Raw genomic sequence first — 43,437 nt, 5'->3', positions numbered from 1 at the left:
AACAAGGACCTCGACAATCCTCATTCTTGCTGGTCAGAGGCACTTTCTGCTTTCCTGACCGCCTGCCGGACAGCCCGCTTCATGAAAGCGCGAGGCTAGCCGGACACGGGTGTCAGCTGCTCATCCGCCCACTCGGCGAAGGTGGTGACCGGGATGCCCAACTCCTCGGCAAACACGGGCCGGGCGGGCTGGAGAACCACGTTGTTCCACTCGTGTCCGGCTCCCCACGTCGGCATGCCCGCGTCGAGGGCCTCTTCCAGGTTCATGGAGGGCGCGGTCACAGGCACGCCCCAGGCGGCGGACAAGGTCTGCGCGATCTGCTCCATCGTGCGCAGGTCACCGGCCAGTTCCAGTTCCACCTGGTGGAACCGGTCAGGGTCTCGAAGAGCGTGCGCCGCAGCTGTGCCGATGTCCCGCACGGCCACCAGGGCCAGTTCGGTCTCCGGCTTCAGTACCGTCAGCAGTCCGCCGCGCGGCCCCTTGGGCGCCAGCAGGGGCAGGTTCTCCATGAAGAAGGCGGGCTTGATCACCGTCCAGCGGGCAAAGCCCGCACCCCGCACCGCCTCCATGATCGCCTGCTTGGTGTGGAAATAGTCCGCCATCGCCGCCCAGCGGCCCTCGGCCCAGCCGGCGACCCGGGTGTGCTCACCGACTCCACTGGTCGAGGACTGCACGAACTGCCGTACCCCCTCAGCTTTCGCCGCGTCCACCAGGTTGGTGGCTTGGGCGAGCTCGCCCGCGAAGTCCACGCTGGTCCCGGTCATGGGCGGCACCTGCACCGAGAACACCGCGCGGACTCCCTCGACCGCTGGGCCGAGGGAGGCTCGGTCGGAGAGATCCGCCCGCACCAGCTCGGCGCCCAGCGCCTCGATCGCTTGGGCGGACTTCGACCGCGGATCGCGTACGAGTGCACGTACGGGCACCTCGGCGGCCAGGAGTGCGCGGGCCGTGGCCCCGCCTTGCTGGCCGGTAGCTCCGGCGACCAGGACGGTATCGCTGTTGATGGGCATGGTTGCTGCTCCTCACGGACCGGAGAAGGAAAACGGCGGGGCCCGCCGCTTTGCCTGCCGCTAAGATATGGCGGGGCCCGCCGTTTAGCAATGAGGAGATCATGACCGGTCAGCGCCAGGACGCCCGACGCAACTACCAGCGCATCCTCGCCGTCGCCGAAGCCGAGGTCGCCGCGCACGGCGCCGAGGCATCCCAGGAGCAGATCGCCCGCACCGCAGGCGTCGGTTCGGCGACCGTGCGCCGTCACTTCCCCACTCGCCGTGCCCTGCTCGAAGCCGTCTTTCAGGAGCGCATCGAGGGCCTGTGCGAGCGCGCCCACCGGCTGAGTGCGACCGAGGACGGCCGCACTGCCCTTCTGGAGTGGCTCCACGCCCTTGTCCTCTACGCCGTCTCAGCCCGCGGATTCGCCAACACCCTCAGCTACGAGCCTCCCGCCGAGGAATCCTCCCCGCACTCCTGTGGCAACAGAATCGCAGCGGCCGGAACTCCCCTGCTGCAGCGGGCCATTCGCGACAAGGGGGTTGCACCGCACGTCACCTTTCACGACCTGCTCACCCTCGCCGTAGGCATCGCCCTGGCCACCGAGCACCACAAGGACCCCGAGACCCAGGCCGACCGCCTCTTCCGCCTCGCTGTGGAAGGGCTCAGCCCCGGGCGCGGCATGGCTGGGGTATCCGGGAACTCAGGATCTTCGGTACTGATGACAGAAAGTCTGCCGAACGGGCGGTTGTGACCAGCGGGATGCCTGATCGGTGACAGCCAACGTGCCTCGACCGGTCCTCTCCGCCAGCTCGTCCGGCGTCGCCGGTGACAACTCCTGAGCTTCGGCTCAGTGCGACTGATTCCCCATGATTCGTACGCCGTCAAGGTCAGCAATGTCACTGCCTGGCCGTAGCCTGCGGGCGTGAGCACAACGCTGACTCAGTCCTACGCCTATGTGGACGCGTCCGCGGTGCGGGATCCGCCTGCGGCCGCAGCCTCGCCCTGGAAACCTCAGGCGGTGCCACACTCGGTGGTGAGCAGGCCAACCCCCGCTTCTTCAACGGGTTCCTGACCGCCCCGGCCGCCGCAGCCACGGCATTACTCGCGGTCGCGAACGTCGCGGCCACCCGCTACTACCGGCCCAGCTCCGCCGCCTCGCTCGACCCGGTGGTCACCGCCAACGGCGACCGCCTACGGATGGAGTCCTTCTCCGGCTGCTGCGGCGTCTACGCGCGTCTGGACGTCCTCGCACCCGGCCCCGACGGCGGCGACGTCGGCCACGGCACCACGAACGTCGACATCAACGTCCCGCTGCGTCAGGCTCTCGCCAAACTCGGCGGCCTCGACCCGCTCCACCTGCGAGTGGGCCCCGAGCCGCCGAAAGGGTGTGGTGGCCGGACGCCGCCGTCGCGCTGACTGCACTCGCCCTCACGCCGGAGGAACACGCCTCGGTGTCCCGCCAACGCGTCCTGCTCGCCGAACCCCTGATCGCGTCCCTGCTCCGGGACTCCACGCATCCCCTCACCTTCCTGCGGGCCCTCGCCCTCACCCCGGCAGAGAACGCGCCCCGGCTCCGCGACCACGTCGCGATGCTCGACCTGTCGTCCCTGGTCGCCGCCTACGGTCAGGAGGTCCTCGCCGGTCTCGACGAGGCGGGGTTGCTGGAGGCCGATGTCCTCACCGAGATCTGCGAACGCGTCCTACTCCGCCCGGAGAAGAAACTGGTGCGCGCCCAGCTCGCCTGGCTCGACCGGGTGGCCAAGCGGGACGCCACCCGCGCAAGCAGGATCCTGACCGACGCGGCGCTCACCTTCCAGCACTCCGACGTAGGCCTCCAGGAACGCGCTCTCAACCTGGTCGCCCGCCACCTGCCGGCGGTGGTGGACGAGCAGGTGCTCTCCGACCTTCGCGAGGCCGCCGCATCCCTCAACCCGGGTCTCACCGCGCGCGCCGCCGGACTGCTCGGCCCGGCGGGGCAGGACGCCATCGGACCGTCTGCCGGACCGTCCGACGAGTCGCTGCCCGACGTCCTGCCGGAGGTGCCCGAGCCGGTACCGGTCCACCCCATCGACACGGCCGCCGAGGTCGCCCCCGAGGTCGCGGTGCTGCTCGCCGACCGCGAGAACGTGGTGGCCTTCGAGCGTGCTCTGGACGGCCTCGTCCGCCACGCACGCCTCGACCGCAGCACCCTGTCCAAAGCGCTCGAACCAGTCATGCGCCGGAAACCGGACCTGCCGGGCAACGGGTGGAGCTGGTCGCCACTCGACGCGCAGCTCGACGTGTACGACGTCGCGGCCGCGGTGCGCGGCGACGAGCCGAGGGCATGGCACATCCACCTCCGCCACGAGGACCCGGACTCCCGTACCTACTGGGCAGTGAGAACCATCCCACCGAGCGAGATGCTCAAGGCCCGGCTCACCGAGGCCATCGAACTGATCGCGTCCGGCGTGCAGCCCTACCTGCTGGCCCTGCCGACCCACGCCAACGGGGCGGTGGACGCTGCCACCCTGGTGGAGCGGATCGCCGAGTTCGAAAGCCTGGGCATCACCCCCGCACCCATCGACCTGGCCCAAGCCCTGTTGCGGGTCACACCCACCGACGACGAGCGGGTGCGGAACGCGGCGGGCGCGCTCCGCTCGGACGGGGGCCGTCAGCTGGCACGGTGGCTGGACCAGGGCGGCGCACCCCACCGGGACACGACGCCCGAGAAGTGGCCGGCCGACAACCCGACCGGCGCAGAGCCGGGACGGTGGGCTCCCGCGGATCCCTGCACCGACCACGACCTGCCTCTCCCGCCGGTCGCCGCGGCCCTCCTCGGTCCCTCCAGCCCGTTCACCTCCTGGGCGGGCGCGTTCTGGCTCGCGCAGCTTCCGCACCACCGCGACGAGATGGCCGCACGCCTCGCGACCACAAGTCACCAGGTGCTCACGCCATACTCGCTCCCGAATCCCCACCTGCTCCCGCGACTGATGGAAATGCACGGCACCGCGGGCTACGCGACGCACTGGCAGATCGCGCGGCGGCTCGACGGGGACCCGAAGGAGGCGGACGCGGTGGTGGACGCCCTGCTGGTCCTCGCCGCGCAGGGGCAGCTGGACGCCCGGCTGTTCGCAGGACAGTTGCAGGCGCTGCTGCGCACTCCCACCCGGGCCACCGCCGTACTGCGCGCGGCGGCCGAGACCGGCGCCTGGGCGACCGTCTGGTCGATACTCGAAGCCGCCCTGCCCGCCCTGCTGCGCGACAAGGCGGTCAACGGAGCGGGAGCGATCCTGGCACTGGCCGTCGAGTGCGCCGCCCGCTCCCGAGCCAAGGGCTCCATCCCCGAAGTCGACGAGATGGCCGCGCGCAAAGGCTCGAGCCAGACCATGAAGAACGCCAGACTCCTGCGCGACGTGCTGCGGCGCTGAGACGGCGACGCGACGCCACTGCTGAGTCGGCCCTGTTCCCCTTCTCCTCGCCCCGGGACGCGGCCACCATCGCGGCGTTCCTGCGACCCGGGTGTGCCGACCGGAGCCGCTGGTGTGGCTGGAGGGCTACCGGGCGCTGCTGCGCTGGCGGAAGGAGAACGGCATCACCGGCGTCTACGCCGTCCCGTATGACGTCGAGGTCGCGGTCGGGGCGACCAGGTGTTTCCGCTCAGACGATGGATCCACCAGCAGAGGAAGGCGCTGCGTGCCGGGGAGCTGGGGGAGCGGCGTAAACGAGGGCCTGGTGTCCATCGGGCAGCCGCGGTCGATGAGGACTGGAACCGCCCTGGGCCCTGGACCGGCAGCGGCACTACCGCGTTCTCGCCGACCTGGTCGGGTTCGATGGCGTCCTGCCGCCATCGAACCCGAGGTGCTGTTCAAGCCTTCCAGCGCGGCCTGGCAGCCCTGGCACAGTGGATCGAACGAGAGGGCCAGCGGCCCGTCCCGCGGGAAGCGGTCGAAGTTCTGCCCGACGGGACCGAGACGAGGCTCGGCGTATGGGTATCGAACACCCGCATAAGGCGGGACAAGTTCACCGGCGAGCAGGTGCAAGCGCTGGTGGACAGCAGGATCAGAGGGCCCGGACTTTGTCGGCCTGGGGACCTCGCTGCCCCTGGGTGATCTCGAACTCGACCCGCTGGTTCTCCTCCAGGTTCCGGAAACCGGATCCCTGGATCGCGCTGAAGTGCACGAAGACGTCCGCGCCGCCCTCATCGGGGGAGATGAAGCCGAATCCCTTCTCCCCGTTGAACCACTTCACAGTGCCCAGAGCCATGCCTGCCCCTTGTTCCGTAGAGCCGGGAACGTAGTCCGTGCCCGGCTGCAGTCATATCCTCCCCACCGGACAGTGGGTAAAACGAGTGAGGTCACTAATATCGCCCATTATGCGGGTGAAGTGCGATCAACGGTGCAGCAAAGCGCCCAGCAGTCGCGTCACGCCAAGGTTCCCCAGAGGCAGTTACGCCACGCACCCCATCGGAGAACAGCCCCCGGGGACGGCCCTCCGCCGTTTCCCGGCCATGCCACGCTCACCGAAGTCGGAGCCGAACAAGCGGCCATCGGACTGGGTCCGACGGCGCCGACAAAGCCCGGACGCGCTGCGCATCCCGGCGCCCGGCCCCAAAAAAGCGGGCGGCTCGTCCCAGCACCGCTGCGTACCAAACGATCACCGGCACCGCACGCAGTACAGACGTCACGGCCTGACAACCTCGGCCCGCTACCTGGCGAACCTGCAGTTCAATCCCCCAGCTCAGGACCATCGCGCACACTCGTCACGGCTACCGCCACACCAGCACCGCCTGACCACAGCCGCAGGCGTGTGTCGCGGGGGCTGTGGTCAGCTCGCCCGGGCGGTCCAACTCGGCGGCCGGCGCTCCCAGCAGTTGGTGCATGTTCTTCCTCGTCCGTTCGCCGGCATGGTCGAATTTGCGGCATGCACCGTCAGGTCAGTCCGCTCGGGCCGCTCGGCGGGTGGACCGGCGGCGGAGCCACAGAGGGAGGGCGTACCACGACAGGGCGAACCAGACCATCACGCCGCCGACGAGCAGCTTTGCCATGAAGCCTGGCACAACGACGTGAAGGATGAGGAGGAGAGTGCAACCGATGGTCACGGCCATCAGGAGCATGCCGCACATCATCAGACGGTGTGCCACCTCCACCATCTCGTCCTTCATCCGCTGCCCCGACAGGAAGCGGTGGATGGAGACCGGGGCGATCAGGCAGGCGGTGGCTGTGGCACCCGAGACCACGGTGATGACGTAGGCGGCGTGCTCGAACGTTCCCAGGTCGTGGAAGAGAGGCGTGAAGGCAACACTGAGCAGGAAGCCGAAGAGGATCTGCACCCCCGTCTGCGCGACGCGCGTCTCCTGCATGATCTCGTTCCAGCGGCGGTTGACGCGCTCACGTGGTGTCTCCGGCGCCTCATCCGGGGGCTCGGGGCCGTCTCCTCCGCACGCGCCGCAGCCGCTGGGTTTGGCCTCCGACCACGTGATCGGCTCCGTCGTCATGTTCGTCCCTTCTCTCCCGTCGCGGAACGTTCATGTGCCCGTTGCAGCCGTTCACATGCCGAAGGCACCTGGCGACGGGCCTGCGTAGGGACTCGTTCATGTGCGACGGCGATCAGAGCTTTGGGTCACGTCCGGTACGGGACGTTGCCGAGTGGCCGTTGGCCGAGTGATCTCGGGTGCCCGCTCGGAGTGCCCGGGGCGTTGCCACTCGGTCCTGGCCCTCGACGAATTCGGCAGAACCGACAGAGAGAGGTTCCCGGATGAGCTTCATGGAAGGGTCGAGGAAGTCAGGCAGCTCGACGAGCGCCGCAATCATTGGACCACCAGGATCGGCAGCGTGGAGCGGGAATTCGACACCGAGATGGTCGACCACACGGTGTCGTCGCGGGTGGGGCCAGAGCGCCGTCCACAATGAGCACGGTGTCCTTGGTGAACCTTGTGCGGGGCTGGAACGCGAGCATCGGCCCGAGATGGCCGATGATGCGATCCGCCGCCGACTTGGACACCCCCAAAAAGCGGGGCGAGCTTCCCGACTGTCGCGGCCTCAGTCCGGTAAACGGACCTATTCAGGACGGCCCTGACGCCGTGATCACACCAGCCACTGCGTGATCAATCCACTGCTTCGGTCTCACCCTGCTCCTGATGTGTGGCACATTTCGCGCGGATTCCGGTTCTGCCCGGCTACGTCGACCCGGCGCGTGCGGAGCTCCTGCGGGCCGCGACGATGGCTGCGGGCGCAGCCACGAAGGCGAGGGCGCCGGACAGGGCGGCGAGGATCGGGTAGCTGGTCGCGGCGGCGACGATGCCGGAGGCCAGGCCGCCGACGGCGCCTGCGACGGCGATGGCGACGTCGACCAGTCCCTGGATCTTGGCGCGGGTGGCCAGGGGGGTGCTGTTGGTGACGATTGCGGTGCCGGTGACCAGGCCGAAGCTCCAGCCGACGCCGAGCAGGATGAGGGCGAGGGTGATCAGGGTGAAGGAGTGGCCGGGTGCGAGGGCGGCGACCACGCCCGCGGTGAGCAGCGTGCCTGCTGTCACCACGCTCATTGCTGTGGCGCCGAATCGGTCGACGAGGCGGCCGGCCAACGGTGACGGCAGGTACATGGAGCCCGTGTGCAGGGCGATGACCAGGCCGGACGCCGTGGTGCCGAAGCCGTGGGCGTGCATGTGGATGGGGGTCATGGTCATCACGGCGACCATGACGAGCTGGCTGAGGACGAGGACCATGACGCCGACGAGCAGGCCGGGGCCGGGGCGGGAGGGGGAACCCGCGGGTGCGTCCTCGCCCGTGGCCGCGGGCAGGGTCCGGGCGAGCACCAGTGGGTCTGGGCGCAGCCATAGGAGGAGGGTGAGTGCGGCCAGAGTGAACGCGACCGTGGAGAGGAGGAACAGGCCGGTCAGTTCGGGCAGGTGGAGCGCGGTCGCGAGGTGCCCGGCGGGGTTGGTGAGCAGAGGTCCGGCAATGCCGCCGGCGGTGGTGGCGACGATGACGGTGGAGGTGGCGCGGGCGCGCTGATGGGGTGCGGCGAGATCGGCTCCCGCGTACCGGGCCTGGAGGTTGGACGTGGTGCCGGCGCCGTAGAGGAACAGGGAGACGAACAGCAGCGCGGGGCTGCCGAGCGTGGCCGCGACGACGACGCCGGCACCGCCGAGCGCGCCGGTGAGGTATCCGGCGGCCAGTCCGGGACGGCGGCCGAGGCGTTGGGAGACGCGTCCGATGACGACGGCGGCGCCGGCGGAGCCCGCGGTGAGCAGGGCGATGGGAAGCCCGGACAGGGAGGTGTCGTGCAGCATCCGTCCGGCCAGGAGCCCGGCGACGGTGACACCGGCGGCGAGGCCGACACCGCTGAGGACCTGGGAAACGAGCAGCACGGTCAGGGTGCGCTTCTGCACCGCGGACAGGGAGGGGGCGAGCGCGGCGGTGGGCGGGGTGCGTGTGGAGGCGAGGGACGGGTGGCCCATGTGATCCGTACTTTCGGGGGAGGCCGGGGTGGCGGGTGACCGGGTGGGGCGGTCCGGTGGTCGTCAGGCGGCGTTCAGGTAGGTGCGGGATGGAAGAGCGCGGGCGAACCGGTCGGTGGTGTGGGCCAGTTGCCCGCTCGTCGTCGTCGTGGTGGAGGACCATCGCGCCGTCAGGGGATCAGGGGACCCGAGGTGACGGGAGTCTGCGTTGGCGGGCGGAGGATCGTCCGTGCCGTCAGAGCCGGCTGTCGGGCATACCGTAGGCGTCGGCGATCAACTCGGTGGAACGCAGCCGGGCCTGGACGGAGTGGCCGACGCTGCCGATCATGAGCTCGTCCGCGCCGGAGTCCCGCTGGACCTGGTTCAGGTGGGCGGTGACCTGCTCGGGGGTGCCGTGCGGGACGTGGCTCAGCCAGCTCTCGACGGCCTGGCGTTCCTGGGCGTCGTAGGTGTAGGCGTCCACTTCCTGGGGGGACGGCATCAGGTAGGATTTGCGCTGGAACATGCGGAGCATGGCGTGCGCGAGGGTGCCGGCTTGGCGGCGGGCCTCACGCTCGTCGTCGGATGCCGCGACGGTGAAGCTGACCAGCGCGTACGGCTCGGCCAAGGCCTCGGACGGAGTGAACCGCTCGCGGTACAGACGCAGGGCGGCCACGGCATCGCGCGGGTTGAAGTGCGCGGCGAAGGCGAACGGCAGGCCGAGCCGGGCGGCGAGCTGCGCGGAGTAGCCGGACGAGCCGAGCAGCCACACCGGCAGGCGGCCGGTGGGTGGGGTGAGGCCGTTGTGCCGGTCCTGAGCGGGCCCGGGCACGGCGTACACGCGGTCGGCGTAGGGGTGCTCGGCAGGGAAGTCGTCGCCGAGGAAGTGCAGCAGCTCGGCCACCTGCTGGGGAAAGTCCTCGGCGCCGCTCGCGCCGCGGCGCAGGGCGGCGGCCGTGGCCTGGTCCGTGCCCGGGGCGCGGCCCAGGCCCAGGTCGATGCGACCGGGCGCGAGGGCGTCCAGCATGCCGAACTGTTCGGCTACGACCAGCGGCGGATGGTTGGGCAGCATGATCCCGCCCGCGCCGAGCCGCAGCCTGCTGGTCTCCGCGGTGAGCCGGGACAGCAGGACGGGCGGGCTGGAGGTGGAGACGCCGGGCATGGCGTGGTGCTCGTTCATCCAGTAGCGGGTGAAGCCGCGCCGGTCGGCGAGCCGGGCGAGTTCGATGCTGCCGGCCAGCGCCTGCGCGGCGGTCTGGCCGGTGCCGGTCATGGCGGAGTCCAGTACGGACAGAGGGGCGGGGGCGGAGCCGTGGCGGGTACCGCGGATCGGGTCGGTCATGGTCGTGCGGTCCTTCGGTGGTGCCGGCGGTGCGTGAGGTGCGGGAGGTGCGGGAGGGGCCGGGCGCCGGCCGACAGCTGCGGCGGGCCTGTGTCGGCCGGCGCCCGGCCGTGTCCGGTCAGTGTGTCCGGCGCGCGTGGGGTCAGCCGCGGACGCCGAAGTCGACGCGCTCGGTGAGACCGGCGGCGGCGAAGGCGGCGACGAGTTCGTCGCGGCCCTCGGTGAAGTGGGCCCAGCTGTCGTAGTGGACGGGGACCACGCGGCCGGCGTCGAGGATCTTCGCGGCCTGGGCGGCCTGGGCGCTGTCCAGGACGATCACCTCGTTGTCGAAGACTTCGGTGAAGCGGGGCGCTCCGGCGAAGAGGAGGGCCGTGTCCACCGGGGCGAAGCGCCCGGCGACGTCCCTGACCGCGTCGAGCGAGGCGTTGTCGCCGCTGACGTAGACCGTGGGCAGGCCCTCGCCGGTCAGGACGAACCCGACGACCTGACCGGTGATCGGCTCGACCTCCTCGCGCGGGCCGGGGCCGTGGATGGCGGGCACGCCGGTCACGGTGACCGTCCCTGGCCCGCCGTCCCGGCGCTCGAGCTCGACCGACTGCCAGTCGGCGAGGCCGGTGGCCGCCTCCCCGAGACGCTCCCCACCGCCGGGGGTGGTGAGCGTCAGCGGGACGTCGGCGAGCAGGGCCCGGCCGGAGGTGTCGAGGTTGTCGGCGTGCTCGTCGTGGGAAAGCAGGACCACGTCGACGCGGCCGAGATCGTCCGGGCTGCCGTCAGCCGCCGCCGTCTTGGTCAGCACGGCGGCCGGTGCCTGGTGGTCGCCGGGGCCGTCGAAGGTCGGGTCGGTGAGAAAGCGCAGGCCGCCGTACTCGAAGAGGGCAGTCGGTCCGCCGAAGACACGGACGGGGAACGGGTCGGGCTGCGGGGTCGGGGAAGACACGAAGAGAGTTCCTCACGGATAGATAGCGTGGTAACCGTGAGTCGACCGTACTTGTGTCTCACGGATGAATGCAACCCGTACCATGAGGAGTATGGAAGAGTTCGTGACGGAACAGGCCGCCCCGCCGTCGGCACCGGGCGAGGATGAGCACCCCGCCTTGGCCCTGGCCAACAGCGCCGTCGCACTGCCCGGCGGGCACACAGCCGACCTCCTGGGCACCCCGGCCCAGGCCGAGCGGTGGCTGGCGCGGCGCGGCCTCGCCCCGGCCGACGCCGGCTTGGCGGAGGTGTGCGCGACACAGCTGCGCTCGTTGCGCGAACAGGTGAGGTCGCTACTGGCCTCCCGCGTCGCCGGGCAGCCTGCCCTGCCCGCCGCCGTCACGGCGATCAACGACGCGATGACCCGCGTCCCCACCGCATCCCTTCTGCTGTGGGACGAGAGGACCGGTCCCTACCGCGCCGCACCCCACCCCACCACCGCGATCGTCGAGCACGCCCTGGCTGCCATCGCCGCCGACGCCGCCGACCTGCTCACTGCCGCCGACGCCACCCGTCTGACCGCCTGTGCCTCCCCGCCCTGCAACCGCTTCCTGCTCAAGCACGGCCGCCGCCAGTGGTGCTCCACCCGCTGCGGCGACCGCGCCCGCGCCGCCCGCGCCTACGCTCGCCGCACCGGGACGGACTGACGACGCCACATCGAAGCGCTCGGAGCATGCCGCGGTGCTTCTTGAAGCTGTCGCCCCAGAGCGGGCGCCGGGTGGGTGGGATTGCGCTGCGGGTCCGGTTCTGCTGGGGCGGGGGCGAGGCGAATGCGTCGACGGGTGCCCCGGTGGAGCGGCAGGAACGGGAGTCGGCACACTCGTGGAGGGCGAGGCACCGGTCGGTGGCCGAGGCCAGTGAGCGGGTGGAGCCCAGTGCCCTTTGCAGTGCTGCCTGTCCCCTGCGCGTGCGGGGATGGTCTCTCAAGGCGAACGTCTGCTGCTCACGACCGCCCGGGAGCGTTACCCGGACCTGGAGCGGCACCTGCTGGAGGCTCACCCCTGGGACGACCCTGAGCTGATCGCGACGCCGATCATGGGGTGTCCCGCTGCCTGGAGCGGGTCTCGGGGCAACGTGCGCCCCGAGGGATCTCAGGCGCCGGCGCGCTCGAGGAGGTCGCGTGGCGGGTACGCCTCGGTGCCGGCCGAGTTGTGCCGGCACCGAGGCCAGCCGCTTGTGCAGGCGAACGGAGGCCGCATCGATGGACACGTCCAGCGCCCGGCCGGCGGAGTGGGGGCCTGCTCGACCTCCCCGGCGGTCAGGTAGGCGTCGGCCAGGCAGGGCAGGTGTTCACGTCCCCGCGCTTCTCGTACGCGTGATCACGTCCGGGCCGTCGTTCGAGGCCGCCTCGGAGGAAAAGCTCAGCGTATTGACGCTGGTTCGGGGCAGGGTGTGGCGTTCCCTCCCGGAAAGATTTGATCGCCTGAGGCAGAGGTTCAATCCGCGAACGCGGCCACGTACGACGCCACGCACGGCTCCGGGGTGGCCAGTGAGGTGACGACATGGCCGTCGACGGTCACCGGCGGATCGAGTGGCATCTGGAGCAGCCGCTGGGAGCGGGACCCGTCGAGCTGCTCGGCCGGCATCAGCGTCCAGCCCTCGGTATCCCGGCCCACCTCGAACAGTACGTTGAGCATGTCCCCGGCAGGCGGCCGCAGCGGGGCCACGGGCAGGGCGGCGAGGATCGCGTCGTACAACGGCGGGTCACTGTCGCGGGCAGGGAGCCGCAGACCGTACGGATCGAGGTCGTGCAGGCTGACCGCGGGCTTGCAGGCAGCGGGGTGTTCGCGCGACAGCACTGCGTGCAGCGGCTCCGACCAGGCACGCACCACCGTCACCGCCGCGGAGGTGACCGCGCCCCGCACCAGCGCCAGGTCCAGCTCGCCGTCGCGGACGGCGTCGAGTCGCGCGGCCACCGGCAGGTCGACCAGTTTCGGCTCGGCCGGGCGTTCGCCGGCGCTCAGGCGGCCCACCGCACGGTCGAGCCGTCGTGTGACGCAGGACGCCACCCCGATCCGCAGGACGGCCGCCGGTTCTCCGGCAACCACCCGCACCCGGGCGGCCGCACCGAGTGTCTTACGGGCCGCACCGAGCACCCGTTCGCCGGCCGGGGTGAGCCGTACCCGGCGGGAGGTGCGGTCGAGCAGGCGCACGCCGAGTTCGCGTTCGAGCCTGGCGATCTGCTGGCTCACCGCCGGCTGCACTATGCCCAGCCGCTGCGCCGCGCGCCCGAAGTGCAGTTCCTCGGCGACGGCCACGAAGTACTGCAGCGCTCTCAGTTCCATCTGCCTGATCTATCACACGATGTGATCGCTGCCCAGCGTCTTTGGTCATTGTTCGCGCAGGTCACTCCGGCTGTGATGGGTACGAGCCCGCCAGAGCGGTCCAATCCGCTGGACGCCGCGACGCGGGGAAACGCGAACGGAGAACAGAGTGAGCACAACAACCCTCGGCGTCATCGGCACCGGCATGGTCGGCCTCGGGGCCGCCCGCCGCGCCGTCGACGCCGGCCTGAACGTCGTCCTGAGCAACTCACGGGGCCCCGAGACGCTGGCCGGTCTTGTTGCGGAGCTCGGCGAGCGGGCCCGCGCTGCCACCGCGGCCGAAGCAGCAAACGCCGGTGATCTGGTCATCGCATCCGTGCCGCTGGCCGCCTACGAGCAGCTGCCCCGGGCGGAGCTTGCCGGCAAGACCGTGATCGACCCGATGAACTACGCGCCACATTCCGACTTCGAAGTGCCGGAACTCGACAGCAGCGAGCTGACCTCCAGTGAACTGGTGCAGCGCCACCTCGCAGGTGCCCGGGTGGTGAAGGCATTGCACAACATCGGCCCCAAGCAGTTGCTGGAGCTGTTCCGCCCGGCCGGCGCCCTCGACCGCACCGCGCTGCCCCTTTCCGGCGACGACCCGGACGCCAAGAAGGAGGTGGCCGACCTGCTGGACGTACTCGGCTTCGATGCGGTGGACCTCGGCACACTGGCCGACAGCTGGCGCAGCGAACCCAACACCCCGTTGTACGCGCTGCCGTACGTGGGACAGCCGCCGTCCGGCCTCACCGCCAAGGAGTTCGTGGCCTGGGTCCAGCAGGCGCCCGGTGTGCCCGCACCCGTCGCCCGGATCAAGGAGCTCTCCGTCACATTGCGAGGGCCGGCGGGTTTCCGGATGTAGAGCAGGTGATCCGTCCTGACGGTACTGCCGAGCGTCAGCTCCCATCACCGCTGTCATGCACGCGATCACCGCTGTCATGCACGCGCTGCGGCATGAGGATTGCCTCGTCGACCATGGGGTGTCCGCCGCCGACTGGGTGATCCGCCGGATTTCGGACGATGGTGGAGAGGCGTCGCGGCGTCACCTCGCCCCGGTCGCGGCATGCGGCCACTGCGGGGGCGTACGCGGAATCAGGGGAACTGGCATGGACGACAACACGGACGGGCGTGGAGCCTCCGGGGGCACCGTTTCCGCGACGATGCGAGCCGTCGTCGTATCCAGGACCGGCGGCCTGGACGCGCTCCAGCCGGCCATGGTTCCCGTGCCCGAGCCGCAGCCCGGCTGGGTGCGGATCAAGGTGAAGGCGTTCGGCGTCAACGAGTCCGAGGTCACGACCCGGAAGGGCGAGTCGGACCCGGAAGTGACCTACCCGCGTATCCCCGGTATCGAGGGCGTCGTGTGGTCGACGCCGACGAGGGCAGCGGGCCGCGTCCGGGGCAGCAGGTGGCGACCATGATGGGCGGCATGGGCCGGTCCTTCGACGACTCGTACGCGCAGTACGTGACCGTCCCCGCGGGGCAGGTCATCCCGTTCGAAACCGACCTGCCGTGGGAGGCGGTCGGTGCGCTGCCGGAAATGTTCCGGACCGCCTCCGGCTCTCTCTCCACGGGCATCGGTCTCAAGGAGGGGCAGTCGCTGCCGATCCGCGGCGGCACCTCCACGGTCGGGCTGAGCGCGGCCACGATCGCGAAGGACCTGGGCCTGGCGGAGCGGGAGGGAGCGGGAGGGAGCGGGAGGAGCCCTCGAGGCCGGCCCCGCGCTCGGCGGTGGCGCAGACCTGGAAGCCGTAGCCGTCGACGAACGCCGACGCGGCGGCTCGGCGTCGGTGACGTACAACTCGACGTGGCTGACGCACAGGGCGGTGGCGGGGGAGTGGTCCGTCATCTCGATCCCCTCACGGAGTGTGGAAGGGGCAGCGGGTGGGGTGAGGGATGGTCAGCGCCCAGCCATGGCGTCGACCAGGCTCTTGAGCCGCATGTCCGTCCAGTTCGTCTCGACGTAGTCCAGGCACTCCTGACGGCTCGCGGCCGGGAGGGCTACGGATAGGCGGCTCGCTGGCGTGCTCGTTAGGGAGAGGGGGAGGTGCGGGAGGAACCGGGAACGCTCCACACCGGGCCGGGGCGGGGCTCCGGACACTCCCGGAGCCCCGTCGGGGATCAACTCGTCGGGAAGTTGTCGGCGGTGCTGATACGGCTCTTGATCAGCGCACCTGACTCGGTCAGCACACCGCTGCCGCTGTAGTCGTTGCCGTCGCAGGTGCCCGGCTTGAACGCCGCGCTGCCCTCGTTGGCATCGGAGTAGGTCCAGTTCGCGTAGCTGATCTTCAGCTGGTCGAGCAGGTCCAGCCATGCGATGCTGCTCGCGCGGTCCACCGCACCACCGCCGGTTGCGCTCACTGTGCCGAATTCGGAGACGAACAGCGGCAGTCGCGAGGCAGCCCGGCTGACCGTTGTGCGGTAGTTGTCCTTGTGACTGGCGGCGTAGAAGTGGAACGCGTACATGATGTTGGCCGCGTTCACGGGGTTGTTGACCACCTCGCTCTCGTTGGAGCCGTCCGAGACGCCCAGCGAGGACCAGCCGCGGGTGCCGACGATGATGACGGCGTCCGGGTCGGCGGCCCGGATCACCGGGATGACCTGCTCGGCGTAGTTCTTGATGGCTGTCCAGCTCACGCCGTTGGGCTCGTTGGCGATTTCGTAGATCACGTTCTTCTTGTTCGCGTTGCGGGCGGCGACGGACGAGAAGAACGACTTGGCGCGGTCGAGGTTGTAGTTCGGGTCACCCGGCGTCAGTGTGTGAAAGTCGATGACCGAGTACATGCCACGGGCCTCTGCCATGTCGACCAGGCTGTTCACCCGGCTGGTGAAGCCCGCCGGGTCGGTCTCGTAGCCCTCTTCCTGCACGTACATGGCGACGCGGAACAGGTCCGACTTCCACTCCTCGGCGAGTGCGTCGAGGGACGCGTCGTTGTAGCACTGGCCGAACCACTGGATGCCGTGTGTGCTCATGCCGCGGAGCTGTATGGGACGACTGTACTGGTTGCACAGGTTCACGCCGCAGACGCGCAGTTGCCCGTTGACGGCCAACGGGGTGTCGGCCGCGGGCGGATCGGTCGGAGGGTCCGTCGGCGGATCGGTGACGGAGCCCGTGCAGGTCGCGCCGTTGAGGGTGAAGGACGTGGGCGTCGGCTGGGGACCCGTGGAGGAGCCCACGAATCCCAGGTCGGCTGATGCGCCGGTGGCCAGCGTGCGGTTCCATTCGACGTTGTCGGCGGTGACCGTGGAGCCGGACTGTGACCAGGTCGCGTTCCAGCCCTGGACGAGTCTCTGCCCGCCCTCCGGCATGCTGAATTCGAGCGTCCACCCGCTGACGGGTTCACCGAGGTTCGTGATCTTCACGCCGGCTTGAAAGCCACCGTCCCACTGGCTGGTGATCGTGTAGTCGACCTTGCACCCGATGGCGGCCTGGGCCGGGGGGCCGACGAGCGCCGTGAGGCCGACGGCCATCGCGCCGGTCGCCAGTAATGCCAAGAAGCGTTTCAATGCATTCCTCCTCGTGCGCAGCGGACACAGCGGGGTGGGAGCGCTCCCAAAAGCCTTTCGGCCCGAGACCGTACACCCGAGCGATGCCGTGCGATAGGTGTCGGACCGTCGCGTTCTCCCCAGATCGACGGCGGAGCGGTGATCTTGGCGATCGAGGCCTCTCGCGTCGGCTGTGCCGGGTACGGCCCCGCCACCTCGGGCAGACTGTTCGACCCAGGGCACTGATGACGGTCGCCCCGTCGCGTCGGCCGCATGCTGTCCGACTCCTTCGAACCGGAGACGCCGGCCGGTCACATCCGTCAGCTCGGCAGCAGCCTCGACGCCACGATCTGAGTGCCTGCTTCACCCTGGAAGCGGGCCTCCCGGTCGTCGCCGGAGCCCTGAGCTTCAACCCCGACTACCGACCTGCCCCCACTCTCCTGCGGTTCGGCGATGCGGGCCCGGCACCGCCGGGACCGGGCCGCCACGGCCCCATGTCATCGGGCCGGACCCTGTCCCGGTCCAGGTCCAGGTCACATGTTCGGGCTTGGATGTGCTCACCGCCCGCGTCATCCGCTGTTGAGTGGACCCCTGCCGTTCTCTTCTCGGGGTGTCAAGAGGCTGTGGCAGCAGCTCGGACGGCGCCTGGCAGGGGGTTGCCCGCCAGGTTGGCTGCCTCAGGTGGTGGAGCGGGTGACCAGGCGGGTGGGCAGGATCAGCGGAGTCGGGTCCCGCCCGTCGATAAGCGCGACGAGCATCCGGGCCATCTCGCGACCGAGTGCCTCTATGGGCTGATGCACTGTGGACAGTGGCGGGTCGGCGATCTGGGCCACGACCAGGTCGTCGAAGCCGATCACGGCGACGTCGGAAGGAACGGACCGCCCCGCTGCGCGCAGTGCGCGCAGTGCGCCGGCCCCCATGTTGTCGTTGGCGGCGAACACCCCGTCGATGCCGGGATGGCTCTCCAGCAGCGCGGTCATCGCGGCGGCACCGCTGGGCTCGGTGAAGTCCCCCTTGTGCGGCGGAAGCGGTTCGAGACCAGCCGCCAGCATGGCATCCCGGTAACCGCGGTAGCGGGCACGCCCGACCTCGGTGTCCAGGCGTCCGCAGACCGTGGCGACACGCGTACGGCCGAGCGCGATCAGGTGCTCGGTCGCTTCGCGGGCGCCGCCGACGTTGTCAACGTCCACGTACCACCGGGGGTTCAGTCCGACCGGCCGGCCACCGAAGACGACCGGCATCTCCGCCTCCTGGGCCATGCGGGCCAGCGGGTCGTCCGCGCGCAGCGCCATGAGCATGATGCCGTCGGCTCCCTTGGACCGCAGGAGCTGCTCCACGCGCTTGCGGCCGCGGTCGGAGGCAGCCAGACACAGCATGAGATGCAGGTCCGCCTCCTCCAGGGCCCCAGTGGCTCCCACGATCACCTGGGCGAAGAACGGGTCCGCGAAGATCGACGGGCTCTCCCCCGAGACGATCAGGGCCGCCGCCCCCGTCTGGCGGGTCGCCAGCGCGCGGGCGGTTGGATTGGGGACGTAGCCGAGCTGCAGAACCGCCCGCTCGACCGCCTCGCGCTTGGCGCGGCTGACGTGCGGGGCGTTGTTGAGCACACGTGAGGCGACCGACCGGGAGACACCGGCGAGCTCGGCCACCTCGTCGAGCGTGAGCTGCCGGCGCGGCGCATCTTCTGCCATGGTCCCTGGGCCTTTCATCGCGGTCGGACGGGCAGCGTCTCACCATCGCCGGATCCCCGTCCCCTCCACCTCGGTAGGCGGCTGGACACGGAGCGTGGCAACCAGGACTGGTAGCGCTTCCAGTTTCAGGACTGTAAAGCCTCGTGGCCGCGATGTGAAGAGCGAGTTGCACGGTGACCCTTGACAGGCGGAACTACTGGCCACACGATACCGGCCAACACCCCAAACGGCCGGAGCATTTCTGGAAGCGCTTCCAATGAGAGCGCTCCCAGACCGTGTCGGTTCGGTCCGAGGTGTGGCGTCCCGCCGGAGAGCCGCCGGCATCCGGGACGCGTACCACCGCACTTCCTCCGCGCGCCCGCAGGCTCTGGACGAGACCGCGCGGCGTATCCCCGCCAGGAAAACCGAGGTACATCCATGCGCCGACAGATCCGCGCCCTCACGGCAGCCCTGTGTGCCATGCCGCTGGCGCTCGCCGCCGCACCCCCCGCTCACGCTGCCGACCCCACGAGCATGACCAGCGGTTTCTACGTCGACCCGAACTCCACCGTGAAGCAGTGGGTCGCGGCCAACCCCGCCGACGGCCGCACCCCCGCGATCAACGCGTCCATCGCCAACACCCCCATGGCCCGGTGGTTCGGTTCCTGGAGCGGCACTATCGGCACCGCCGCCGGCGCATACGTGGGAGCGGCCGACTACTGGGACAAGCTGCCCGTGCTCGTCGCGTACAACATCTACAACCGGGACTACTGCGGCGCTCACTCCGCAGGCGGCGCCGCCTCACCAGCCGCCTACGCGAACTGGATCGCCCAGTTCGCCGGCGGGATCGGCCGGCGCCCGGCCGTCGTCGTCCTCGAACCCGACTCCCTGGGCGACTACGACTGCATGAACCAGACACAGATCCGCGAACGCGAGGCCATGATCCGCGGTGCCCTCGCCGAGTTCGCCCGTCAGACCCCCAACACCTGGGTCTACCTCGACGCCGGCAACCCCGGCTGGGGCAACGCCGCCACCACCGCACAGCGCCTGCACGGCGCCGGCCTCGCGCAGGCCCACGGCTTCTCGCTGAACATCTCCAACTACTACTCGACCGCTGAGAACACCGCCTTCGCCAACGCCATCAACGCCGAGCTCAACGCCCGCTACGGCTACACCCGGCCGTTCGTCGTCGACACCAGCCGCAACGGCAACGGGTCCAACGGCCAGTGGTGCAACCCCGCGGGTCGCCGCATCGGCACCCCCGCCCAGAAGGGCGGAGGCGCCGAGATGCTCCTGTGGATCAAGACGCCAGGTGAGTCCGACGGAAACTGCGGAGTCGGCGCCGGTTCCACGGCCGGACAGTTCCTCCCTGAAGTGGCCTACAAGATGATCCACGGCTACTGACCCCCTGACTCCTGGGGCCCGGTTCATCCACGCCCCGCCACCGGGCCCCAGGTACTACCCCGCCGCACGGGCCGGGCGCCGGATCCACCAGACCCCGGCCCGCCCGCGACGGCCTTTCCCACCCGCCTCTTGGCTAGGAGCACCCTTGAGATCAGCCCTCCTCATGCGCCGTGCGGGCGCCGCGATCGCCGCGCTCGGCGTCTGCGCCGCCCTCACCTCGACCCAGGCCCAGGCCCAGGTGCAATCCAGGCCCGCACCGGCGCCGCAGAACGTGATCACCCCTTCCACCAAGTTCTACGTCGACCCGCACAGCAAGGCCGCCAAGCAAACCCTCACCGACCTCAGGGACGGCGACCTCGCCAACGCCGCCAACATGGCCAAGCTCGCCAGCTGGCCCCAGGCGAAGTGGTTCACCGAAAAAACCCCCGCCCAGGTCCGCGCCGAAGTCAACGTGCTCGCCCGCAAGGCCCGAGCCGCGGGCACCACCCCGGTCATGGTCGCCTACAACGTGCCCGGCCGGGACTGCACGCAGTACTCCAGCGGCGGCGCCGCGTCCTCCGCCGCCTACCGACAGTGGATCGACGCCTTCGCCGCCGGAATCGGCGACAGCAAGGCCGTCGTCATCGTCGAGCCCGACGGCCTCGCCCTCGTGCCCAGCGACTGCGGACCCACCACCGACCCCACCGGCGAACTGACCGCCACCCGCCTCGCCGACCTCGAATACGCGGTCAAGGCCCTCAAGGCCAAGCCCCGGACCGCGGTCTACCTCGACGCAGGCAACGTCCAGTGGCGCCACGTCGGCGTCATGGCCCAGCGCCTGCTCGACTCCGGTGTCGAACGCAGCGACGGATTCGCCCTCAACGTGTCCAACACCCACCCCACCGACCACAACGCCCGCTACGGCGCCTGGATAGCCAAGTGCATGTGGTTCGCCACCAAGGGCCCGGACTGGGCCCGCGGCCACGCCGACCGGTGCGCCAACCAGTACTACTCCTCCGCCGCCCCCAACGACGGCACCCCCGGCAACTCCGTCTCCTCCACCGACCCCACCACCTGGCGCTGGACCGACGCCTGGTTCGACCAGAACGCCGGCACCCCGCCGGCCGACGAACTCAAGCACTTCGTCATCGACACCAGCCGCAACGGCCTGGGCGCCTGGACCCCGCCGCCCGGCAAGTACAGCGGAGACGCGGAGCCCTGGTGCAACGCCCCCGGCCGCGGCATCGGCCCCCGGCCTACGCCCAACACCGGAACCCCGCTCGTCGACGCCTACCTGTGGATCAAGATCCCCGGCGAGTCCGACGGCAGCTGCACCCGCAACACCGGCGGCACCATCGACCCCGAGTACGGCATCGTCGACCCACCCGCCGGCACCTGGTGGCCCGACTACGTCCACGGCCTCGCCCGCAACGCGGCCCCCCGCCTGACGTTCAACCGCTGAACACGGCTCACCTCCTGATCGTGGCCGGCCACGAACACCCGTCGGCGGCCGGCCACTCCCTACGATCACCCGCATCCGGCCGTCAGTCCCGGCCCACGCACACATCGCAGGGACACAGATCTCCGGCCCCGGCACCAACCAGCGGCGCCAGGCGCCGGGCCCCTGCCCGACGCCGGTCGGACGACATCAAGGGACCGACGGCCCGCCGGCTCCGAACACCTCCGCCCCGCCTGCGCTCAGCACCTCTCGCATGAACCAAGCAGGCACCGGTGCTGGTAGGGGAAGTCCGCGAACGCGGTCAGGTCCTCCTTCGCCTCCAGCAGCATCTTTCTGTCCCGAAGTGCGGGTTGCGCGATGATGACCATACGTAAGCCGAGCAGGTGCGACGGAGTGCTGACGGCCCAGCCACGGTGCTGGGCATGGCAAGGGAGATGCAATGGCCAAAGCGATGCGGGCCTCACTGGGAGAGATGTGGATCACATGTCAGGTCTGCAAGAGCGATCTCTTCCGCGAACGGGGGGTGAAACTGAACAGCACAGGCGGGGAGTTGTTCAATCTGGCCTGGGCGGACGAGACCGCTACTGGACTGATCTGTCTGCGTTGCGGTTTCGTGCACCTCTTCGTCAATCGGCAGATACAGCTGCACCGCGCCAAGGACTGATGACATGCGCTTGTGCTGGGGCACGTGTACGAGCATGACGAGGAGGTGACGAACGGCCGGGACGGCCCTATGGGCCACCTTGCTGCTCCTCCGGTGCTCAGCCCGCTTGCTCCCTTCAGTGCTGGATTCCTTTTTTCGCTGGGTATATGTCCTGGTGGCGGGATGGTTCGGGTGCTCGGGCACGGATGGTTGAGCTGAGCCGGTCCGGAGAGCGAGTGCCGGCCATTGCGGGCGAGCTGAGCTGCAGCCCGAAGACGGTCCGCCGTACCGCGCTGCGCATGTCTGCCACCAACGAGCCGTCGCCGCTTGAGCGAGACTCCTTGGCCGTAGCGAAGTCGACTCCGGATCGCGGTAGGTGACCTGTGGAGGCCGAGCTGTGTGTGAAGCTTTCCCTATGACTCACCCGAGTGAAGAAGTCAGGGCCAGACTTCAGACCGATCGCCCGCACTCCGCCCGTGTCTGGAACTACCTGCTGGGAGGCAAGGACAATTACCCCGTCGACAGCGAGGCCGGTGAGGTCATCCTGAAGACCTTCCCGGAGTTCGCCGCCGTCGCGCGGCTGCAGCGACGGTTCCTCGCGCGAGCCGTGCGCTTCCTCGCGGGGGAGGCCGGTGTCCGCCAGTTCCTTGACATCGGCACCGGCCTGCCCACTGCAGACAACACCCATGAACTGGCCCAGCGCATCGCGCCTGAAAGCCGCATCGTCTACGTCGACAACGACCCCCTCGTCCTGGTGCACGCGCAAGCGCTGCTCACCAGCAGCGCCGAGGGCGCCTGCTCCTACGTCGACGCCGACGTGAGGGACCCGGAGCGGATCCTGGCCGAGGCAGCCAAGACCCTGGACCTGAGCCGCCCGGTCGCCCTGACCATGCTGGGCATCATGGGGCAGGTCTCCGACGCCGAACGCCCCGCCGACCTGGTGAACGCGCTGATGTCGGTCCTGCCCTCGGGCAGCTACCTGGCCCTGAGCGACGGCACGAACACCAACGAAGCACTCAACACGGCAGTCGGGGTCTACAACGGACAGTCGGCCAACACCTACCACCTTCGGGCGCCGCAGGAGATCGCCACCTTCTTCACCGGTCTGGATCTGGTGGAGCCGGGGGTTGTGTCCACGGCCACCTGGCGCCCGGACGCCGAGCAGTTCGAGGAGGACACGGCCGACGTCTCCGTCTGCGGCGTCGCGGTCAAGAAGTGACCCTCCCTGCCGCTCGGTACTCCCAAGGAGGCACCCGTAGCGCCGCCGGAAGGCGTGGCTGAAGTGGAAGGGGGGTTGGAGAAGCCGGACGCCTCGGTTCCCCGGGCGTCCGGTAGCGCCGCATTCCGCGACAGCCGCGCCTCGACCATGGCTCGCATCGGCGTGCTGCCGGCCGCCCGGCGAACAGGTGGGCGAAGCGGAGGGTGACATCGCGACGGTCCCGGCGAGTGGGGTGACGGTGTACGCGGCGGCGGGGTCGACTCAATGAGTGGTTGGGCGTGGCGTACCCGGGCGTCGCCGGGTACGGGGGAGCCGCCCTGGTGGTGAGCAGCAGCGCGCGTTCGACACTGCCGGCGGCCAGTTCGGCCACGTCCGAGAGGCCCGCCACGCACGCGTTCGCGCCCGGCGTCCTGGCGCCGACAGCCGGACCGGCGAGAATGAACTTCTGGTCATGGGCCCGTTCGAACCGCCCGTAGAGTTCCTCACGGTCGCAGCGCCGCTGGGCGGGCACGGGGAGGCCTCCCCGACGACACCTGCTGACATGACGTAGTGGTCGAGGTCGTACGTGGTGAGATGATGACCCGCGTTCCCGCCGGTCCGGCGCCGCCGATGATGCGCCTGGGGGCCTCGATGCCCTCCATCTCCGGCATCCGGATGTCCATGAGGACGACGTCGGGCCGCGTACGGCGAACCACGGCGACAGCCTCGGCCGTCACTTCGATGCCGTTCGCGGCCAAGATCATCTTGAAACCGGTGCGTACGAGGGATTGATCATCGGCGATGACGGCGCGCAGAGGTGACCGGTCCGCGGTCATACCGCGCTCCGTGGGACGCGGGCCGCCAACCGGTAGCCGCCGGTCTGCATCGGCCCGGCCGTCAACTCGCCCTTGTAGACGGCAACCGCTCGCGCAGCCCGGCTGGGGCTCCAGACCGTCAGGCTTCTCGTGGTCCGGTGCGGCCGGCAGGGGCCCATCACGTGGCGGAGTTCGGCCATGGCGGCCGTGTCGACGAGGAGACGCGTGACGGCATATGTGACCGAAGTGTTGCTGGACCGCGTACGCCTCCCATGCCAGGTTCACTTCCGGGAGGAATCCGGCTACGGAGGGCGGGGAGATGCTGGTGACGGAGTTCACGACGGAGGGTACGGAAGCGTCGGAGCGGTTCGCGCTGTGGGAAGAAACCACATCACAGTCGCACATGCGCAACCTGCTGCGCAGCGAGGACCATGAGGACTTCCTCGGCAAGATGCGCGTCCTGGACTTGGGGGATGTTCAGGTGTCCGCGCTGGCCTACTCCCATCTGGAGATCGCGCGGACGGCGAAGCTGATCCGACAGTCCGACCCGGAGATGTACCTGATCAACTACTTTCTCGGTGGAGAGGGGGTTGTCTCCGTAGACGGGAGTGACACGACGCTGCGCACCGGGGACCTGGCGGTCCTGGACAGCAGCCGCCCCTACTGGGGTGATGTTCGCGCTGTTGCGGACAAGTGGTCCCATGTGACCGTGCAGTTCCCTCGTGAGTTGCTGCCACTGCCGGGGAGGACTGCGCAAGACTTGTTAGCTGTCCCGATCAACGGGCGCCACGGCATGGGCGGGGTGTTCGTTCGTTGGCTGACCGACCTCAACGCACGCGCCCACGAATTCACCCCAGCCGACATCCCCACCCTCACTTCGGTCACCCTGGACCTCCTGGCATCTGCGATCGCCCGTTGCCTGGAGACTGAGGGGTCACTGACCCCGGAGGCTCGCAAGACCGCCCTGCGTGCCAGGATCAACGCATTCGTCGAGCAGCACCTTGCCGATCCGGCCATGACTCCCCAGGCGATCGCGGATGCCCATCACATTTCCCTGCGCTATCTCCAGCAGCTGCTCGCCGAGAACGACACATCACCAGCCGCCTGGATACGCCGCCGGCGTCTGGAACGCTGCCGCCTCGACCTGGCCAACCCCCGCCTGAGCGCCCGCCCGATCCAAGCCATAGCCGCCCGTTGGGGCTTCACCAACCCGACGCACTTCAGCCGCCTGTTCCGGGCCGCCCATGGGATGCCGCCGCGGGACTACAGAAACCTGCAGGTCCCGGCAAGCGCGAATCGTCAATATCTCTGCGCGAACTGACAAGGCCCCCTGCTGTCCCAGACAGCACCCTGGGTGAAGTCCCCTTCCACCCGAGGCGGGACCATCCGTAACAGCAGGGAGATCAATCATGCGTCTGATCAAGCGGCTTGCCACTGCCGTCGCCGTAACAGCGACTGCAAGCGTCGCCTTCGCCGCCCCCGCCAGTGCTGCCCCCGCAACTGCCACCGGTACCGCCCCATCCTGCGTGAAACGCCCTGTCCACTACAATCAAGATGGCTTCGTAGTCCAACTCATCAACACCTGCGCATCAACCAAGCGTGTGCGAGTCATCGTGGACTGGGCCCCGGACAGCGCCTGCTACACACTCTCTCCCGGTGAAGAGGCGTGGTATCGCTACGAAGGGCTTACGGGTTTCTACGACAGTACGGCCACATGTTGACCCCTCCCGCCACGAACCACCTCTGACCTCGATCTTGGCATCGGCTCGGAGCCCCTGGCGGCTGGTACCGCCGGGTGAAGGCAGACCAGGGCGAGGGCGTGTCCGGTGAGCTGACCAGGGCCGAGCGAGGGGAGTTCAAGCGGCTGCGCAAGGAGGTCCGCGAACAGCGGCAGACGATCGAGATCCTGAGGAAGGCGACCGCCTTCTTCGTGAAGGAGAACGACCGGTGAGCGACTGCACCGGTTGATCCATGCGGAGAAGGCGGCCTACCCATTGGTCCTGCTGTGCCGGGTGCTGAAAGTCGCCCGCTCTTCCTCATACCTGACGCGAGGGCGAGGCCGCCTGCCGTGCTCGTCAGGCAGCCGACGACGCGCTCGCGCACGAGATCACCGTCATGCACATCGCCTCCCGGCACACCTACGGTGTCCCGCGCATCCACGCCGAACTGCGCCGCTTGGGCCGGCGGGTGAACCGCGAGCGCGTGGCCCGCGTCATGCGTGAGCGCGACCTCCGCAGCGTCATCCGGCGCAGATGGCGTTCCCTGACCCGGCCGTACGCGAAGGCGAAGCCGGCGCCGGACCTGATCGGCCGCGACTTCCATGCCGAGCGGCCCGGGACCAGGCTGGTCGGCGACATCACCTGCCTGCCCACCACCGAGGGGCGGCTCCACCTCGCGTGCTGGCTGGACCCGGCCCCACCCGCGAAGTCGTCGGCTACGCCATGGCCGACCACCACCGCGCCGAACTCGTCGTCGACGCTCTCGACAACGCTGGCGCGGAGAGCTTTTGGGCCCTGCTCAAGGAGGAAATCGGCAGCCGCCTGGCCCGACCGGGCCACCGCCCGCACCGAGGTCTTCTCCTTCATCGAGACCTCCTGAAACCGCTGCCGCCCGCGCAAGCACCGGACTTTGATTACCTCACTCCGGCCGCGACCAGGCAGCGGCATCAGCAGACACTCGCGGCACAACGATCAGGTGCCCGAGAGACGGTGGTGGGCAAGACTGGGTCCTTCGGTGGCGTTGTCTTTGCCGCGGCGCGACCGCACCGTCGGCCCACCCCCCGCGACGCTCGAAGAGCCAGGCAGATCACTCGATTGTGACACTCCGCGGCCGGGCTGGACGCGCTGCCGGTCGCGCGGCTGGACCCGCTGGTACGCGACACCAGCCGCCCGGCACCTGGCCCGGACCCGCTGGCTTTTACCGACCTGGCCGCCCGCCCACTGTGCTTCGCACGACAGACTCCTTGAAGGCCGCCGCGGCGCGTCCCGTCAGGACGAACCTGCTCGGGCGGTCGTCGGCGTGGGTGAACTGGACGACACCGTCACGCCGGCCAAGGCCGATGTTGGTGAAGATGTATCCGATCCGGACGGGCCCTGGATCCCGCCCCGTCAATCGAGCGGTGATGACATCGGCCACGCCTCGGCCCATGGGCAGGGCTGTCTGGCAGGACATCCGGCTGGGTGCCCCGCTAACCGACACGCCAGCAGCCGCGTCGCCGACGGCATACACCTCCGGGTGCGAGACCGAGCGCAGGGTGGCGTCGACGAGCATCCGGCCGCTCTCGTCCGTGGCGAATCCTGCCGCGCGGGCCAGCTCCGACGTACGGAACCCAGTGGTCCACACAACCGTGTCAGCGGCGAACGGCGCGCCATCGCGGGTGATCAATCCGTCCTTCCGCACCGCGGCGACGAAGGTCTTCGGACAAACCGAGACGCCCAGCCGGTCCAGAGCGCGCCGCAGGTGGGTCCGGGCTCGCGGCGCGAGCCCGGACCCGACGTCATCGGCACCGGTGAGCAGCCCGACTCGCAGCTCGGGATAGCTTTCGGCCAGTTCCGAGGCCGTTTCCAGCCCGGTCAGCCCTCCGCCGACCACCGCAACCGTGCTACCGGACGCCATGTCGGCAACCCTGTGCTTCAGCCGCGTCGCCTGCTCGAGATCGGCGACAGTGTAGGCGTGCTCGACCACCCCGGGAACATCATCGAGCCGTCCCCGGCTGCCCACCGCGTACACCAGGGTGTCGTAGCCGATCACTCCTGGCGCGACGTCCATGCAAAGGGTCCGGGCGGCGGTGTCGATCGCGGTCACGCGTGCGACGACCAGTTGGACGGATGCCCCGCTGAGCTGTTGCCCCAACGACAGCTCCGCCAATCGTTGGCCGGCGGCGAGCTGATGGAGCCGGACCCGTTCCACGAACTGGTCTGAGGCATTGACCAACGTGACGGTGACATCGCTGCGGCGCAGCTTGTGGGCGAGGCGTTTGGCCGCCAGCAGACCGGCGTAGCCGGCACCTACGACAACGACGCGGTGACTCATGATATGACTCCTGCGGGACTACGGGTGGCTTCGGCACCACCTCTGACGATCGGTCGCCACGCACGGGCGTCAGGCCGCTGATCCGGTCACGGCAACTGCCCAGGCGAGGTACAGGACGTTCACCACCAACCGGGCCACCGCACCGGTCGGCCGCTCCAGCAGCCGGGGACGGTCCGGGCGCGAGCGGCACAGCGCGTCCACGTGGGACACCAGGTAGCAGGCGATCAGGACGGCGGCAGCCCCACCCCCGAACCGTCTGCTGCACGGAACCAGCACCAGCGCACCCACCACAACCTCCGCCGCCCCACTGACGGCCACGATGAGCCGCTCCCGGCGGAGCCATGCGGGTATCAGCATGCGGAAGTAGCCGGGGGCCAGGAAATGCATGACTCCCGTGACGACCAGGAACAACGCCAAGGCGACGGCAGCGATAGCGTGCATGGCACGATGATCCGTTCACCTCATGCCTGGGCACTTGAACAAAACGATCGCCGCACGGTCTTCGCCTGGGGCATCGAAGCGACGATGTTCGCCGAATCCCGCCCGTTCCACGTCGCCCAGCACCGGCTACCCGCGTGGAAAGCTGTGCTGCCGATCGGCGGCCACGCCCGACTCTTCCAGGCGGGAAGGCCCACGGTGGCCGCGCCCGGGCTGATCGTCCCGCCCCAACTGGCCCACAGCTGTGCGGCGACCTCGCCCTACCTCACCCTGTTCATCGACCCATGGCTGCTGCCTTCCTGCCCGGGACCGATACCGCTGTGTGCACGCGAGGTCCGCCGCTCGCTCGCCGCGCTCGGCGCCACCGATTCCGACGGTCCCGGCACGGTTGTGGACCTGGCCGCCGGATACGCCGAGCTGCGGATGCTCGCTGGGCGCCCGGCCTCGCTCGATCCGAGAGTCGCCCACGCTGTCGGACTGTGCACGTTGCGCGATCCGAACATGCCCATCGCCTCCATCGCCGACGAGATCGGCCTGTCGGCGCCTCGGCTGCGGGCCCTGGTCCGGCAGGACGTGGGTATCACGCTTGCCCGTTTGCGCCGATGGGGCCGGCTCCGCAACGCGATCGCCGGCCTGCCGGGTACGACTGCCGCCCTGGCCGCAGCCACTGCGGGCTTCGCCGACCAGGCCCATCTCACTCGCACCGCGCGGGATCTCATCGGGCGTACGCCCGCCTCTCTGTGACGCGCTGAAGCCTAAAGGGCCCTTGGCGGAGCCTCCGCCAGCTTGAAGGTCGGGCATCATGACGACGCCGCAGGAGCCAAGGTCTTGCTCCCCGGGCCTGCTGCGGTCGGCGAAGGTGAACCAGAGCGCTCTGTCCACGCCTTCGTCCTCGAAGAGGTCCAGCAAATCGGTGAGGTAGCGTGCCTGCTCGTCTTCGTCCGGGACCGCGCCGTGCGGCACCTGCCAGGCCATGCCGCCACGTTCTCCCGCGCCCTGGTACGCACAGGTTCGTACTCGGTCACCGCGACGGGCTTGCCGTGGGCGAGGTGCCCACGCAACTCGTCACGGAAGCTGCCGGCGTTGCAGGCGGCCCGGTAGGCATCGATGCCGGCGAGGTCGAACGCACCCCAGTCGACGAACTCCCAGGGAGCCGAGGTGTAGGTGACCTGCCCGCCGAAGTGGGTGCGGACGGTCGCGGCGATCTGGGAGAGGACGTCATTGAGGCGTTCTCGCACCGGTCCGAGGGAGGACCACCACTCCATGTCGGCGGCCGCCATGCCCCGCATACGGTCGCCGTAGGTGTCGCCCGGGAGGAACGCCGCAGAACGCGCTGATCTCGCAGCCGGCGACGAACACCACATCGGCGCCGGCCTCACGTACAGCTTCGGCCCGAGCGGCGCAGTCGGCGAAGAACGGGGCCAACTGGTCGCGGGGAAGGTCCACGGGAAAGGGGGCGAACCAGACCTCAAGGCCGGGCGTGGGCGTCGACCTGACACTCGGGCAGCAGGTCACCTTCACTCGACCGTCCGTGACCCGAGTGGGCGGGCATCGGGTCAGGGCTGTGCGGGCATCCAGGCGTGTGCGGCGAAGACGAGGGCGTTGATGCCGGTGGTGAGGGTGGGTTCGAGGACGGGGGCGTAGTGCGGGGAGTGGTTGGAAGGCAGGCCGTGGGCGATGCGCGCGACCTCCTCCAGCGTCTTGGCCGGGGCGAAGACTTGCGGGTCGGCTCCGCCCAGAAGCCAGTAGACACAGGGTGCGCTCGCCGCGGTGGCGAGGATGCCGACGTCCTCGCTGCCGGTGACGGGCCCGGGATCGACCACCAGGTCGGGGCCGAGACCGGTGACGAACGCCTCCTGTGTGCGGGCGCAGGCGTCCGGGTCGTTGATCACGGCGGGGAAGGACTCGGTGAGCGTGATGTCCGGCTCCCGCGGAGCCGCGGACGCCGTGGCTTCGGCCCGCACGATCCGCTCGACGGCGGCCAGGACGTCCTGTCGGACGTGGGGGTCGAAGGTGCGGACGCTGAGCCGGAGTTCGGCACGCTCAGCGATGATGTTGCCGCGGGTGCCGGCATGCAGGGCGCCGACCGTGAGGACGGCGGTGGAGGAACCGGCGATTTCGCGGGAGACGACGCCCTGGAGCCGCAGCACCGTCGCCGCGGCCATGACGACCGGGTCGACGGTCGCCTCGGGCCGCGACCCGTGCCCCCCTTTCCCGTGGAGCACGACGGTCAAGGAGTCGGAGGCGGCGAAGGCCGGACCGGGGCGCAGCCCCAGGAATCCCGCCGGTACCGGGGCGACGTGCTGGCCCAGGACCACGTCCGGCCTGGCGAAGCGTTCGTAGAGGCCGTCGTCGACCATGGCCCGGGCGCCGCCGGCGGTTTCCTCGGCCGGCTGGAAGACCAGCAGGGCGGTGCCCCGCCAGGCGGACCGGTCCGCCGCCAGCTCGGCGGCGGCACCCAGGAGGCACGTGACGTGCATGTCGTGGCCGCAGGCGTGCATCACCGGAACGGTCTTGCCGTCGCCGTCGGTCGCGTGGGCCGTGCTTGCGTAGGGCAGGCCGGTCTGTTCCTGAACGGGAAGGGCGTCCATGTCGGCGCGCAGCAGCGCGGTGGGACCGTCCCCGTTGCGGAGCACACCCACGACACCCGTGCGGCCGACTCCGGTGGTGGTCTCGTAGCCCAGGGCGCGGAGCCGGCCGGCGACGATCGCAGCCGTACGGGTCTCCTGGAAGGCCAGTTCGGGGTGCGCATGCAGGTCGCGGTAGACCGCGGCCAGGTCTGCTGAGGTATTCGCTGCCGCCATCGTGTGGTCTCCGTCCTCGTGTCGTGCGGCGGGGTGGGCGGGTGAGTGGCGTGTGCCACGATCGCCTCACCACTATTGCCGACAATGACCGGATTCGTATGCACCTCGCGAAGCAGTTGCCGCCGGTGGCCCTGCTGACGAAGTCCGCCGCCATCGGGTTGACCGCGGTGATATCCGTAGGGCTGGCCTGGTGGCTGACCGAGGGCCAGATCGCCGTGGCCGTCTACCTGGGCATGACGTTCACGACGGTCGCGGCCGGCCGGCTGCCCCTTCCCGCACAGGTCTGCGTCGGTCTGTCGGCAGGGATCGCTGCCGCGGTCGGCGCACTCGTCGCGGGCAACACCCCCTGCTGCTCGCCGCGGTGGTCGCCGCGTGCACGCTGCAATGGTTTTTCGACCAGCGCAGCGTGGGGGTAGCCGCGCTGCTGCCGTCCAACCTGCTGTTGTACGCGATCCTTGCGCCCGACAGCGCGGTGGCAGTGGCGGCCGCCGACTGGCTGGGGGCCGCTGTCGTGATCGCGGTGGCGGCGGCCGTCGCATGCGCGGAGGCGTCGGCGGCGGGGCCGCGGGCCGGATCGGCGGCGGCCCTGGCCTCGGCCGTCTTCTTGCGGCTGGGCAGGATCACCAGCGCCGGCAGGCCCCCGACGATGGTCACGACGGCGGCCGCCGTGAAGCCGATCCGGAGTCCGTCGGTGAAGGTCGGGGCCACCGTGTCGCGTACCGGCTGCCGCACCCGCTCCGGCAGCCCGGCGATGACGCTCAGGTCGCCCGAGGAGAGAGCAGACCGGTCGCCTCGTCGCGCGCCGCAGGATCCAACCGCACGCTCTGCATCACGCCGGGGACCGCGTCGCGCAGGTGCTGGATCAGCAGGGTGCCCGTCAGGGCCACCCAAAACGCTGCCGACCTGCCTGGTCTACCACGCCGCCGACGGCCTGCTGGACGGCCTGATCGTGATCGCCGCCAGGACACCGATCGACGCCGAGACGGTCCGCCGCAGCGTGCTGGAGATGGCCCACCGGACGCTCGGGGACCCGGACCCGGACCCGGACCTGGCACCGGCCGGCCGGTGACGTGCCGCCCGGCCCGCCGCCGGCCGGCACGCGTCGCTGATGGGGCCCGGGACCCCGTCGCGCAGCCGGTCACACCGCATGACGGTGCGCTCGGAGTGATTGATCCGGAGTACCCGTCACCTCGCACAGCGCGCCGGTCGGCCGCCGTACGGCGGGTGTCCGGGCTCGTGTCGCCTCCTGGCCCGGGCCGCGCGGTCAGCGCGTGTCGTCGTCCGCGTCCGCCAGGGCGGGGGGCTCCTGCCAGGTCAAGGTGTCCAGCGGCCGCGGCTGCCTCCGGGGCGCTGCGGGCATGGCCGTCGCCACTGCGGACGCCGCGTCGCTGAAGAGGGCGGCAGGGGTGCCCGGTGGCCGGCCGGGCACGCGTGCTGCTGAGCTCGAGGTCGTCGTGGTGGTCATCTTGTCCCCCTGGTTCGTCACGGGCCGGGCGCCCGACGGGCACGGGCCGGCTGCGAAAGCTTATCCAGTTTCCGAACTGCGGCCCGAGGAGATTCCCGCGGGTCGCTTGCGCGGGTCCTGGAACGGCCGGCCGCGCGTACGCGAGCCGGCCCGTGCGGGCCGTCACCGCCCCACGGGATCGCCGTCGGCACCGTCGTCGCGGACCCGCAGGGTCAGGTCGCCGCCGTGATGAAGAGATGGCGTCAGCCGCGGACGGGCCGCCCCGTGGCCGGTCTCCGCGTCGATGATGTGCGCCTCGCCGTGGCCGCCCCGGGTGACGGCGATCCAGTCGGAGCCCGGTGAGGCGGCCACCGCTCGGCGCTGGACGCCTTCCCAGGGGGTGCCGCCGCGACGCGGAGCGCCGTCCACGGTGGGCAGGGGGCCGCGGCGGACGACGCCGTCGGCGTCGAGGAGGATCGGTTCGTCGCCGTCGGGACGGACGCGGGTGAAGGCGGTGTGGCGCCGGGCGAGGGCCACCCCGAAGACGAGTCCGGGGCCGAGTGCCGTGAGCAGCGTGCGGCCTGTCTCCAGGTCGTGGCGCCATGCTGGTTGATCCGCTCCGGCCATCGCAGCGGGTCCGGGGCGCCGCCGCGCAGGGTGCTCCACAGCGCCTGCCGCCGGGTGTCGAGCCGGAGGTACCGGCCCCGGGCGGGCGAACTCCACGCGATGACCGCCTCGGCGGCGAGCGCGTCGCCCTCCCGCCGGGCCCGGTGCACTCCGTGGCTGTGGCCGCGAACACGTGCTGTGAGGCGGGGGCCCGCGCGTCCCCGCGTCCGTCGTCCGGCAGCGGCAGGACCGCGTGGGGGGTGACCGGAGGGCAACCTGGCGGAGCCGCGAGGAAGTCCGCGAAGCGGTGGACGGCCGGCGCGCCGGACCCGTACCGGACGGGCTGCGGGACGCCGCCGACCGGCTGCCCGAGTACGGCATCGCGTGGCTGCGCTGCCACCGCGAGGGCTGGCAGGCATAGGTCGAGCCGGTGGCCGCCGCTCACGGAGACGTCACGTCGGCACACGTCCGGTCCCGCCGTCCCGTCGCCCGTGCTCGGCTCGCCAGGAGCGGCAGACGTCAGTGGTGCCGCCCCTGACGGCGCGGGCGCCTCAGCGGGAACGGACGAAGGCGGCGAAGCGGTCGAGCGCCTCCTCGATGTCCTCGGGGCCGAGCGCGCTGCAGGACAGGCGCAGACAGCGCAACGGACCGACACCGCTTCCGACACCGCTCTCGGTGTCCGCTGCCGCGGCGTCGTAGAAGTGGTGCAGCGGCGTCCACAGCACCCGGTGCTCGCGCGCCGAGCGCTCCAGTACCGCGTCGGTGACGTCGAACGGCACCTGGACGACGACGAAGAAGCCGCCCTCGGGACTGTTCCAGCTCACCCCGGACGCCGACGGGTCGGGGAAACGGCGGGCGAGCCCGTCGACGATCCGGTCGAGGCCCTCCCGGTACACCTCGCTCTCCCGTTCGTTGGCGCGGACCAGGCTGCACCCGTGCTCCAGCAGCCTGCCCCCGGCCACGGCCTGGGCGAGGGGTGAGGTGTTGACGGTGACCATGCTCTTGGCCTTGGCGAGCAGGTCGGCCAGGTAGGGCCCGCCCTCGACGTGCTGGTCGGCCACCGCGTAGCCGATCCGCACGCCCGGGAACACCGTCTTCGCCAGCGAACCGAGATGGACGACCCGGCGCCCGGTGTCCAGGGCCTTGAGGGTCGGCAGTCGCCGCCCCCGGCGCGGGAAGAGGCCGTACGGGTTGTCCTCCAGGAGGAGGATGTCCTCCCGCTCCGCCAGGTCGAGGAGGTCACGGCGGACCGGTTCCGGCATCCGGATGCCGGACGGGTTCGCGTGGTCGGGGACGACGTACAGGGCGCGCGGGCGCAGCCCGGCGGCGCGGGCCTCGTGGAGCCGCAGTCGCAGGTCGTCCAGGTCGACGCCGTCAGGGCCCTCGGCGACCGGGACGCACCGGCAGGTCCAGGAGCCGTGCCGCCCCGGTGACGCCGACGTAGGCGGGGGTGACGGCCAGCAGCACGTCGCGGTCGTCGCGGCGCAGCAGCCGCAGGGTGAGGAAGAGCGCCTCCTGGCAGCCCGTGGTGACGACGACGGCCTCCGGATCGACGTGGAGGCCCTCGTCCTCGGCCAGTTGGCGGGCGATCAGCTCGTGGATGATGCCCTTGGTGCGTCCGTACTGGAGCAGGGTGCGCCGCACCCGCTCCTCGCCGAAGCCGCGTTCCGTGCGCAGGTGGTCGGTGAAGACCCGCAGCGCGCGGTGGACGTCCTCGACGTCGTAGAAGCCCTCGTACGGGGTGCCCGCGGCGAGGGAGAGCGCGTCCGGGTAGCGGCCCGCCACCTCGTTGAGGAAGTTCATCGAGGACAGCAGCGGGTCGCCCACCGAGGGGTGGAGGGCGGCCAGGTCGAGGCTTCCCATGGCGGTGGTCATCCCGGTTCACCTGCCGGTCCCACGACGGTGCGCAGCCGGGCCGCGGCGGCGAGGTCCGGGCAGCCGGCCAGCGCGAGGGCCAGTTCCAGTTCCTCGCGGACGAGCTGGAGCACCCTGCGCACGCCCTCTTCTCCCGCGGCCGCCAGGCCCCACAGCACGGGGCGGCCCAGCAGTACGCCGTCCGCGCCCAGAGCGAGAGCCTTCAGGACGTCCGTGCCGCTGCGGACGCCGCTGTCGAGGAGCACCTCGCACCGTCCCGCGACGGCCCGGGCGACGGCGGGCAGGGCGTCCAGGGCGGGGAGCGCGCCGTCGAGCTGGCGGCCGCCGTGGTTGGACACCACCAGCGCGTTCACACCGCAGTCGGCGGCGCGTTCGGCGTCGGCCGGGTCCAGCACGCCCTTGAGGACCAGGGGCAGGTGCGTGTGCTCGCGCAGCCAGTCCAGGTCGGTCCAGGCGAGGGACGGGTCGACGACGTCGGCGGTCTGGGCGGCGACCGCGCTGACGCCGCTGTGCGCGGTGCGCGGCACGCCGTCGGGGCGGGGGCCGAAGTGCACGGGTGACACCCCGTCGGGCAGGGCGAAGGCGCCGCGCATGTCGGCCGTGCGGCGTCCCATCCGGGGCGTGTCGACGGTCAGCATCACCGCACGGCAGCCGGCCGCCCCGGCGCGCTCGAGCAGCTCCTCGGTGTGGCCGCGGTCGCGCAGCCAGTACAGCTGGAACCAGGTGGCGGCGCCGGTCGCGGCGATGTCCTCCACGCTGGTGCTGCTGAACGTGCAGGCCGTGAAGGGCACACCGGCGTCGTGGGCGGCACGGGCGGCGGCCGGCTCGCCGTCCGGGTGCACGGCCCGCTGGTACGCCATCGGGGCCACGGCCACCGGGAGGGCGCAGTTGGTGCCGAGCAGGGTTCGGGCGGTGCTCACGGACGAGACGTCCGCGAGCACCCGGGGGATCAGCTGGAGCCGGTCGAACGCGGCGCGGTTGGCGCGCAGGGTCAGCTCCGCGCCCGCCGCCCCGCCGACGAAGCGCTCGACGCCGGTGGGCAGGACCGCCGCCGCGAGCGCCTCGGCGTCGGCGGGGGTGAGCAGGCCGGCGACCGCCGGGTCGGTCACGCGGCCTCCCCGTCGGCGGTCGCGGCGGCCTCGTGCTCGGCCTTCTCCGCCTGTACGGCGTCGTACAGCGCGCGGACGTTGCCGCCGCCGAAGCTGTCCGCGCCGGCCCGCTCGATGATCTCGTAGAAGACCGTGCGCCTGGGGTGGACGGTGCGCGTGAAGATCTGGAAGAGCTGGCCGCCGTGGTCCTCGTCGGCGAGGATGCGGGCCTTGCGCAGCTCGGCCATCGAGTGGCGGTTCAGCTTCAGGCGCTGCTCCAGCCGGTCGTAGTACGTGTCGGGGGTGCCGAGGAAGACGATGCCGCGTCCGAGCATGCGGTCGACGGTGGTGACGATGTCGGGGGTGGCGAAGGCCAGGTGGTGCACGCCGCCGCTGCCGTGCCGCTCCAGGAAGTCGCCGAGATGACCCGCGTCGTGCTCCGGGCTCGGCGCGAGGACGGTGAAGGTGAGGTCACCGGCGGGGCTGCGGACTGCCTTGGAGTCCATGGCCTCGGTGCCCTGCACCATCAGCTCCTCGTAGACGGCCTCGTAGCCGAAGACCCGCTCGTAGTAGCCGGTGCTCTCGGCGAGCCGCCCCATGGGGACGCTGACGGCGACGTGGTCGAGGACGGTGAGCCCCACCGGCTCCCCGGACACCTCGGCGGGCTCGGCCACCGGCTCGAAGCCGGGCAGCGGGACGGCCGGGTCCGTGTGGCCGGCGGGCCGCTGGACCAGGGTGTGGCGTACGTCGTCGAAGCCGGCGGCGACGGCGGCGGTGACCCAGCCGTCCTGCTCCGCGGGCTCGGCGAGGGGCACGGCGAAGCGGGAGACGGCGTCGGCGAAGGCCTCGTGGGCGTCGGTGGCGCTCAGCGCGATGTCGGCTATGCCGTCACCGTGCCGCGCGACGAAGGCGGCGGCCGGGTGGGTGTCGTCGAGCGCCTGGGTGACGACCAGGACGATGCCGGACTGGCGCAGCGCGAGGGAGCGGGAGGCGCCTCGAGGGCCGCCACCGCGTTCGGCGGTGGCGCAGACCTGGAAGCCGTAGCCGTCGACGAACGCCGACGCGGCGGCCTCGGCGTCGGCGACGTACAGCTCGACGTGGCTGACGCGCAGGGCGGTGGCGGGGGTGTGGTCCGTCATGTCGTTCTCCTCACGGAGTGTGGAAGGGGCAGCGGGTGGGGTGAGGGGTGGTCACTGCGCTGCCATGGCGTCGGCGAGGCTCTTGGGTCGCATGTCCGTCCAGTTCTTCTCGACGTAGTCGAGGCACTCCTGACGGCTCGCGGCGGGGAGGGCCACGGTCCAGCCGGCGGGGACATCGGCGAAGACCGGCCACAGGGAGTGCTGGAGTTCGTCGTTGACGAGGACCAGGTACGGGGCGTCGTCGTTCTCGAAGGGGTTGGTCGTCATGGTCGTGCTCCGTGCTCGGGATGGGGGTTCGGGGCGGGCCGCATCGGGTCGGGTCGGGGGCGGTCGGGTCAGGGGGTGCGGGGGCGGTCGGTGCGTTCCAGGCGCTCGGCGACGGCCCGGCCGATCTCGGTGATCGGGCCGGGGAGCGTCATGTCGTGGTGGCCGCAGGCGACGGGACGTACGTCCAGGTGACCGCCGACGTACGGCGTCCATGAGGCCGGAGCCGGCACGTCCGCCCCAGAATCCGGTTCGGCGGTGAACAGCAGGACATCACCGTCGAAATGCCGGGGAACGAACTCCTGCTGCATGCGGGCGTGATGGGCGGCAATGCCGGGCCACGCCCGCAGCGTGTGCGGCGGGATGTCGCTGAGGGGCGCGCCCTCGCGCCGCAGCACCTCGCGGGCCGCCTCCGCGTCCACCGGGCCGCCGTCCGCGAGGCCGGCCGCCTCGTGGCCGAGGAAGCGCAGCAGACCGGCGAGGACGTCGCCGTCCGTCCACTCCCGCGAGGAGGGCCCGCCCGCGTCGGCTCCGGCGGATCGTGCGGCGACGGTCGCCTCCGGCGGGTAGGAGTCCAGCAGGGTGAGCAGCGCGACCTCCTCCCCCGCCTCGCGCAGCCGCACCGCCATCTCGTGGGCCACCAGGCCGCCGAAGGACCAGCCCAGCAGGTGGTACGGGCCTTCGGGCTGGACCTCGCGGATCCGCGTCAGGTAGTCCTCGGCCGTCTCGCCCACGGACGCGGGCGGTTCCTCCGCGCGGGCCAGCCCTCTGGCCTGGAGCCCGTACAGCGGCCGGTCGTCGCCGAGGGTGCGGAGCAGACCGGCGTACGGCCAGCTCAGTCCGGCCCACGGATGGACGCAGAACAGCGGCGGCCGGGTGCCCGTCGTGCGCAGGGGCAGCAGCACCTCCAGGGCGCTCGCGGACTCCTCGGCCCCGTCCCCGGACCCCCGCCCGTCGCCGGTACGCAGCACACGGGCCAGGGCCTCGGGGGTGGGAGCGTCGAACAACGAGCGGATGCCCAGGGCGGGTGAGGTACCGGGGGAGGCGGCCGAGCGGATACGGCCCAGCAGCCGGACCGCGAGCAGCGAGTGCCCGCCCAGCTCGAAGAAGCTGTCCCCGGGGCCGACCCGCTCCACGCCGAGCACCTCGGCGAACAGCTCGCACAGCAGCCGTTCCCCGGCGTCGCGCGGCGGGTGCCCGCCGCCGGGCGCGGCGAACGAGGGCTCGGGCAGCGCCTTGCGGTCCAGCTTGCCGTTCACGGTGAGGGGCAGGTCCGGCAGGGTGACGACGGCCGAGGGCACCATGTACTCCGGGAGGAGGTCCGCGAGGTGACCCCGCAGCAGGGCCGGTCCGACGGGGGCCAAGACGCCGGCCGGGTCGGCGGCGGGCACGGCGTAGGCGATCAGCCGGGCCTCGCCCCGCCCGTCGGATCGTACGACGACGGCGGCGCGGGCGACGCCGGGGTGGGCGCGCAGGACCGCCTCGACCTCGCCCGGCTCGATCCGCACCCCGCGCACCTTGACCTGCTGGTCGGCGCGGCCCAGGTACTCCAGGGTGCCGTCGGCGCGCCAACGGGCCAGGTCGCCCGTACGGTACATGCGGCCGCCCGTGCCCTTCGCGCCGTCCGGGCCGAACGGGTCGGCGACGAAGCGTTCGGCGGTCAGCGCGGGCCTGCCGTGGTAACCGCGCGCCAGCTGCACCCCGGCGAGGTACAGCTCGCCGGTGGCCCCGGGCGGCACCGGACGCAGCGCGGCGTCCAGCACGTACACCCGGGTGTTCCAGACCGGCCGGCCGATCGGCACGGGACCCGGGGTGCCCGGCTCGCAGTCCCAGTGGGTGACGTCCACCGCCGCCTCCGTGGGGCCGTACAGATTGTGCAGCCGCACCCCTGGCAGCACGGTGTGGAAGCGGGCCGCGAGGTCGGCGGGGAGTTCCTCGCCGCTGCACACCACCCGGCGCAGCCTGGTGCACCCGGCCGCCGCGGGCTCGTCGAGGAACGCGCCGAGCATCGACGGCACGAAGTGCGCCGTCGTCACCCCTTCCGTGCGTATCAGCTCCGCGAGGTAGGCCGCGTCCCGGTGCCCGTCGGGCCGGGCGACGACCAGGGCCGCGCCTGTGATCAGCGGCCAGAACAGCTCCCACACCGACACGTCGAAGCCGGTCGGCGTCTTGTGCAGCACCCGGTCCCCGGCGGTGAGCCGGTACGCGTCCTGCATCCACAGCAGCCGGTTGACGACGGCCTCGTGCGAGACGGCGACACCCTTGGGCCGGCCCGTGGAGCCGGAGGTGTGCAGGACGTAGGCGGGGTTGCGCGGGTCGGGAGCGGACGCGGGGGCGGACGCGGACGCGGGGTCGGACCCGCGCGCCCCGTCGTCGTCGGCGGCGTCCACGACGAGGACGGGCGTGTCCCCGGTGGGCAGCGCGGACCGTGCCGCCACCGCCCCGGTGACCAGCAGCGCGGCCGGTCCGGTGTCCGCCAGCAGCAGGGCGACGCGTTCCGCCGGGAGACCCGGGTCGACGGGCACGTACGCTGCGCCCGTCTCCAGGACCGCCAGGAGGGCGACGACCAGGTCGGCGGAGCGGGGCACGGCGACCGCGACACGGGTCTCCGGTCCGGCTCCGGCCCGGCGCAGGCGGCCGGCGAGCGCGCAGGCACGGGCCGCCAGCCCGGCGTAGGTCAGCCGCCGCGTGTCGTGGACGACGGCCGGCGCGTCCGGTGTCCGGGCGGCCTGGGCGGCGAACAGCCCGGGAAGGGTGGCCGGCGCGACGGGCACCGCCGTGTCGTTCCACCGGGTGAGGACCCGGTCGCGTTCCTCGTCGCGCAGTACGTCGAGGGCCGCCAGTCTCCGGCCGGGACCGGCGGAGAACTCCCGCAGCAGCAGACCCAGCCGGTCCGCCAGCGCGGTCACGGCCGCGTGGTCGAAGTGGGCCCGCTGGTAGCCGAGACGGAGCGTGAGGGCACCGTCGTCGGCTCCTTGGGTGACGATGAGGCTCAACGGGTAGTGGGTGGCGTCCCGGCCCCTCACCCCGGAGAGCCGTGGCCCGCGAGCGCCCGCGGGCGGGGCGAAGGACTCCCGGTCGACGGGGTAGTTCTCGAAGACCACGAGGGTGTCGAAGAGCACGGGGTGGCCGGACAGACGCGTGACCTCGCTCAGACCGAGGTGCTGGTGGGCCATCAGGGACGACTGGCCGCTCTGCAGTGCGGTGAGCGTCTCCAGGACGGTCGCCCGCGGGTCCAGGGCGACCCGGACCGGCAGGGTGTTGATGAAGAGTCCGACCATGGACTCGACCCCGGCGACCTCCGGCGGGCGGCCCGCGACCGTGGCACCGAAGACGACGTCGTCCCGGCCCGTCGTCCGGGACAGCAGCACCGCCCAGGCCCCCTGCACCAGGGTGTTGACCGTCAGGCCCGCTTCCCGCGTCAGCCGGTGCAGGGCCGCGACCGTGCCGGAGGGCAGGTCCAGCGTCACGTGACCGGGCTCGGCCGTCGGCGCGCCCGCCGCCCCGGGGGCGAGCAGCGTCGGCTCGTCCAGTCCGGCCAGCTCGGCGGCCCAGGCGGCACGCGCCCCGTCCCGGTCCTGCACGGCGAGCCAGGCGAGGTAGTCGCCGTACGGGGTGACCGCGGGCAGCCGGTCCGCCGAGCCCCGCGACGCGTACAGCGCGAACATCTCGCGCAGCAGCACGGGCATGGACCAGCCGTCCAGCAGGATGTGATGCGGCGTCAGGACGAGGCTGTGGCGCTCCTTGCCGAGCCTGACCAGCGCCAGGCGCAGCAGCGGGGGCCGCGACAGGTCGAACCGTGCCGACTGCTCCTCCTCGGCGACCCGGTCGCGCCGGACCGCCTGCTCCGTCGCGGGCGTGCCGGTCAGGTCCACGGTGCGCCACGGCAGCTCGGGATCGCGCACGACGACCTGGACGGGGGCACCGGTGGCGTCGTCGTGCACGAACCCGGCGCGCAGGTTGGCGTGCCGGCGCAGCAGCGCCGTCCACGCCTCGCGCAGGACCGACGCGTCAAGGGGGCCTTCCAGGTCCAGTACGAGCTGGGCGGTGTAGACGTCGGTGTCCCGGGCGTCGTACAGCGCGTGGTACAGGAAACCGTCCTGGAGCGGGGAGAGCGGGAGGACGTCCTCCAGGCCCGGGTGGGCGGCCTCCAGGGCCTCCACCTGGTGCTGGGTCAGCGGCACGAGGGGGAAGTCGGACGGCGTGTGGCCGCCGCTGTCCGCGCCCGCGAGGGTTTCCAGGGCCCGCCGCCACCGCTCGGCCAGGTCCCGCACCTCCGCCTCGTCGAGCAGCTTTCCCGCCCACGCGAACGTCGCCGACAGCACCGGGCCGTCCGGGCCGTCCACCGTGACGGCGTTGACGTCCAGGGCGTGCGCGAGCGGGGTGGCCGGGTCGGTGCCGGGTCCGCCCGGCAGGGCGAGCGGCGACCAGTGGGACGCACCGGACGGGGAGGCGGACGCCGTCGGCGTGCGCCCGAGGTAGTTGAAGCCGACCTGGGGCCGGGCGAGACCGGCGAGCGGGGGCGCGGTGCCGGCGTCGAGGTGGCGGAGCAGGCCGTACCCCGAGCCGTCGCCGGGGACCGCCCGCAGCTGCTCCTTGACCCGCTTCACCGCGTCCGCCGGGTCGTCCCCGCAGACGGTGACGTCGAGCCGTACGGGGTGGACGCGGGTGAACCAGCCCACCGTGCGCGACAGGTCCACGTCCGCCCGGCCGGTGTCACGGCCGTGGCCCTCCAGGTCCACCAGCACACCGCCTTCGGCGTCGGCCCCGCGAGCCGTACGCCACTGCCGCACGGCGAGAGCCAGCGCGCCGAGCAGCACGTCGTCGACGCCGCCGTGGAAGGCGGCGGGGACGGACGACAGCAGCGGGACCGTTTGCGCACCGGGCAGCGTCACCGTCAGCCGCCGTGCCGTGCCGGCGGTGTCCCGCGACCGGTCCAGCGGGCGACGGCCGAGCGCGGGCTCGTCGGCGCCCACCCTGTCCGTCCAGTACGGCACTTCCGCCCGCAGCGCCGGATCCTGCGCCCGTTCGGTGAGCAGGGCCGCCCAGCGCCGGAACGAGGTGCCCACCGGGTCCAGCCGCACCGGCTCACCGGCAGCCACCGCCTCCCACGCCTGCCGCAGGTCCGGCAGCAGGATGCGCCACGACACACCGTCCACGGCGAAGTGGTGCACGGTCAGCAGCAGCCGGCCCGGGGCCTTCGCGCCCGCGTCGAACCACACCGCCTGCACCATCAGGCCCGACTCCGGCGCCAGCCGCGCCACCGCCGCCCGCGTCTCCGCGGCGACATCGGCGCCGGCCGCGGGAACACGGCGCACGCACCGGGCGGCATCGACCGAACCCCGCTCACCCACCTCGCACGCCCAGTCGGCGGACACCCGCAGCCGCAGCGCGTCGTGGTGGTCCAGCAGCGCCTGCACCGCCGCCGTCAGCCGCTCCTCGCCCAGCCCCGCCGGGACCTGGAGCAGCACCGACTGCTGGAAGCCCTCCACGGTGCCCCGCCACTCCCGCAGCCAGCGCATCACCGGAGTCGGCTCCACCGGGCCCGTGCCGTCGTCCTCGACGGCGTCCGCCGGTTCCCCGCCGGCGGTGCGGCAGACCCCCGCGAGCGCGGCCGGCGTCCGGTGCTCGAAGACGTCGCGCGGGGTGAGGACCAGGCCGGCCCGCCGTGCCCGGCTGACCAGCTGGATCGACATGATGCTGTCCCCGCCCAGCGCGAAGAACCCGCCGTCCGCGCCCACCCGTTCGACGCCCAGAACCTCCGCGAACAGCGTGCACAGGATCCGCTCCGCGGGAGTGCGGGGTGTCCGCCCCGCGCCCGCCGTGCCGGTGAAGTCGGGCACGGGCAGAGCCGCGCGGTCGAGCTTGGCGTTCGAGGTGATCGGCAGCGCGTCGAGCAGGAGGACGTCGGAGGGGACCATGTACTCCGGCAGCCGTTCGGCAAGGGCCGCCCGGAGCGCGCCGGGCTCGGGGTCGCGGCCCGGTTCGGGCACGACGTAGCCGGTGAGGTGTCTGGCGCCGGAGGGTGCCTGGTGCACCAGGACCACGGCGTCGGCGACGCCGTCC

Annotated in this window: 37 protein-coding genes and 6 pseudogenes; 19 read left to right on the top strand and 24 right to left on the bottom strand. The window is 71.4% G+C overall.

Features of this window, described 5'->3' with window-relative positions; translation table 11 throughout:
* Nucleotides 1-95: 95 nt before the first annotated feature.
* Nucleotides 96-1,010: an NmrA/HSCARG family protein gene (locus ACH4F2_RS33275; protein WP_398136467.1), complete on the bottom strand. Its 915-nt coding sequence runs from the start codon at nt 1,008-1,010 to the stop codon at nt 96-98.
* A 101-nt stretch (nt 1,011-1,111) separates the two neighbouring features.
* Here ACH4F2_RS33275 and ACH4F2_RS33270 point away from each other — a divergent pair, with 101 nt between their 5' ends.
* The 4 genes and pseudogenes from ACH4F2_RS33270 to ACH4F2_RS33255 form a co-directional block, all read left to right on the top strand.
* Nucleotides 1,112-1,744, top strand: a complete 633-nt coding sequence (locus tag ACH4F2_RS33270) for a TetR/AcrR family transcriptional regulator (protein WP_398136466.1) — start codon at nt 1,112-1,114, stop codon at nt 1,742-1,744.
* A 251-nt stretch (nt 1,745-1,995) separates the two neighbouring features.
* Nucleotides 1,996-2,367: pseudogene (locus ACH4F2_RS33265) on the top strand (SWIM zinc finger family protein); the annotation flags it as partial.
* 77 nt (nt 2,368-2,444) lie between these two features.
* Nucleotides 2,445-4,400, top strand: coding sequence for a DUF6493 family protein (locus tag ACH4F2_RS33260; RefSeq protein ID WP_398136465.1), 1,956 nt, complete (start codon nt 2,445-2,447; stop codon nt 4,398-4,400).
* A 14-nt stretch (nt 4,401-4,414) separates the two neighbouring features.
* Nucleotides 4,415-5,081, top strand: a pseudogene (locus tag ACH4F2_RS33255) (helicase associated domain-containing protein); the annotation flags it as partial.
* Here ACH4F2_RS33255 and ACH4F2_RS33250 read toward each other — a convergent pair.
* The 6 genes and pseudogenes from ACH4F2_RS33250 to ACH4F2_RS33225 all read right to left on the bottom strand — a co-directional run bounded on the left by ACH4F2_RS33250 (nt 5,032) and on the right by ACH4F2_RS33225 (nt 10,686).
* Nucleotides 5,032-5,235, bottom strand: a complete 204-nt coding sequence (locus tag ACH4F2_RS33250; protein WP_398136464.1) for a cold-shock protein — start codon at nt 5,233-5,235, stop codon at nt 5,032-5,034. The pseudogene ACH4F2_RS33255 and the gene ACH4F2_RS33250 overlap by 50 nt on opposite strands.
* Before the next feature lie 670 nt (nt 5,236-5,905).
* Nucleotides 5,906-6,466, bottom strand: coding sequence for a DUF6328 family protein (locus ACH4F2_RS33245; RefSeq protein WP_398136463.1), 561 nt, complete (start codon nt 6,464-6,466; stop codon nt 5,906-5,908).
* 389 nt (nt 6,467-6,855) lie between these two features.
* Nucleotides 6,856-6,997: pseudogene (locus ACH4F2_RS33240) on the bottom strand (IS5/IS1182 family transposase); the annotation flags it as partial.
* Between the two features lie 150 nt (nt 6,998-7,147).
* Nucleotides 7,148-8,428 carry an MFS transporter gene (locus tag ACH4F2_RS33235; RefSeq protein WP_398136462.1) on the bottom strand — a complete coding sequence of 427 codons (1,281 nt, stop codon included), beginning with the start codon at nt 8,426-8,428 and terminating at the stop codon, nt 7,148-7,150.
* 235 nt (nt 8,429-8,663) lie between these two features.
* On the bottom strand, nt 8,664-9,749 hold the full coding sequence (locus tag ACH4F2_RS33230) for an LLM class flavin-dependent oxidoreductase (RefSeq protein WP_398136461.1): 1,086 nt from the start codon (nt 9,747-9,749) through the stop codon (nt 8,664-8,666).
* Between the two features lie 142 nt (nt 9,750-9,891).
* Nucleotides 9,892-10,686, bottom strand: a complete 795-nt coding sequence (locus ACH4F2_RS33225; RefSeq protein WP_398136460.1) for an MBL fold metallo-hydrolase — start codon at nt 10,684-10,686, stop codon at nt 9,892-9,894.
* Between the two features lie 82 nt (nt 10,687-10,768).
* On the opposite strand from ACH4F2_RS33225, the gene ACH4F2_RS33220 reads away from it, so the two are divergent.
* A complete protein-coding gene (locus ACH4F2_RS33220; protein WP_398136459.1) occupies nt 10,769-11,371 on the top strand; it encodes a CGNR zinc finger domain-containing protein in 603 nt (200 codons plus the stop codon).
* Nucleotides 11,372-12,160: 789 nt separating this feature from the next.
* Here ACH4F2_RS33220 and ACH4F2_RS33215 read toward each other — a convergent pair.
* A complete protein-coding gene (locus tag ACH4F2_RS33215) occupies nt 12,161-13,009 on the bottom strand; it encodes a LysR family transcriptional regulator (RefSeq protein WP_398136458.1) in 849 nt (282 codons plus the stop codon).
* Between the two features lie 148 nt (nt 13,010-13,157).
* On the opposite strand from ACH4F2_RS33215, the gene ACH4F2_RS33210 reads away from it, so the two are divergent.
* Together ACH4F2_RS33210 and ACH4F2_RS33205 are read left to right on the top strand one after the other, a co-directional pair.
* A complete protein-coding gene (locus ACH4F2_RS33210; RefSeq protein ID WP_398136457.1) occupies nt 13,158-13,892 on the top strand; it encodes an NADPH-dependent F420 reductase in 735 nt (244 codons plus the stop codon).
* 244 nt (nt 13,893-14,136) lie between these two features.
* Complete coding sequence (locus tag ACH4F2_RS33205; RefSeq protein ID WP_398136456.1) at nt 14,137-14,448, top strand: alcohol dehydrogenase catalytic domain-containing protein; 312 nt, start codon at nt 14,137-14,139, stop codon at nt 14,446-14,448.
* A gap of 479 nt (nt 14,449-14,927) precedes the next feature.
* Here the strand turns inward: ACH4F2_RS33205 and ACH4F2_RS33200 are convergent.
* The 3 genes and pseudogenes from ACH4F2_RS33200 to ACH4F2_RS33190 form a co-directional block, all read right to left on the bottom strand.
* Nucleotides 14,928-15,035 (bottom strand): annotated as a pseudogene (locus tag ACH4F2_RS33200) (MbtH family protein); the annotation flags it as partial.
* Nucleotides 15,036-15,148: 113 nt separating this feature from the next.
* Complete coding sequence (locus ACH4F2_RS33195; RefSeq protein ID WP_398136455.1) at nt 15,149-16,534, bottom strand: cellulase family glycosylhydrolase; 1,386 nt, start codon at nt 16,532-16,534, stop codon at nt 15,149-15,151.
* A gap of 656 nt (nt 16,535-17,190) precedes the next feature.
* Nucleotides 17,191-18,204, bottom strand: coding sequence for a LacI family DNA-binding transcriptional regulator (locus ACH4F2_RS33190; protein WP_398136454.1), 1,014 nt, complete (start codon nt 18,202-18,204; stop codon nt 17,191-17,193).
* Between the two features lie 417 nt (nt 18,205-18,621).
* Here ACH4F2_RS33190 and ACH4F2_RS33185 point away from each other — a divergent pair, with 417 nt between their 5' ends.
* The 5 genes from ACH4F2_RS33185 to ACH4F2_RS33165 all read left to right on the top strand — a co-directional run bounded on the left by ACH4F2_RS33185 (nt 18,622) and on the right by ACH4F2_RS33165 (nt 22,887).
* A complete protein-coding gene (locus ACH4F2_RS33185; protein ID WP_398136453.1) occupies nt 18,622-19,587 on the top strand; it encodes a glycoside hydrolase family 6 protein in 966 nt (321 codons plus the stop codon).
* 163 nt (nt 19,588-19,750) lie between these two features.
* Entirely contained in the window at nt 19,751-21,028 is a 1,278-nt protein-coding gene (locus ACH4F2_RS33180; protein WP_398136469.1) for a glycoside hydrolase family 6 protein, read from the top strand.
* A gap of 436 nt (nt 21,029-21,464) precedes the next feature.
* Entirely contained in the window at nt 21,465-21,689 is a 225-nt protein-coding gene (locus ACH4F2_RS33175; protein ID WP_398136452.1) for a hypothetical protein, read from the top strand.
* Nucleotides 21,690-21,835: 146 nt separating this feature from the next.
* Nucleotides 21,836-22,048: a helix-turn-helix domain-containing protein gene (locus ACH4F2_RS33170; RefSeq protein ID WP_398136451.1), complete on the top strand. Its 213-nt coding sequence runs from the start codon at nt 21,836-21,838 to the stop codon at nt 22,046-22,048.
* A gap of 35 nt (nt 22,049-22,083) precedes the next feature.
* Complete coding sequence (locus tag ACH4F2_RS33165) at nt 22,084-22,887, top strand: SAM-dependent methyltransferase (protein ID WP_398136450.1); 804 nt, start codon at nt 22,084-22,086, stop codon at nt 22,885-22,887.
* A gap of 522 nt (nt 22,888-23,409) precedes the next feature.
* Here the strand turns inward: ACH4F2_RS33165 and ACH4F2_RS33160 are convergent.
* A pseudogene (locus ACH4F2_RS33160) lies at nt 23,410-23,702 on the bottom strand (response regulator transcription factor); the annotation flags it as partial.
* Nucleotides 23,703-24,000: 298 nt separating this feature from the next.
* Between ACH4F2_RS33160 and ACH4F2_RS33155 the strand changes: the two are divergent.
* The 4 genes and pseudogenes from ACH4F2_RS33155 to ACH4F2_RS33140 form a co-directional block, all read left to right on the top strand.
* On the top strand, nt 24,001-25,002 hold the full coding sequence (locus tag ACH4F2_RS33155; protein WP_398136449.1) for an AraC family transcriptional regulator: 1,002 nt from the start codon (nt 24,001-24,003) through the stop codon (nt 25,000-25,002).
* An 88-nt stretch (nt 25,003-25,090) separates the two neighbouring features.
* A complete protein-coding gene (locus tag ACH4F2_RS33150) occupies nt 25,091-25,402 on the top strand; it encodes a beta-Ig-H3/fasciclin (RefSeq protein WP_398136448.1) in 312 nt (103 codons plus the stop codon).
* Nucleotides 25,403-25,476: 74 nt separating this feature from the next.
* A complete protein-coding gene (locus ACH4F2_RS33145; RefSeq protein ID WP_398136447.1) occupies nt 25,477-25,632 on the top strand; it encodes a hypothetical protein in 156 nt (51 codons plus the stop codon).
* Between the two features lie 146 nt (nt 25,633-25,778).
* Nucleotides 25,779-26,279 (top strand): annotated as a pseudogene (locus ACH4F2_RS33140) (IS3 family transposase); the annotation flags it as partial.
* A 318-nt stretch (nt 26,280-26,597) separates the two neighbouring features.
* Here ACH4F2_RS33140 and ACH4F2_RS33135 read toward each other — a convergent pair.
* Both ACH4F2_RS33135 and ACH4F2_RS33130 read right to left on the bottom strand, forming a co-directional pair.
* Nucleotides 26,598-27,713 (bottom strand): NAD(P)/FAD-dependent oxidoreductase, encoded by a 1,116-nt coding sequence (locus ACH4F2_RS33135; RefSeq protein ID WP_398136446.1) that lies wholly within the window; start codon nt 27,711-27,713, stop codon nt 26,598-26,600.
* Nucleotides 27,714-27,782: 69 nt separating this feature from the next.
* Nucleotides 27,783-28,154: a hypothetical protein gene (locus ACH4F2_RS33130; protein ID WP_398136445.1), complete on the bottom strand. Its 372-nt coding sequence runs from the start codon at nt 28,152-28,154 to the stop codon at nt 27,783-27,785.
* Between the two features lie 6 nt (nt 28,155-28,160).
* Here ACH4F2_RS33130 and ACH4F2_RS33125 point away from each other — a divergent pair, with 6 nt between their 5' ends.
* On the top strand, nt 28,161-28,895 hold the full coding sequence (locus ACH4F2_RS33125; RefSeq protein ID WP_398136444.1) for a helix-turn-helix domain-containing protein: 735 nt from the start codon (nt 28,161-28,163) through the stop codon (nt 28,893-28,895).
* Between the two features lie 56 nt (nt 28,896-28,951).
* Here the strand turns inward: ACH4F2_RS33125 and ACH4F2_RS33120 are convergent, their stop codons facing one another.
* Together ACH4F2_RS33120 and ACH4F2_RS33115 are read right to left on the bottom strand one after the other, a co-directional pair.
* Nucleotides 28,952-29,431 (bottom strand): hypothetical protein, encoded by a 480-nt coding sequence (locus ACH4F2_RS33120; RefSeq protein ID WP_398136443.1) that lies wholly within the window; start codon nt 29,429-29,431, stop codon nt 28,952-28,954.
* Nucleotides 29,432-29,707: 276 nt separating this feature from the next.
* Nucleotides 29,708-30,955 (bottom strand): amidohydrolase, encoded by a 1,248-nt coding sequence (locus ACH4F2_RS33115; protein ID WP_398136442.1) that lies wholly within the window; start codon nt 30,953-30,955, stop codon nt 29,708-29,710.
* A gap of 50 nt (nt 30,956-31,005) precedes the next feature.
* Here ACH4F2_RS33115 and ACH4F2_RS33110 point away from each other — a divergent pair, with 50 nt between their 5' ends.
* Both ACH4F2_RS33110 and ACH4F2_RS33105 read left to right on the top strand, forming a co-directional pair.
* Nucleotides 31,006-31,371 (top strand): hypothetical protein, encoded by a 366-nt coding sequence (locus tag ACH4F2_RS33110; protein WP_398136441.1) that lies wholly within the window; start codon nt 31,006-31,008, stop codon nt 31,369-31,371.
* Nucleotides 31,362-32,024, top strand: coding sequence for a hypothetical protein (locus tag ACH4F2_RS33105; protein WP_398136440.1), 663 nt, complete (start codon nt 31,362-31,364; stop codon nt 32,022-32,024). The genes ACH4F2_RS33110 and ACH4F2_RS33105 overlap by 10 nt, the downstream gene beginning before the upstream one ends.
* A 195-nt stretch (nt 32,025-32,219) precedes the next feature.
* Here the strand turns inward: ACH4F2_RS33105 and ACH4F2_RS33100 are convergent, their stop codons facing one another.
* The 8 genes from ACH4F2_RS33100 to ACH4F2_RS33065 all read right to left on the bottom strand — a co-directional run.
* Nucleotides 32,220-32,420 (bottom strand): hypothetical protein, encoded by a 201-nt coding sequence (locus ACH4F2_RS33100; RefSeq protein WP_398136439.1) that lies wholly within the window; start codon nt 32,418-32,420, stop codon nt 32,220-32,222.
* A gap of 162 nt (nt 32,421-32,582) precedes the next feature.
* Nucleotides 32,583-33,026, bottom strand: a complete 444-nt coding sequence (locus ACH4F2_RS33095) for a hypothetical protein (protein WP_398136438.1) — start codon at nt 33,024-33,026, stop codon at nt 32,583-32,585.
* Between the two features lie 530 nt (nt 33,027-33,556).
* Nucleotides 33,557-34,324: an aminotransferase class I/II-fold pyridoxal phosphate-dependent enzyme gene (locus tag ACH4F2_RS33090; protein ID WP_398136468.1), complete on the bottom strand. Its 768-nt coding sequence runs from the start codon at nt 34,322-34,324 to the stop codon at nt 33,557-33,559.
* A 55-nt stretch (nt 34,325-34,379) separates the two neighbouring features.
* The gene (locus ACH4F2_RS33085; protein ID WP_398136437.1) at nt 34,380-34,880 is read right to left on the bottom strand and encodes an aminotransferase class I/II-fold pyridoxal phosphate-dependent enzyme; all 501 of its coding nucleotides are present in this window, start codon (nt 34,878-34,880) and stop codon (nt 34,380-34,382) included.
* Nucleotides 34,877-35,989 (bottom strand): alpha-hydroxy acid oxidase, encoded by a 1,113-nt coding sequence (locus ACH4F2_RS33080; protein ID WP_398136436.1) that lies wholly within the window; start codon nt 35,987-35,989, stop codon nt 34,877-34,879. The genes ACH4F2_RS33085 and ACH4F2_RS33080 overlap by 4 nt, the downstream gene beginning before the upstream one ends.
* Complete coding sequence (hppD, locus tag ACH4F2_RS33075) at nt 35,986-37,107, bottom strand: 4-hydroxyphenylpyruvate dioxygenase (RefSeq protein WP_398136435.1); 1,122 nt, start codon at nt 37,105-37,107, stop codon at nt 35,986-35,988. Before hppD ends, ACH4F2_RS33080 begins: the two co-directional genes overlap by 4 nt.
* Before the next feature lie 51 nt (nt 37,108-37,158).
* On the bottom strand, nt 37,159-37,374 hold the full coding sequence (locus ACH4F2_RS33070) for an MbtH family protein (protein WP_398136434.1): 216 nt from the start codon (nt 37,372-37,374) through the stop codon (nt 37,159-37,161).
* Nucleotides 37,375-37,442: 68 nt separating this feature from the next.
* Nucleotides 37,443-43,437, bottom strand: a 5,995-nt coding sequence (locus tag ACH4F2_RS33065; protein WP_398136433.1) for an amino acid adenylation domain-containing protein, incomplete at its 5' end; no start/stop codon positions are given.

This window comes from Streptomyces sp. NPDC017890, assembly GCF_044328675.1.
GTDB lineage: Bacteria > Actinomycetota > Actinomycetes > Streptomycetales > Streptomycetaceae > Streptomyces.
This window is presented reverse-complemented; position numbering and strand designations above follow the sequence as displayed.

Bases quoted from the DNA above. Each gene is read 5' to 3' on its own strand.
- ACH4F2_RS33275 (WP_398136467.1), bottom strand. From the start codon at position 1,010: ATGCCCATCAACAGCGATACCGTCCTGGTCGCCGGAGCTACCGGCCAG.
- ACH4F2_RS33270 (WP_398136466.1), top strand. From the start codon at position 1,112: ATGACCGGTCAGCGCCAGGACGCCCGACGCAACTACCAGCGCATCCTC.
- ACH4F2_RS33250 (WP_398136464.1), bottom strand. From the start codon at position 5,235: ATGGCTCTGGGCACTGTGAAGTGGTTCAACGGGGAGAAGGGATTCGGC.
- ACH4F2_RS33245 (WP_398136463.1), bottom strand. From the start codon at position 6,466: ATGACGACGGAGCCGATCACGTGGTCGGAGGCCAAACCCAGCGGCTGC.
- ACH4F2_RS33235 (WP_398136462.1), bottom strand. From the start codon at position 8,428: ATGGGCCACCCGTCCCTCGCCTCCACACGCACCCCGCCCACCGCCGCG.
- ACH4F2_RS33230 (WP_398136461.1), bottom strand. From the start codon at position 9,749: ATGACCGACCCGATCCGCGGTACCCGCCACGGCTCCGCCCCCGCCCCT.
- ACH4F2_RS33220 (WP_398136459.1), top strand. From the start codon at position 10,769: ATGAGGAGTATGGAAGAGTTCGTGACGGAACAGGCCGCCCCGCCGTCG.
- ACH4F2_RS33215 (WP_398136458.1), bottom strand. From the start codon at position 13,009: ATGGAACTGAGAGCGCTGCAGTACTTCGTGGCCGTCGCCGAGGAACTG.
- ACH4F2_RS33205 (WP_398136456.1), top strand. From the start codon at position 14,137: ATGGACGACAACACGGACGGGCGTGGAGCCTCCGGGGGCACCGTTTCC.
- ACH4F2_RS33190 (WP_398136454.1), bottom strand. From the start codon at position 18,204: ATGGCAGAAGATGCGCCGCGCCGGCAGCTCACGCTCGACGAGGTGGCC.
- ACH4F2_RS33185 (WP_398136453.1), top strand. From the start codon at position 18,622: ATGCGCCGACAGATCCGCGCCCTCACGGCAGCCCTGTGTGCCATGCCG.
- ACH4F2_RS33180 (WP_398136469.1), top strand. From the start codon at position 19,751: ATGCGCCGTGCGGGCGCCGCGATCGCCGCGCTCGGCGTCTGCGCCGCC.
- ACH4F2_RS33175 (WP_398136452.1), top strand. From the start codon at position 21,465: ATGGCCAAAGCGATGCGGGCCTCACTGGGAGAGATGTGGATCACATGT.
- ACH4F2_RS33170 (WP_398136451.1), top strand. From the start codon at position 21,836: ATGTCCTGGTGGCGGGATGGTTCGGGTGCTCGGGCACGGATGGTTGAG.
- ACH4F2_RS33165 (WP_398136450.1), top strand. From the start codon at position 22,084: ATGACTCACCCGAGTGAAGAAGTCAGGGCCAGACTTCAGACCGATCGC.
- ACH4F2_RS33155 (WP_398136449.1), top strand. From the start codon at position 24,001: ATGCTGGTGACGGAGTTCACGACGGAGGGTACGGAAGCGTCGGAGCGG.
- ACH4F2_RS33150 (WP_398136448.1), top strand. From the start codon at position 25,091: ATGCGTCTGATCAAGCGGCTTGCCACTGCCGTCGCCGTAACAGCGACT.
- ACH4F2_RS33135 (WP_398136446.1), bottom strand. From the start codon at position 27,713: ATGAGTCACCGCGTCGTTGTCGTAGGTGCCGGCTACGCCGGTCTGCTG.
- ACH4F2_RS33130 (WP_398136445.1), bottom strand. From the start codon at position 28,154: ATGCACGCTATCGCTGCCGTCGCCTTGGCGTTGTTCCTGGTCGTCACG.
- ACH4F2_RS33125 (WP_398136444.1), top strand. From the start codon at position 28,161: ATGATCCGTTCACCTCATGCCTGGGCACTTGAACAAAACGATCGCCGC.
- ACH4F2_RS33120 (WP_398136443.1), bottom strand. From the start codon at position 29,431: ATGGCGGCCGCCGACATGGAGTGGTGGTCCTCCCTCGGACCGGTGCGA.
- ACH4F2_RS33115 (WP_398136442.1), bottom strand. From the start codon at position 30,955: ATGGCGGCAGCGAATACCTCAGCAGACCTGGCCGCGGTCTACCGCGAC.
- ACH4F2_RS33100 (WP_398136439.1), bottom strand. From the start codon at position 32,420: ATGACCACCACGACGACCTCGAGCTCAGCAGCACGCGTGCCCGGCCGG.
- ACH4F2_RS33095 (WP_398136438.1), bottom strand. From the start codon at position 33,026: ATGGCCGGAGCGGATCAACCAGCATGGCGCCACGACCTGGAGACAGGC.
- ACH4F2_RS33085 (WP_398136437.1), bottom strand. From the start codon at position 34,880: ATGACCACCGCCATGGGAAGCCTCGACCTGGCCGCCCTCCACCCCTCG.
- hppD (WP_398136435.1), bottom strand. From the start codon at position 37,107: ATGACGGACCACACCCCCGCCACCGCCCTGCGCGTCAGCCACGTCGAG.
- ACH4F2_RS33070 (WP_398136434.1), bottom strand. From the start codon at position 37,374: ATGACGACCAACCCCTTCGAGAACGACGACGCCCCGTACCTGGTCCTC.